A 57,671-nucleotide genomic window follows, 5' to 3' on the forward strand; every position below is an offset into this window, starting at 1 on the left:
ATGACTAAAACTGCTCAATCGGTATGGGAAAACTGTTTGTCCTTTATAAAGGATAATATTCAAGACCAAGCATATAAAACTTGGTTTGAACCAATCAAATCAGTTGAGCTAACCGATAACGCGTTATACATTCAAGTTCCAAGTAAATTTTTCTACGAGTGGCTAGAAGAACACTACGTAAAATTGTTGAAAGTTGCGCTTACCAAAGAACTGGGAAAAAACGCAAAGTTACTCTATAAAATTAAAATGGAGAACACTTATGGAAACAAACAGCCGTTTACCGAGCAGCTGCCAAGTTCCAACAGAGTGCCAATGAAACCGCAAGAGGTTGATGCTCCGTTTAAAAACTTAAATCCTGAACTAAAAAATCCTTTTGTAATTCCTGGAATTAGAAATTTAAAAATTGAGTCTCAGTTAAATCCGAACTACAGTTTTGACAATTTCTTAGAAGGAGATTCTAACCGTTTAGCTCGTTCTGCGGGTATGGCGGTTGCGAACAAACCAGGAGGAACTTCATTTAATCCATTATTAATTTTTGGAGGAGTTGGTTTAGGAAAAACACACTTAGCACATGCTATAGGTGTAGAAGTAAAAGATAAGTATCCGGAAAAGACCGTTTTATATATTTCTGCTGAGATTTTTACACAGCAATACATTGATTCTGTAAAAAAGAATAATCGTAATGATTTTATTCATTTTTATCAGTTAATCGATGTTTTAATTATTGATGACGTTCAGTTTTTATCAGGAAAGTCAGGAACGCAAGATGTATTTTTCCATATTTTCAACTATTTGCACCAAAACGGAAAACAAGTAATCTTAACTTCAGATAAAGCTCCTGTTGATATGCAGGATATCGAGCAAAGATTATTATCTCGTTTCAAATGGGGATTATCCGCAGAATTACATCAGCCTGATTACGAAACTCGTATCTCAATCTTAAAAAACATTTTATACCGTGATGGTGTAGAAATGCCAGAAGATATTTTAGAATATGTTGCCCGTAACATCAAATCAAATGTTAGAGAGCTTGAAGGCGCGATCATTTCGTTAATCGCTCAATCTTCTTTCAACAAAAAAGAAGTTACAATTGATTTGGCAAAAAGCGTAGTTGAGAAGTTTGTTAAAAATGTAAAAAGAGAAATTTCTATCGATTATATTCAAAAAATCGTTTCAGATTATTTCCAGTTAGACATTGAAACACTTCAATCTAAAACTAGAAAGAGGCACGTTGTACAAGCAAGACAATTAGCAATGTTCTTTGCAAAAAAATTCACTAAAGCATCTTTAGCAAATATTGGTTCACAGATTGGAGATCGCGATCATGCAACTGTTCTTCACGCTTGTAAAACAGTTGACAATTTAGTTTCTACAGACAAACAATTCAAAAAATTTGTTGAAGACATTAATAAAAAACTAACGCTTTAAGACGCACCATGCCTGTAAAAATCTTAATGGTTTGTTTAGGAAATATATGCAGATCTCCTTTAGCAGAAGGTATTTTAGCCTCGAAGCTTCCCGAAGATAAATTTTTAGTTGATTCTGCTGGAACAGGCTCTTGGCATGTTGGACATTGCCCTGATAAACGTTCTATCGAAGTCGCTAGAAAAAACGGAATAAACATTAGCGCACAAAAAGGGAGACAGATTAAGGTTTCTGATTTTGATGAATTCGATTATATTTATGTAATGGATAATTCAAATCTTCGTGATGTAGTTCATTTAGCAAAAACTCCAGAACATAAAAATAAAATTCGTTTAATCTTAAACGACTTATTTCCAAACGAAAATGTCGATGTTCCAGATCCTTATTATGGCTCTGCAAACGGTTTTGATAACGTTTACGAAATGCTAGACGAAGTAACTGATCTAATTGCTGATCAATTACTTAGAAAACACTCCTAATTCAATTCAATTGTTTCTAAAAGAGAGATAATTGAATTTTTTAATTTAAAACAAAACGCATTATGAAATCTTTCGGAAAACTATATTTAATTCCAACCACAATGGGCGAAAGCGATCCGATGGATGTTTTACCTCAAACTGTTAGAAGAACGATAGAAGTTATCGACCATTATATTGTTGAAAACGACAAAACTGCAAGAAAATCGATTAAAGCAGTTTATCCAGAAAAAAAACAATCAGAGTTGGTTCTTTTCACTTTAAACAAAAGAACAGAAACCAGCGAGCATTTAGATTTCATAAAACCTTTATTAGAAGGAATAAACATGGGATTAATGAGTGAAGCTGGCTGCCCAGGTGTTGCAGATCCAGGCGCTGCAATTGTGAAATTGGCTCATGAAAAAGGAATTCAAGTTGTACCTTTGGTTGGTCCATCTTCTATCCTATTGGCTATGATGGCTTCTGGAATGAACGGGCAAAGTTTTACTTTCAACGGATATTTGCCAATTGACAAAGATGAGAAAAAGTCGGCAATTCGTCATTTTGAAAAATTATCTCAGGACAAAAACCAATCGCAACTATTTATTGAAACGCCATACAGAAATAATAAACTGATTGAAGATCTTTTGCAGATTTTAAATCCGTCAACACATCTTTGCATTGCGGCAGATATTACGCTTCCAACAGAGTTCATTAAAACGATGAAGGTTTCTGATTGGAAAAAATTAAAAATTGATATTGATAAGCGTCCTGCGATTTTTATTATTCATAAAATGTAAATTAATTTATAAATCTTTTTTTTATGAAAAGAATGTCAGCTCTTCTATTCCTTGCATTATCACACTGCATTTCTTCACCAGAAAAGAAAGTTCCAAAAGACAAAAACACAGAACATAATATAACTAAAGACAAGGACTTTAGCAATTCTTCATCGGAAGTAAATACAAATGCCGACGATACCGAAATTAAAATAAAGGAAGACACCGAAGTATACAATATTGACTCCATAGATGTAAAACCCGAATTTGAAAAAGGAATTGAAAAACTCCATAAATTTATTAGGCAAAATTATAAATATCCCGAAGAAGAAGAACTAATAGGAGATGTTAAGGTAAATTTTATAGTAGAAAAAGATGGCAAACTCAGTGATATAACAATCACAAGAGATATAGGATTTGGTACAGGAGACGAAGCAATCCGTGTTCTTAAAAAATGTCCAAAATGGTTTCCCGGAAAACACAATAACAAACTTGTGAGAGTTCGTTACTACTTAACGATCCCAATAAATACAACTCATGAGTAAACTCCCAAACGTAACCACAAGCATTTTTACGGTAATGTCAAAAATGGCAACCGAATACAATGCAATAAATCTTTCTCAAGGATTTCCGAATTTTCCTGTTGACGAAAGACTGACTGATATTGTAGCGAGATTAGCGAAAGAAAATGTTCACCAATATACGCCAATGGCAGGTTATCCTCCATTGATGAACAAAATTGCGACGTTAACTCAGAGCTCTTATAATAGAAGCATTAATCCAGATACAGAACTTTTGGTTACAGCTGGAGCTACACAAGGAATTTTTACCACTATCTTAGCTTTAGTAAAAGAAAATGATGAAGTGGTAATTCTCGATCCGAGTTATGATTCTTATGAATCTCCGGTTTTACTTTGCAAAGCAAAACCGGTCCGAGTTCCTTTAAATGATGATTATACCCCAAATTGGGAAACGATTGAAAAAGCTTGTTCTGCTAAAACCAGAATGATGATTATCAACAATCCGCATAATCCAACGGGGAAAATTTTAACCGAAAATGATTTTGTTCAGCTAAAAAATCTTATTGAAAAATATCCAGGTATCATTATTCTTTCTGATGAAGTTTATGAATACATTACTTTCGAAGAAAAGCATATTTCTGCACATACTAAAGATTTTCTTTTAGATCGCTGTGTTATGGTTTCTTCTTTCGGAAAATCATTTCATATCACGGGCTGGAAAATTGGCTATACCATTGCACCAGAACATTTAATGAAAGAGATCAAAAAAGTACATCAGTTTTTGGTTTTCAGTGTAAACAGCATTTCGCAATTTGCTATCAACGAATATTTAGATGTTGTTGATGTTAATTTACTTGGAAAATTCTATCAGGAAAAAAGAGATTATTTTCAGAAACTCCTTCAAAACAGCCGTTTCGAATTAAAACCTTGCGAAGGAACTTATTTTCAAGTTGCTTCTTATGCAAACATTTCAAATGAAGATGACGTTACTTTCTGTAAAAATCTAATTATTGATCACGGAGTGGCTGCAATTCCAATTTCTACTTTTTACTCCGATCATAAAGATCAAAAATTAATTCGTTTTTGTTTCGCCAAAGATGATTTCACACTTGAATCTGCCGCAAAAAAAATATGCAAAATATAAAGTTTATTAAAATTTTATAACAATATTATGCGTGCATCCTATTTTTTTAATTAATATTGTAAAAAAAGAAAAATATGAGCTATACAGATAAAATGTTACGTGACGATGCTTTACAAGGCAAAGTTATTGTCGTTACGGGCGGCGGAAGTGGTCTAGGAAAAGCTATGACCAAATATTTTCTCGAATTAGGAGCTCAAGTAGCCATAACTTCTAGAGATCTAGAAAAGTTAAAAACTACAGCTGCCGAACTGGAAAGCCAAACTGGAGGCAAGTGTCTTCCTCTGCAATGCGATGTTCGCCATTATGAAGAAGTAGAAAATATGCTTCAGGAAACTTTAAAAGTTTTTGGAAAAGTAGACGTTCTTTTAAATAATGCAGCAGGAAATTTTATTTCGCCAACCGAAAGATTATCGGCAAATGCATTTGATACTGTGATAGATATTGTACTTAAAGGTTCTAAAAACTGTACACTAGCTTTTGGAAAACACTGGATTGATACAAAACAAACTTCGTCTACAATCTTAAATATAGTTACCACCTACGCTTGGACAGGATCTGCTTATGTTGTTCCTAGTGCTACGGCAAAAGCTGGGGTTCTAGCAATGACAAGAAGTCTTGCTGTAGAATGGGCAAAATACGGAATTCGTTCTAATGCCATTGCTCCAGGACCATTCCCTACAAAGGGAGCTTGGGACAGATTATTGCCAGGCGATCTTTCAGAAAAATTTGATATGGCTAAAAAAGTACCATTAAAAAGAGTTGGAGATCACCAAGAATTGGCAAATTTAGCTGCTTATTTAGTTTCTGATTTTTCATCTTATATCAACGGAGACGTAATCACGATTGATGGAGGTGAATGGCTAAAAGGCGCTGGACAATTCAATTTATTAGAAGCAATTCCAGAAGAACTTTGGGATCAGCTTGAAATGATGATAAAAGCAAAAAAGAATAAATAATTACAAGTGCTTACTAAATTCAGAATATTTTTTAAAACTATACTGATTGCACGAAATCCCGAAGATTTACTTTCGGGATTTTTTTTATGATAAAAACAAACATTTTAACCATATAAGTAATATAAGTTCAGTTAAGTACCAATTTACTTAAAAATTTTTCTGCTTAAATTTACTTCTATTACTTATATGGTTTAAAACAGATAATATGTTTAGCGATTCAGTTAAATTATTATTTTTGCGAAACAAATTATAACATCAAATTTATGCTCATTATAGGAATTGCAGGAGGAACAGGAAGTGGAAAGACAACAGTAGTACACCAAATCATGAACGAGTTGCCACATACAGAAGTTGGGGTAATTTCTCAAGATTCTTATTATAAAGAAACTACAAATTTGTCTTTTGACGAAAGAGCATTAATTAATTTTGATCACCCGAGAGCGATTGATTTCGAATTGTTGGTTAGACATTTAAAAGCACTAAAAGCAGGCGAAACAATTGATCAGCCAGTTTATTCTTTTATCCAACACAACCGAACTGACGACACTGTTTCTACACATCCAAGAAAAGTAATGATTGTTGAGGGCATTTTAATCCTTACAAATCCTGAATTGAGAGATATGTTTGATATTAAAGTCTTCGTTCATGCTGATTCTGACGAGAGATTAATTCGTCGTTTAAAAAGAGACATTTCTGAACGAGGCCGTGATATCGATGAAGTTTTAAACCGTTACCAAACAACCTTAAAACCTATGCACGAGCAATTTATAGAACCTTCTAAAGCTTTTGCAGATATTATCATCCCGAATGACAAATACAATACGGTAGCAATTGACGTAGTTCGGGCTGTAATTAATCAGAGAATTTTATAATTTTTATCGTAAATTTAGTCCATAATAATTAGGAGCTGATTCCCCGCTTTCGCCTTTATCTTTTTTATGAGAGAAAAAGCCATAAAAAAGGATATCGGCTCAAACGAAGTTCACTGAACACAAATAAAAAATAAAATCAGTGAAGTAATCGTGGCTAAAGACAACACTCAAATTCAAAAGAAATATTCGTTTAAAATGAAATTCAAAAATCCATACAAAGACAAAAAATGGTTTAAATATCTTGGAAACAAATATGTTTGGGTTTCGATGTTTTTTATAGTTTGGATGTTATTTCTAGACAATTATTCCTATTTTGACCATCGCTTTTTAGATGAGCAAATTCATGAACTTCAAGATAATAAAAAGTATTATCAGGAAGAAATCAGAAAAGATCAAGAGCAGATCAAATTGCTCAAAAACCCTGAACAGATTGAGAAATACGCTCGCGAAAAGTATTTTATGAAAAAAGACAGCGAAGATATTTACATCATTCAATTTGAAGGAGATACCATTCAAGAAAAAGAATAATCAAACAAAATACAATGGCCACTAACCTATTCGACGATTTTAATCCGATTTCATCCAAACAATGGAAACAAAAAATTCAGTTTGAATTGGATGGAGCCGATTACAATCAGACTGTTATTTGGAATTCTCCAGAAGATATTCAGGTAAAACCTTTTTATCATAGCGACGAATTTACAAAAGCAGCAAATATAAATACGCAAGCCTCAGATTTTAAAATCTGCCAAAATATCTTTGTTTTCGATGTTGAAAAATCTATCGAACGTGCTTTAAACACTCTAGAAAGAGGTGCAGAAAGTCTTCGTTTTACGATCGAAAATGATAAAATTGATATTGAAAAATTACTAGCTAATCTTCCTTTAGAAAACAAAACCGTTTACTTTAATTTCAATTTTATCTCAATCGATTTCGTTAAAAAATTAGACACTATTTCGATTCAGAAAAAAGCCAATTTCTATTGCAATTTTGATCCAATTGGGCAATTAGCAAGAGAAGGAAATTGGTTTAGCACTTCTGAAAAAAATAACTTCGATACTTTAGATTTACTCTTTAAAAGCACAACCAATTTAAATCTATTATCTGTCGATTTAGGGTTGTATCAAAATTCAGGCGCAAACATTACACAACAAATTGCATATAGTTTGGCCCATGCAAACGAATATTTAAACCGTTTTGCTGATACTGCAAAATCTATTGTTTTTCAAATTTCTGTTGGAACAAATTATTTCTTCGAAATTGCCAAACTTCGCGCACTTAGAATGCTTTTTGATTTAATTGCTTCTGAGTATAATTCAAAAATAAAATGTCATTTTTTGGTAACGCCAACAAAACGAAACAAAACGATTTACGATTACAACGTAAATATGTTGCGCACAACAACTGAATGTATGTCGGCAATTTTGGGAGGTGCAGATGCCATTGCCAATTTACCATATGATTCTTTGTACCACAAAGACAATGAATTTGGAGATCGAATTTCAAGAAATCAGCTTTTGATTTTAAAGCATGAAAGTTATTTCGATAAAGTAAATAATCCAGCAGACGGAAGTTACTATATTGAAAGTTTAACCATGCAATTGGCTGAAAAAAGTTTGACTTTATTTAAAGATATTGAAGCCAATGGTGGATTCTTGAAACTTTTGAATGATGGGACAATCAAAAAGAAAATTCAGGAAAGTGCTAATAAAGAACAAGAATTATTCGATTCTAAAAAAGAAATTTTATTAGGTACCAATAAATATCCGAACAAAGAAGACAGAATGAAACACGATTTAGAATTGTTTCCTTTTGTAAAAATAAAACCAAGAAAAACATTAATTACGCCAATAATAGAAAAGAGATTGGCAGAGAAAATGGAGCAAGAAAGATTAGAATTGGAATAATCTCTTAAAAGTAATTAATTAAAAAATCAAAAAAAGTGTCTCAATGATTAGAAAAGACCTTAAACATATAAAGTTAGACGTTAAAAGTCAGAAGTTAGAAGTTGATTCTGCTGAAAACTTTACGACAGCTGAAGGAATTGAAATCAAAAGAAATTATTCGGAACAAGATATCGAAGATTTAGAATTTCTTGATTTCGGAGCTGGTTTTGCACCAAACTTACGCGGACCTTATGCAACAATGTATGTCAGACGTCCGTGGACAATTCGCCAGTATGCAGGATTTTCCACAGCAGAAGAAAGTAATGCTTTTTATAGAAAAAATTTAGCCGCAGGTCAAAAAGGACTTTCCATTGCTTTTGATCTTCCAACACATCGCGGCTATGATTCTGATCACGAAAGAGTTGTGGGCGATGTCGGAAAAGCAGGTGTTGCAATTGATTCTGTCGAAGACATGAAAGTGCTTTTCGATCAGATTCCTTTAGACGAAATGTCGGTTTCTATGACCATGAATGGCGCTGTTTTACCAATCATGGCTTTTTATATTGTTGCGGCTGAAGAACAAGGCGTTGCTCCAGAAAAATTAGCAGGAACAATCCAGAATGATATTTTAAAGGAGTTTATGGTACGAAATACCTATATCTATCCTCCAACTCCTTCAATGAAAATTATTGCTGATATTTTTGAATTTACGAGCAAAAAAATGCCGAAATTCAATTCGATCTCGATTTCAGGATATCATATGCAAGAAGCAGGCGCAACGGCAGATATTGAATTAGCATATACTTTAGCAGATGGTTTAGAATACATTAGAACTGGATTATCAACTGGAATGACGATTGACGATTTTGCTCCGAGATTATCTTTCTTTTGGGCAATCGGAATGAATCATTTTATGGAAATTGCCAAAATGAGAGCCGGACGTATGATTTGGGCTAAATTGCTAAAACAATTCAACCCAAAAAGTGATAAATCTCTAGCTTTAAGAACACATTGCCAAACGAGTGGGTGGAGTTTAACAGAACAAGATCCTTTTAATAATGTGGCCAGAACTTGCATCGAAGCTTCTGCGGCAGTTTTTGGAGGAACACAATCTCTTCACACCAATGCTCTAGATGAAGCAATTGCACTTCCAACAGATTTCTCTGCTCGAATTGCTCGAAATACTCAAATATTCCTTCAGGAAGAAACCAAAATGACTAAAACGGTAGATCCTTGGGCTGGAAGTTATTATGTTGAAAGTTTGACTAATGATATCGTTGAAAAGACTTGGAAGCTAATTGAAGAGGTCGAAGAATTGGGTGGAATGACAAAAGCAATTGAAGCTGGAATTCCGAAACTTCGAATTGAAGAAGCTGCGGCAAGAAAACAAGCCAGAATTGATAGCGGACAAGATATTATTGTCGGCGTAAATAAATATCGTTTAGAAAAAGAAGATCCGTTAGATATTTTAGATGTAGACAATCAATTAGTTCGCAAACAACAAGTGGAACGTCTTGAAGAAATAAAACAAAAGAGAGATTCTGAAAAAGTAAATAAGTCACTAGAAAAATTAATCCTTTGTGCACAAACGGGACAAGGCAATTTATTAGAAATCGCAATTGAAGCCGCAAGAAATAGAGCTACATTAGGCGAAATTAGTAATGCCTTGGAAACTGTCTTTGGTCGTTTTAAAGCACAAATTAAATCTTTTAGCGGAGTGTATAGTGCAGCAATAAAAAACGACGAGAATTTTGAAAGAGCAAAGCAATTAGCAGACGTTTTTTCCAAACAAGAAGGAAGACGTCCTAGAATTATGATTGCAAAAATGGGACAAGATGGTCACGACCGAGGTGCAAAAGTTGTTGCAACTGGCTACGCCGATGTAGGTTTTGATGTTGACATTGGTCCGTTATTTCAAACTCCAGCCGAAGCAGCAAAACAAGCGGTAGAAAATGATGTTCACATCTTAGGAGTTTCATCTCTTGCGGCTGGGCACAAAACTTTGGTTCCGCAGGTTATTGAAGAACTTAAAAAACACGGACGAGATGATATAATGGTAATTGTAGGCGGTGTAATTCCGTCACAGGACTATCAATTTCTGTTTGATGCAGGAGCATCAGCTGTTTTTGGGCCAGGAACTAAAATAAGTGAAGCCGCAATAAAAATCTTAGAAGCTTTAATAGATTAAAAAAAAATCCCTCTAGTGAGGGATTTTTCTTTTTCTTAGTTTAGTCGTTTACTGTTGCGTTACTATCTGCTTCTATAAAAGAAAGATCGTAACCTGCAAAATCTCTCATATAGCTTTTCAAAGAAGTTCCAAAAGCATCTCTAAAATGTCTGCTTCCTTTATTTTTGAAAAAATTCTTTACAGAACCTGCACCACCTAAATGCGCTGCTGCTAAAATTCCAGATTCGGTAATTTCGATACCACTGATGATTTTACCTTCGTATCTTTTAATTTCGTTACGTAAAATCCATTTGTTTTTGGCTAACAAAGCCATAAATGCTTTTTCTTGTAGAGCAGGATCTTTTAAAAAGGCTTTATTATCATTAATTCCGATTGCTCTTAAAGCTTTAGAACCAAATTGATATTTACCCATATAACCAAGGGAATTTACTAGTCTGTATTGCCCTTGAGATTCTTTAAAAGCTACTGCTTCTTTAAATCCTATTAGATGATTTCCTGTGTATGGGACATTTGTGTTTGGATAATCATCTTTTTCTTTCGATGGAAAAATATATTCTGATCCATCTGTTTTTTCAATTAAAAACCAAGGTTTGGTTTCCTTTTCTGAGGGAATAAATCCCAAACTTAAAAATGTAATAATAACGACTAAACTCGCATAAAAATACCATTTCTTTATCATAAATTGTTTTTCTTCAAGACACTGTCACTCTCTTAAAATTTCTACGGTGCAAAGATAAGACATTTTCAAAATATGCTAAAAACCAGCTATTTAACATTTTTTAAGAAAAAACGAGATTCGCTTTCGTCCCAGATATAGTAATGGATTCCGAAAGATTTTAGTAACGATTTTTTTACCTTGAAAAAGGAAATTTTGGGTCAAAAAAAAATCAATTTTATATTAATTTTAAGTAAATCTGCATGAAAAGAAAGAAAAAAACTACACAAAAGTAGTTTATTTTGTGCCAATTTTGAAAATGAGTTTTTGAATATTATAAAATTTTGAAGCGAATAATGTTTAAATTTTAAAAACTCTATACTCAAAAAAGGTCAAAATAATAATTCAATAATTTTTGAATGAAAAATAATTTTACTGGAAATTTGAAACAAAAAAACCGAAGCTAAATTGACTTCGGTTTTTTCGTTTTTTTCTTTTTTAAGAAAATTATCTTGTTACTCCCTGACTAGCGATCCAGTCAGAATATTTTTTTGCATTTACATTGTGCTCTGCTAATGTCGCTGCAAATTCATGATATCCGAAACGTTCAACGCTTGCACAGAAATAAATATAATCGTTCTTCTCTGGGTTTAAAACTGCTTCTAAAGCTGTGATATCAGGCATTGCAATTGGTCCAGGAGGAAGTCCTTTATTGACATAAGTATTATATGGTGACCTCATTAACAAGTCATTGTAAAAAACTCGTTTAATAACCTGATCGAAATTATTGTCTCTTAATTTTAAAGAATAGATAACGGTTGGATCTGCTTGTAAAGGCATTTCTAAACGCAAACGATTTAAATAAACACCAGCAATACGGGGTCTTTCATCTTTTTTTACTGATTCTTTATGAACAATTGAAGCTAAAATTGTAGCCTGAACTGGAGTTAAACCTTGTTTTTTTGCTTTTTCAATTCTTTCAGGCGTCCAGAAATTGTGATATTCTTTAATCATTTTATCACGGAACTTCTCTGCCGAAGTATTCCAATAAATTTCATACGTATTTGGAATAAACATTGCAAAAACGTTTTCTTCATTAAATCCGTTTGCAGCTAAGAAAGTAGAATCTCTAATAACTTTCAATAAAGATAAACTGTCCGCTTCGATTTCTTTGCCGATTCTTCCAGCAAAATTCTCTAAACGTTCTTGATTATTAAAAACCAATTTCACAGGAATATTTGAACGCATTGCTCGCACTAAGTCGATATTGTTCATGTCTTTCTTTAAAAGAAAACGACCCGATTTTACATTTTGCGGATAATCTCTTTTTTCTGCAACCATTTCGAAGTTGTCAAAATTCTTTACGTAAGGCGCTAAAATCTTTTTCACATCAGCGTAATTCGCATCTGTAGGTACATAAATGTATACCTCTTTTTCTTCGAATTTAGTATTAGAACTAAAAATTTTATTGATTAAAATAAAACCATAAATCAATAACACTGAAATTATGGCTACGGCACTTATTGTGATTATTTTTTTTAGACTCAAAGCTTAAAATTTAAATTTGTTTATTAATTAGCTGAAAAATTGCTTCATCATGATAGTGGTTATGATACAAAATCCAGTCTTTTTTTATTCCGATTTTCTTAAAACCAAATTTAGTAAAAAGTGCAAGACTTGCTACATTTTGTACGCCAATATTTGCATACAATTGATGAAGATTTAAATTATAAAAAGAATATTTTATTAAAAGCTCTAAAGCCTCAGAACCAATGTTTTTCGCTTGATTTTCTTCTTTCTGAATTACAATCCCAATCCCTGCCCTATTATTTCTTGGGTCAAAGTCAAACAAATCAATCAATCCAACAGCAGGAAAATCTTCATCTTGACAGATTGCCAAGCGAAGCTGTTTTGCCTCATAAATATCTTGATGAGCATTCTCTAAATATTGTTTAATCAAAAAACGGCTGTAAGGACTCTGCGTATTGCTAACTTCCCAGATATTCTCATCATTTTCTATAGAATATATGAACTCCAAATCTTGAGGTTCGAGTGCACGCAAATAAATCGAATCGCCTTTTAATGTTATCATTTTACAATTTTAGATTTCTGATTGTAGATCTTAGATTTAAATCTCAATTGTTCCTTTGAATACGAATTTTGCAGGTCCTGTCAAGAAAACATTGGCATATCCATCATTATCTTTATCAAAAGAAACGACCAATTTTCCACCTTCAACGTTTAAGTTTATTGAAGTTTTATCAGTTTCACCAATCGCATTCATGGCAATTGCAACAGCTGTCGCACCTGTTCCGCAAGCAAGAGTTTCATCTTCAACACCTCTTTCATAAGTTCTCAAAGAGAAAGTATCATTATCAACTTTTTTCACAAAATTAATATTGCTTCCTTTTTCTCCGTATAATTCTCCATAACGAATCGCTGCTCCGTTTTCTTTCACATTATAATGTTCCAAATCGTCTACAATTTGAACATGATGAGGAGAACCTGTATTTAAAAACGTATAAGAATCTTTTTTCTGAATTTCGTTCACATCAATCATTTGCAAAGAAACAATCGAATCGGCATTTACAGAAGCGTGGTGTAATCCATCAGTTGCAATAAAAGTGGTTTTATCATCAATTACTCCCAATTGATTAGCAAAAGCAACAAGACAACGACCGCCATTTCCGCACATCGAACTTTGTTTTCCATCAGAGTTGTAATACACCATTCTAAAATCAGTTTCAGAATCATTTTCTAAAAGAATTAATCCGTCAGCTCCAATTCCGAAACGTCTGTCACACAGACGCTCAATAAGCTTTACATCTTCTTTTGGAAAGAAATTTGTACGATTATCAATCATTACAAAATCGTTTCCAGTGCCTTGATATTTATAAAATTCTACTTGCATTTTTTAGTTGTTAGAAGTACAAAAGTACAAACTATTAATTAATGAAATGTTAATCATTGTTAAAGAGAGTTAAACCATTTTTCCAAATAATTTTTTCAAGTAATTTTACATTACAAAACACGAAACATAAATTCTAATAACTTAATTACAAATTCTAATATGAAAAGATTTTCAGCCTTATTTTTAGTGTCATTATTAAGTGGTGCTATTACTCTTGGTGCTTACAAGTTATTATTTGAAAGCAACAATTCTTTTTTTGGAAAAGGAAATTCTGTTGTAACTCTTGCCCCTAACTCTTATGGAAAAAATGTTGGTTTAGGAGCTGAAATACTAGATTTTACCGAAGCCGCAGACAAAACAATTCATACCGTTGTTCACGTAAAAAATGTTTCGAGAAGAACTGTCAGCAATCCAATGCTTGAATTTTTCTACGGATATGGGGGACAACAACAGCAAGAACAAGTAGGAACTGGTTCTGGAGTAATTATTTCTGAAGACGGATATATCGTAACTAACAATCACGTAATCAAAGATGCTACAGATATTGAAATTACTTTAAACAACAAAAAATCATACAAAGCTAAGTTAATTGGTACTGATTCTAAAATGGATATTGCCCTTTTAAAAATCAATGCTGACGAAAAACTTCCTTACACTGCTTTTGCAAACTCTGATAATGTAAAAGTTGGCGAATGGGTATTGGCAGTTGGAAATCCTTATAACTTGACTTCGACCGTAACTGCTGGTATTGTTTCGGCGAAAGCCAGAAATTTAGACCAAAGCGGAATTCAATCTTTCATTCAAACTGATGCTGCTGTAAACCCAGGAAATAGCGGTGGAGCGTTAGTAAATGCTAGAGGCGAATTAATCGGAATTAACACGATGATTTCTTCTATGACTGGTTCGTATGTTGGATATTCTTTTGCAGTTCCTTCTAATATTGCTCGAAAAATTATCGAGGATATTATGGAATATGGAAATGTTCAAAGAGGAATTCTTGGTGTTGAAGGCGGCGAATTGAACAGTACAGCTTCTAAAGAATTAGGAATTACTCAAACACAAGGATTTTATATTAATAGAGTTACTAAAAATTCTGGTGCAGAAAAAGCTGGTCTTACGAAAGGAGACATTATTGTAAAACTTGACGAGCAAAACATTTCAACTTATGCAGATTTATCAGGTTACATCAATACGAAACGTCCAAACGATGTTGTAAAAGTAACTTACATTAAAGACGGAAAAACTAAAACAGTTCCTGTTACTTTAAGTAAAAACGAATTTTACAGCGCTGAAATTAAAGGAATTGAATTAGAAAATATAGACGCTGCTGACAAAAAGAAATTCAGAATTGATTATGGTGTTAAAATTAAAAACATCACCAATGAGAATTTAATGCAATATCAAAATGAGTTGCTTGGAAACATTATTTTAAGCATTGATAATGTAAAAGCAACAAACGTTGAAACTGTTTCAAAACTTTTAAGTAAAAAAGACGAAGGACAAAGTGTTCGAATTGAAATGATCAACAGAAACGGAGAGATTTTCAGAATTATAATTTAAGTCGCAGTTTTCGGTCACAGTTTACAGTTTTCAAACTGCGACTGAGAACCGAGACCGAAAACTTCAAAAAAGCCATCTTAAGAAATTTAAGGTGGCTTTTTTATTTTCAAAAATAAATGCTAAAATAGTTTACGAAATCGATTGAAATAGATACTTTTGCGCCAAATTTTAAAATAGTGAGCATTTTATTTTTTCAATTATGAGTAACAAATCATTGTACCAAAAAGAGGTATCATTACAAGTCGACCGACGAAAAGCCGGCGTAGAATTAATTAAAGTCATAAGCGATTTATGGTATGACAAATCAATCGAAATGGTTTTATTCAAAAATCAATTATTGGATAAAAACGTAAGCGATATTATCAATCTTCATCAATATGCTGGTGAATTTGTGGGTAAACCAATCACTATTTTTGATTCGGTAGAAATCGCAAAAGTAGTTTTATCACTAAATCTTCCGCCTGCCAAAATAGATCTTGGAAAACTAACTTACGAATATCGTTTAGAAGATGAAAAATATCCTGATGCAAGATATTTTGTTATTGAAAAATTGAAAAAAGCAAAATCTTCAAAAGAGATTCAACCTAAAGATGTTGTTTTATATGGTTTTGGAAGAATTGGACGTTTATTAGCAAGAGAGCTAATGTCTAAAACTGGAAAAGGAAACCAATTACGTTTGAGAGCAATTGTAACCCGTGATAAAAATGACGCGTCGAGTTTAGAGAAACGAGCTTCTCTTTTGCGATATGATTCAATTCACGGAGATTTTCAAGGATCTGTAATCGCCGATTCTAAAAATAATGCTTTAATTATTAATGGGACAACGGTTCACATTATTACTGCAAATTCTCCTGAAGAAATTGATTATACAATTTACGGAATCAATGATGCTTTAGTAATAGATAACACTGGAGCATTTACAACTGAAGAAGCATTAAAAAGACATTTAACCTCAAACGGAGCGAATAAAGTTTTATTGACTGCTCCAGGAAAAGGCGTTCCAAATATCGTTCACGGTGTAAATCATAACTATTTTAATCCTGATGAAGTAAATATTTTTTCTGCTGCATCTTGCACAACAAATGCCATTACTCCAATTCTAAAAGTAGTTGAAGAAACTCTTGGGGTTGCAAAAGGACATTTAGAAACAATTCACGCATACACCAACGACCAGAATCTGGTTGATAATATGCACAAGAAATACCGTCGCGGAAGAGCAGCTGCTTTAAATATGGTTATTACAGAAACCGGTGCAGGAAACGCTGTTGCAAAAGCTTTGCCATCATTAGAAGGAAAATTAACTTCAAATGCTATCCGAGTTCCTGTTCCAAACGGATCTCTTGTCGTTTTAAATTTAGAAGTTAAGAAAGCAACATCAATTGCAGCAATCAATAAAATTATGAAGAAATATGCTTTAGAAGGAGAACTGGTAGAGCAAATAAAATATTCTTTAAATAACGAATTGGTTTCGTCTGACATTGTAGGAACATCTGCTCCATCAATTTATGACAGCAATGCTACAATTGTTTCAAAAGACGGAAAAAATATTGTGCTGTACATTTGGTATGATAACGAATACGGATATAGTCATCAAGTTATTCGTTTAGCAAAATATATTGCCAAAGTAAGACGTTATACTTATTATTAATTCGACCAAACTAACTTTTTTTCTTAAAACCATCAAGATTTCTTGGTGGTTTTTTGTTTGTCAGATAGGCAAAACAGTAGTACTTTTTACTTCTGAAATTACAAAAACAGTATTTATTAAAGAAACCTCAGGCAAAACAGATAATTTTTTCTGATGAAAATGGTGATAGCTTTCCATGTCTGGAATTATAATTTTAAGCATATAATCAAAATTTCCTGAAACATAATTGCATTCCACAACTTCAGGAAGATTCAAAATGGATTGATTAAATCCTTCTGATGTGTCATAAGTCTGTTTGACCAACGTAACCTGACAATAAACCGTCAAATTATTTCCTAATTTTTTCTTATCAAGAAGCGTCACATATTTTTCTATAATTCCATCTTTTTCAAGACGTTTGACTCTATCGTGAACAGGCGTTAATGACAAATTTATTTTGTTTGCAATGTCTTTTAAAGTGTAATGCGCATCTTCTTGCAAAAGACGTAGTATTTTTTTGTCAATTTCATCTAAAGCCATAACGAAAACGTTTTATTAAAATTAGTTCGATTTAGTCTTTTTTTCTTTTTGAAGAATAAAATTCACTTCAAAACAGAATATTTTTCTGTAAAAGTAAAAAATAAAATAATATTTTCTTATTTACTATGCGTTAAACCATAATTTATTCTCTATCTGTAGATTTGTAAAACAATTTCAATAAAAACAAAAAAATATAACAAAATGATAATAGGTGTTCCTAAAGAAATAAAAAATAACGAAAACAGAGTTGCTTTAACTCCTGCAGGTGTTTCTGAAATGAAAAAACACGGCCATACAGTTTATGTTCAATCTACTGCTGGTTTAGGAAGTGGTTTCGCTGACGCGGAATATGCTGAAGCTGGTGCGGTAATTTTACCAACTATTGAGGAAGTTTATGCTATTGCAGAAATGATCATCAAAGTAAAAGAGCCAATTGCTTCAGAATATCCATTGATCAAAAAAGATCAATTATTATTTACTTATTTCCACTTTGCTTCTTCAGAAGAATTAACACATGCAATGTTGGAAAAAGGAGCTGTATGTTTAGCTTACGAAACTGTAGAAAAAACAGACAGAAGCTTACCATTATTAGTTCCAATGTCTGAAGTTGCTGGTCGTATGGCAATTCAACAAGGAGCAAAATACCTTGAAAAACCATTAAAAGGAAGAGGAATTCTTTTAGGAGGTGTTCCAGGTGTGCCACCAGCAAAAGTATTGGTTTTAGGTGGAGGAATCGTAGGAACTCAAGCTGCTAAAATGGCTGCTGGATTAGGTGCTCAAGTAACTATCATGGACTTAAGCTTACCACGTTTACGTCAATTAGACGATATCATGCCTGCAAACGTAAATACAGAAATGTCTAATCATTATAATATTACAAGAGCAATTAAAGATGCTGACTTAATTGTTGGAGCAGTTTTAATTCCAGGAGCAAAAGCACCTCACTTAATCACTCGCGATATGTTAAAATTAATGCGTCCAGGAACTGTTGTTGTTGACGTAGCGGTAGATCAAGGTGGATGTATCGAAACTTGTACTCCAACAACTCACGAAAACCCAACTTTCATTATCGATGATATTGTTCACTACTGTGTAGCTAATATGCCAGGAGCCGTTCCTTACACTTCTACTTTAGCTTTAACAAATGCAACTTTACCATATGCTGTACAATTAGCAAACAAAGGATGGGAAAAAGCATGTGCAGAAAACGAAGAATTGAAAAAAGGATTAAACGTAGCTAATGGAAAAATCCTTTACAAAGGAGTTGCAGAAGCTTGGAATCTTCCTTTTAACGAAGAAATAGTATTAGCAAACGCATAGGCTAATACTTGTATAAGTGCTTACTAAAATCACTATTACAAAAAGGCTTTTCTTAACTGAAAAGCCTTTTTTTATGCCATAAAAAAACCTGTCACGAAGACAGGCTTTTATAAATATATTTTTTTATTTCTTATCATCAAGAACTTCAGTCATTACCTTAGCTTCAGTTCCATTTGGAAAAGTAACTTTTATTTTCTGAGCTATTGTTGGAGCAATCTCTGTAATTGCCTTTTTATCATGAGATTCTCCTTTTTTAATATGCCATCCGTAGAAAATAGCAGGAACATGTGTATCATAACTATAGATTGTTCCGTGAGATGTTCCAGTTGGTGTATATTCAATCATACCCGGTTTATCTACAATAACTAAATCGCCGTTTTGTGTCACATCATATCCTTTAGCAACAAAATTAAGAGAATAATCATTTCCAGCATTCGCCAAAACTTCTTCTTCTGTATAAACTCTCTTAACTTGTGGCTGAGTAATTAAAAATTCTTTAAATGCTTGTTTTACTTTTAAAAGTTCTAATTTTTTGTCTTTAATAATTTGTTTATTGAAGAAAACATTAAAATTTGAATAATTCTGAATTAAATCTACACCGAAAGTCTTAGTTGAAAAATCTTGTAAGCTTTTCTTAACCTCTTTAGAAGGATAATTATCTACATTATATTTACGATCTTTCAAATAAATTACGTTTTCTGCTCCAGCATGATCAGCTGTCAAAAAAAGCAAATAATTCCCTTTACCAACCGTTTTATCAAGATAAGCCAAGAAATCAGCAATTGTCTGATCCAATCTTAAGTAAGTATCTTGAAGTTCCATAGATCTTGGTCCAAGTAAGTGACCTACGTAATCTGTAGAAGAAAAACTAACCGTTAAGAAATCAGTAATATTATCTTTTCCTAATTCTTCTTTCTCAATCGCTCTTTTTGCAAATTCAGCTAACAAATCATTCCCAAAAGGAGTTGCCTTTATAATTCCAGCATCATTCTTCTCATACATTGATTTCAAATCGTATGGAAAAACTGGTGCTACACTTCCATATAACTTTCCTTCATAAGGGTTATTATCAGGAAGACTTTCATTGTAAACCGAAGCAGGTTTGTACAAATCCCATCCTTTATTGATATATTTTAAGTGATTTTTTTCATTGTTGAATTCCGTTACCCATTCTGGTAATTTTTCACCATAAAAAGTACTTGAAATAAAAGAACCGGTTTTACTGTACCAAAATGCCCAATTGGCAAAATGCCCAGCTGGTAATATAGCACCGCGATCTTTTAAACTCAATCCGATTACTTTTCCGTTAAAATTAGTAGCCATTCTAACTTCATCAGTAATTGTAGTGCTTTGAAGATTTTTCGGAGACATAGCACCTTCTTCAGGTGTACCATCACCTAATATTTTAACTCCTGCATCATCAGTACAATACATTTCTTTTCCAAGAGTTCTACTGAACCATTCATTACCTACAATTCCATGAGTAGCAGGTGTTGTACCCGTATAAATTGAAGCGTGCCCAGGAGCTGTGTAGGTTGGCATATAGTTATAATGCATATTCTGGAAAGTAAATCCGTCATTCATTAATCTCTTAAAGCCATTTGGGGAAAAATCATCTGAAAAACGATATAAATATTCCATTTTCATTTGATCGACAACTATACCCACAACTAATTTTGGACGTTGCTGTTGTGCACTTAAACCTGTAATAGCAAGAAGTGCCAACAATAAAATATTTTTCTTCATGTTTAAATAAAATAATTGAAACACAAAAATACTCATTCGAATCCAAAAAGTCTAAGGTATCAATATTAACCTCATACAATTGACTATAATTTAACACTTATAAACCATCCCATTCCTAATTATGGCGTTTCCCTCCGGGTCGGGCTGTACGCTGTATCTTTTGCTTCAGAAAGTTTAAGGAAAAAATTAGAAGCTTGAGGTTTGCGCAAAAGGATGCCGCTTCCATCCCTAACGCGGCCAGCAGCAAACTGAAGTTCTGTTTTACAGTTTATCCAAAACATTTTTTAAAACAGAAAACCCCATCCGATACGGATGGGGTTTTCCAAAGAAAGGCGACGACATACTCTCCCACATAACTGCAGTACCATCTGCGCAGGCGGGCTTAACTTCTCTGTTCGGGATGGGAAGAGGTGAGCCCCGCCGCAATAACCACCTTAAGGTTTTTAGTCCAAAGCCAAAGGTCATAAAGCTGCAAAGCCTTTCGGCTTTTGACTTTAATCTTTCGACTGAAAGACTGCTCTTGCGTCGAGCAAATATTTTAACATACTGGGATAAAGAAAAGTTTTTATCGTTTAGAAAGTTTCCTCCCCCGATCTGCATCGGGGGAAAAGGGTGTGCATAAGCTTACGGATTATTAGTACTACTCGACTATGACATTACTGCCTTTACATCTATAGCCTATCAACGTGGTCATCTTCCACGATCCTTAAAAGAAATCTCATCTTGTGGTGGGTTTCGCGCTTATATGCTTTCAGCGCTTATCCCTTCCCAACGTAGCTACTCTGCGGTGCCCCTGGCGGGACAACAGATACACTAGAGGTTAGTCCAATTCGGTCCTCTCGTACTAGAATCAGATCCACTCAAATTTCTAACGCCCGCAGTAGATAGAGACCGAACTGTCTCACGACGTTCTGAACCCAGCTCGCGTGCCACTTTAATGGGCGAACAGCCCAACCCTTGGGACCTTCTCCAGCCCCAGGATGTGACGAGCCGACATCGAGGTGCCAAACCCCCCCGTCGATATGAGCTCTTGGGGGAGATCAGCCTGTTATCCCCGGCGTACCTTTTATCCTTTGAGCGATGGCCCTTCCATGCGGAACCACCGGATCACTATGCTCTACTTTCGTACCTGATCGACCTGTATGTCTCTCAGTCAAGCTCCCTTATGCCATTGCACTCTACGCACGGTTACCAAGCGTACTGAGGGAACCTTTAGAAGCCTCCGTTACTCTTTTGGAGGCGACCACCCCAGTCAAACTACCCACCAAGCACTGTCCTCTTCATCGAAGAGTTAGGCCTCAGATAAACAAAGGGTTGTATTTCAACAATGACTCCACAACGCCTGGCGACGCCGCTTCATAGTCTCCAACCTATCCTACACATCATTTATCCAAGGTCAATACTAAGCTATAGTAAAGGTGCACAGGGTCTTTTCGTCCCACTGCGGGTAAACGGCATCTTCACCGTTACTACAATTTCACCGAGCTCATGGCTGAGACAGTGTCCAGATCGTTACACCATTCGTGCAGGTCGGAACTTACCCGACAAGGAATTTCGCTACCTTAGGACCGTTATAGTTACGGCCGCCGTTTACTGGGGCTTCAATTCAATGCTTCTCCGAAGATAACATCTCCTCTTAACCTTCCAGCACCGGGCAGGTGTCAGGCCCTATACTTCATCTTGCGATTTTGCAGAGCCCTGTGTTTTTGATAAACAGTCGCCTGGACCTCTTCACTGCGGCCCCCATTGCTGGGGGCGACCTTTCTCCCGAAGTTACAGGTCTATTTTGCCTAATTCCTTAGCCATGAATCTCTCGAGCACCTTAGGATTCTCTCCTCAACTACCTGTGTCGGTTTACGGTACTGGTGCCAATTGCCTGAAGTTTAGAGGTTTTTCTTGGAAGCCCTTAGGCGCACTATCTCTTTGTCCGAAGACTCCGAGTACTATCGTATTTCCCCAAAAGATGTGGATTTGCCTGCATCTCTTATAGGTAGGTACTTCAACGAACTATTCCGTCAGTTCGCGGCGCTTTCATCACTCCGTCACCCCATCACAGCAATTGGCAGTACGGGAATATTAACCCGTTGGCCATCGACTGTCCCTTTCGGGTTCGCCTTAGGACCAGACTAACCCACAGCTGATTAGCATAGCTGTGGAAACCTTAGTTTTTCGGTGTGCGGGTTTCTCGCCCGCATTATCGTTACTTATGCCTACATTTTCTTTTCTGACCGGTCCAGCATGCCTTACGGCACACCTTCAGCCCTGTCAGAATGCTCCCCTACCACTTTGCATTACTGCAAAATCCATAGCTTCGGTAATATGCTTATGCCCGATTATTATCCATGCTCGTCCGCTCGACTAGTGAGCTGTTACGCACTCTTTAAATGAATGGCTGCTTCCAAGCCAACATCCTAGCTGTCTGGGCAGACAAACCTCGTTCTTTCAACTTAGCATATATTTGGGGACCTTAGCTGATGGTCTGGGTTCTTTCCCTCTCGGACTTGGACCTTAGCACCCAAGCCCTCACTGCTGTAAAACATTATATAGCATTCGGAGTTTGTCAGGAATTGGTAGGCGGTGAAGCCCCCGCATCCAATCAGTAGCTCTACCTCTATATAACTATTATCAGCGCTGCACCTAAATGCATTTCGGGGAGTACGAGCTATTTCCGAGTTTGATTGGCCTTTCACCCCTACCCACAGGTCATCCGAAGACTTTTCAACGTCAACCGGTTCGGACCTCCACACTGTGTTACCAGCGCTTCATCCTGCCCATGGGTAGATCACACGGTTTCGCGTCTAACACTACTGACTAAAGCGCCCTATTCAGACTCGCTTTCGCTGCGGATCCGTGGCTTAACCACTTATCCTTGCCAGCAGCGTTAACTCGTAGGCTCATTATGCAAAAGGCACGCCGTCACCCCACGAAAGGGCTCCGACCGCTTGTAAGCGCATGGTTTCAGGATCTATTTCACTCCGTTATTCACGGTTCTTTTCACCTTTCCCTCACGGTACTGGTTCACTATCGGTCTCTCAGGAGTATTTAGCCTTAGCGGATGGTCCCGCCAAATTCAGACAGGGTTTCACGTGCCCCGCCCTACTCAGGATACCGCTATCCATTACGCTTGTTGCCCATACGGGGCTATCACCCTCTATGGCGTCACTTTCCAGCAACTTCCGGTTCCTTGCGCATGAAATGTCGCGGTCCTACAACCCCAGCACTGCCGTAACAGCACTGGTTTGGGCTAATCCGCGTTCGCTCGCCACTACTTACGGAATCACTTTTGTTTTCTTCTCCTCCGCCTACTTAGATGTTTCAGTTCAGCGGGTTTGCCCACCTATCGGTGTGCTATGTCTTCAACATAGCGGGTTGCCCCATTCAGGTATCTGCGGATCAGTCGGTGTGTGCCCGTCCCCGCAGCTTTTCGCAGCTTATCACGCCTTTCATCGCCTCTGAGAGCCTAGGCATTCCCCATGCGCCCTTATTTTGCTTATTGCACCAGTCTTGTAAATTAAAACAAGACCGTTTTTTTTTGTTTTTTGCAATAAATTGCAAAAAACGCTTTCTACTTTCTTATTATTTTCTTATCCCAATATGTCAATGAACTTTATTTCGCTTTAGGCTTTAAGCAATACGCTTTAAGCTTTCTCAGCTTACGGCATACAGCTTACAGCTTATAGCCCTTGGTGGAGAATAACGGAGTCGAACCGTTGACCTCCTGCGTGCAAGGCAGGCGCTCTAGCCAGCTGAGCTAATCCCCCATTTTTAAATGATGAGTTATGAATTATGAGTTATGAATGCTCATAAACGCTCAACTTCTAAAATTTCCTTTTTTTAAGTCAAATAGTAGTCCCGGGCAGACTCGAACTGCCGACCCCTACATTATCAGTGTAGTACTCTAACCAGCTGAGCTACGAGACTCTGTTTTTCTTAATTTTTCATTTTTTTTAAATTAACAGCAAGAGCAATACAATTTTAAAGATCCAAAAACCCTATCGGGCATCTTATTTCCCAAGCGTGCTTGCGCTAACACTCGGGCTCTAGAAAGGAGGTGTTCCAGCCGCACCTTCCGGTACGGCTACCTTGTTACGACTTAGCCCTAGTTACCAGTTTTACCCTAGGCAGCTCCTTGCGGTCACCGACTTCAGGCACCCCCAGCTTCCATGGCTTGACGGGCGGTGTGTACAAGGCCCGGGAACGTATTCACCGGATCATGGCTGATATCCGATTACTAGCGATTCCAGCTTCACGGAGTCGAGTTGCAGACTCCGATCCGAACTGTGACCGGCTTTGTAGATTCGCTCCTGGTCGCCCAGTGGCTGCTCTCTGTACCGGCCATTGTAGCACGTGTGTAGCCCAAGGCGTAAGGGCCGTGATGATTTGACGTCATCCCCACCTTCCTCACAGTTTGCACTGGCAGTCTTGTTAGAGTTCCCGACTTGACTCGCTGGCAACTAACAACAGGGGTTGCGCTCGTTATAGGACTTAACCTGACACCTCACGGCACGAGCTGACGACAACCATGCAGCACCTTGTAAATTGTCTTGCGAAAGGTCTGTTTCCAAACCGGTCAATCTACATTTAAGCCTTGGTAAGGTTCCTCGCGTATCATCGAATTAAACCACATGCTCCACCGCTTGTGCGGGCCCCCGTCAATTCCTTTGAGTTTCATTCTTGCGAACGTACTCCCCAGGTGGGATACTTATCACTTTCGCTTAGCCACTGAACTTGCGCCCAACAGCTAGTATCCATCGTTTACGGCGTGGACTACCAGGGTATCTAATCCTGTTCGCTACCCACGCTTTCGTCCATCAGCGTCAATCAATTGGTAGTAACCTGCCTTCGCAATTGGTATTCCATGTAATCTCTAAGCATTTCACCGCTACACTACATATTCTAGTTACTTCCCAATAATTCAAGTCCTGCAGTATCAATGGCCGTTCCACCGTTGAGCGATGGGCTTTCACCACTGACTTACAAGACCGCCTACGGACCCTTTAAACCCAATGATTCCGGATAACGCTTGGATCCTCCGTATTACCGCGGCTGCTGGCACGGAGTTAGCCGATCCTTATTCTCACAGTACCGTCAAGCTTGCTCACGAGCAAGTGTTTCTTCCTGTGCAAAAGCAGTTTACAATCCATAGGACCGTCATCCTGCACGCGGCATGGCTGGTTCAGGCTTGCGCCCATTGACCAATATTCCTCACTGCTGCCTCCCGTAGGAGTCTGGTCCGTGTCTCAGTACCAGTGTGGGGGATCTCCCTCTCAGGACCCCTACCCATCGTAGCCTTGGTAAGCCGTTACCTTACCAACTAGCTAATGGGACGCATGCTCATCTTTCACCGTTGTGACTTTAATTATAAAATGATGCCATCCTATAATGCTATGAGGTATTAATCCAAATTTCTCTGGGCTATCCCTCTGTGAAAGGCAGATTGCATACGCGTTACGCACCCGTGCGCCGGTCTCTACATCCGAAGACATATACCCCTCGACTTGCATGTGTTAAGCCTGCCGCTAGCGTTCATCCTGAGCCAGGATCAAACTCTTCATCGTATATTTTAATATTATATCTCGATGCCTTATTCAGGTTCTTTTAAAATCTTCCGATTCTACTGCTCTTATTTCTTTTGTTCCGATTTTCATCGGAACGGCTGTCAATTCAATATGTCTACGAACGTGTATTTCTGTCTTTTCGCCTGTATCTCAAAGCGGGTGCAAAACTAAAAATTCTTTTTGTTTCTCGCAAGAAAAATTTGAAAAAATTTTGAAGCTTTTTTTTCGCCTCCTTCTTCCATTTTCTATGCCAGTATCTCAATGAGCTTTACGCGTTTTGCGGGGTGCAAATGTAAAAAGCTTTTTCTTTTCCCGCAAGCTTTTCCGAATCTTTTTTCTGAAAATTTATTTCCTTTACGATTCTTCTTTCCTGCCTGAATTTCTAAGAGCGTTTTCGCTGTTGCGGGTGCAAAAGTAGAACCTTTTTCCGCTTTTCCAAGCTTTTCCGCCCCGTTTTTTTCATGTTTTTCCGATCTTTTTCCTAACTGTCTGGCAACGGTGTTTTTACATTTTTGCTTTTTTCGGCTCTGTGTAGGTTTTTTCCGAAACCCTTTCCGCTTTTCCCATTTTTACGGGTTTTCGAATGCCGCTTTTTGGGAGTTTTCCTGTTTTCTGCCTCTTTTTATGCGGTTCCTAATTTTTTTTAATCCCTGATCTTTCTTCCCAAGACCGCTACTCCTAGCCCCGATAGGAGCGGAAATCCTTTTTATGGCGGGGTTCGCCATGAAAAGATTGAAGCGGATAGCGGGAATAAGCTCATAAATCAAAAATTGTAATTATTCCAAAATTCCAATAACTCGAAAGGCTTCGACTCCGCTCAGCCAGACAATCTATACTTATATATATAATAACCCGACAGCTTTTGGAAAACTGTCGGGTTGGAAATAAAAATTACCCTCATATATAGTATCGCAGAAAAACCATACTTATATATAATAGAGTAAACTTCTACATATATATTGTATGTGTTTTTGTAATCATGTATATTTGCATTCACAAAATTATAAACAATGATCAAGATTACTTTACCCGATGGGTCAATTAGAGAGTTCGCTCAAGGCGTAACTCCAATGGAGGTCGCTAAAAACATTAGCGAAGGTTTTGCTAGAAACGTGATTTCAGCATCTTTTAATGGTACAACTATTGAAACAGAAACTCCATTGACGACCGACGGTAATCTTATTTTATATACTTGGAATGATGCGGAAGGCAAAAAAGCTTTCTGGCATTCGACTTCGCACGTAATGGCGCAAGCTCTTGAGGAATTGTACCCAGGAATTAAATTAACTCTTGGACCTGCAATTGCTAATGGTTTCTATTATGATGTTGATTTTGAAGACCAGAAAATTGTTGAAGCTGATTTCAAAAAGATTGAAGATCGTGTTCTTGAGATTTCAAGAGAGAAACATGAATTTAAAATGCGCCCGGTTAGCAAAGCGGATGCATTAGAAATGTACAAAGACAATGTTTACAAAACTGAATTGATTTCGAATCTTGAAGACGGAACAATCACTTTTTGTGATCACGCTACTTTTACAGATTTATGCCGCGGTGGACATATTCCGAATACTGGAATCATCAAAGCTTTTAAAATCATGAGTGTTGCCGGTGCTTACTGGAGAGGTGATGAGAAAAACAAACAGTTAACTCGTGTTTACGGAACATCTTTCCCTAAACAAAAAGATTTAACTGAATATCTTGAACTTCTTGAAGAAGCTAAACGTCGCGATCACCGTAAATTAGGAAAAGAACTTGAATTGTTCGCTTTCTCTCAGAAAGTAGGTCAAGGTTTACCTTTATGGTTACCAAAAGGAGCTGCACTTAGAGAGCGTTTAGAGCAATTCTTGAAAAAAGCTCAAAAGAAAGCAGGTTACGAGCAAGTTGTTTCTCCTCATATTGGTCAGAAAGAATTATATGTAACTTCTGGACACTATGCTAAATATGGTGCAGATAGTTTTCAGCCAATTCATACTCCAGCTGAAGGTGAAGAGTTTTTATTGAAACCAATGAACTGTCCTCACCACTGTGAGATTTACAACGTAAGACCTTGGTCATATAAAGATTTACCAAAACGTTACGCTGAATTTGGTACTGTATATAGATATGAGCAATCTGGAGAATTACACGGTTTGACTCGTGTTAGAGGGTTTACTCAGGATGATGCGCACATTTTCTGTACTCCGGAACAATTGGACGAAGAGTTCAAAAAAGTAATTGACCTTGTATTATATGTATTTGGTTCGTTAGGTTTTGAAAACTTTACTGCTCAAATTTCATTGAGAGATCAGGAAAACAGAGAAAAATATATTGGTACAGATGAAAACTGGGAGAAAGCTGAAAATGCAATTATCAACGCTGCCGCAGACAAAGGTTTAAATACTGTAGTAGAATATGGCGAAGCTGCATTTTATGGTCCGAAACTAGATTTCATGGTTAAAGATGCTTTGGGAAGACAATGGCAATTAGGAACAATTCAGGTAGATTACAACTTACCTGAGCGTTTTGATTTGACTTACAAAGGCGCTGATAATGAATTACATCGTCCAGTTATGATTCACAGAGCTCCATTTGGATCAATGGAACGTTTTATAGCAATTTTACTAGAGCATACAGCAGGAAATTTCCCACTTTGGCTTATGCCTGAGCAGGCTATTATCTTGTCTTTGAGCGAGAAATACGAAAATTATGCTAAAAAAGTTTTAGATTTGCTAGAAAATCACGAAATTCGCGCCCTAATTGACAACCGAAACGAAACAATCGGTAAGAAAATTAGAGATGCAGAAATGCAAAAAATTCCATTTATGCTGATTGTAGGTGAGGAAGAAGAGAAAAATGGTACAATTTCTATTCGTCGCCATGGACAAGAAGGAAAAGGTAATATTACAGTTTCAATCGAAGAATTTGCTGCGATTGTAGACGAAGAAATAAAAAAGACATTAAAAGTATTTACAGTTTAACTTAAATTAGAAAGTCATAGCAATAAGAAGCAACAGAGGTTTTCAACCTCGAGTAGAAAAAAAAGATGCACACAGAATAAACAACCTTATTCGTGGCGTACAAGAAGTGAGATTAGTAGGTGAAAACATCGAACCAGGTGTTTTTAAGCTTGCTGAGGCTCTACGATTGGCAGATCAGTTCGAATTGGATTTGGTTGAGATTTCACCAAATGCTGAGCCGCCTGTTTGTAAAATCATGGATTACAAGAAATTTGTTTACGAACAAAAGAAAAGAGATAAGGTATTAAAAGCTAAATCTTCTCAAGTTGTTGTAAAGGAGATTCGATTTGGTCCTCAAACTGACGAGCACGATTACGAATTTAAAAGAAAGAACGCTGAGAAATTCTTAAAAGAAGGATCAAAATTAAAAGCTTTCGTATTCTTTAAAGGTCGTTCAATCATTTACAAAGATCAAGGTCAGATTCTATTATTACGTCTTGCTCAGGATTTAGAAGAACACGGTAAAGTTGAAGCTATGCCTGTTTTGGAAGGAAAGAGAATGATTATGTTCATTGCTCCGAAGAAGAAAAAATAGTCTCAGTTTGCAGTTTCAGTATTCAGTTTGAACCTGAAACTGTAAACCTGAAACGAAAATATAAGTAAGTAAGAATAAATTAAAACACTAGGAAAAATGCCTAAAATGAAAACAAAATCTAGCGCTAAGAAACGTTTTAAAGTTACTGGCTCTGGAAAGATTAAAAGAAAGCATGCTTTTAAAAGTCACATCTTGACTAAAAAATCTAAAAAACGTAAATTAGCTTTGACTCACTCAGCGCTAGTTCACAAAACAGATATGAGAAGCATCAAACAACAATTAAGAATTATCTAATATAAGTCAAAAGTTAGAAAGTCATAAAGTTTAAAAATCAGTAGATGACTTTAGACATTTGACTTTAAGACATTAGACTAGAGAATTTCTTTAGGTTAAAAAATTATTTATATAACCTTGGAGTATGGCTTTGAAGTTCCTTCGATTCAATTCAGGACGCCTGCTACAAAAACACATTAAAATTATGCCAAGATCGGTAAATTCAGTTGCTAAAAGAGCAAGAAGAAAAAAAATAATGAAGCAAGCCAAAGGTTTCTTTGGAAGACGTAAAAACGTTTGGACAGTTGCTAAGAATGCAGTAGAGAAAGCAATGTGCTACGCTTACCGCGATAGAAAACAAAACAAAAGAAATTTCCGTGCTTTATGGATTCAACGTATCAACGCTGGAGCTAGATTGGAAGGAATGTCTTATTCTCAATTCATGGGGAAAGTTAAAGCTAACGGAATCGAATTGAACCGTAAAGTTCTTGCAGATTTAGCTATGAACCACCCTGAAGCTTTCAAAGCTATTCTTAATAAAGTAAAATAAACGTTTTATAAACTCAATTTAAGATTACTTACTTATTATATAAAAACCATTCGTTAACGCGAATGGTTTTTTGTTTTTAAAAATAATGTGTTTTACCTTTAAAATTATTTAAAAATCTCATAATGCTTAAACCTCTTATTGATCATATACAAAAATTCATTTCTCTTGAACCTTCAGATATTGATAAATTAGAATCATGCCTAGAAATTTCGAAAGTAAAAAGAAAAGAACATGTACTACAAGAAGGACAAGTATGCAATACAATGTATTTTATTGTAAAAGGATGTATGCGTCAATATATAATCAATTCTAAAGGGACAGAACAAACACTACAATTTGGGATTGAAAACTGGTGGATTACTGATTATTTGAGTTACCATAATCACATTCCGTCTAGTTTTTATTTGCAGGCAGTCGAAAATACAGAAGTCATTGTTATTGATAAAACGGTTTTAGAATCACTACTGATAGAAATACCAAATCTAGAAAGGTATTTCAGAGTTGTTACTCAAAAGAGTTTTGGTGCTATGCAAATGCGAATTAAATTTTTGTTTACCATGTCGGCTGAAGAACGATATCATCATTTTAATGATAATTTTCCAGAATTTGTTCAGCGGGTTCCACAATATATGCTTGCCTCCTATTTGGATTTTTCTGCTGAATTTATGAGCAAAATTAGAGCTGGAAAAGTCTGATCTATATTTCTTGAAGTAGTTCAAGTTTTTGAGAGTAGACATTACTGACCTTTGTAATGAACTTTTAAAACATATAAAATGAACTCAAGAATCGTTATCCCACAAGTTGCCCCAGAAGCTTATCAAGCCATGTTCGGTTTAGAAAAATATATTGCTTCGACTTCATTATCTCCTGTGCATAAAGAATTAATTAAAATTAGAGCATCGCAGATAAATGGTTGTGCTTATTGTATAAAAATGCACACTATTGATGCTCGAAAACTAGGCGTAACAGAACAACAAATTTATTTACTAAATGCTTGGCGCGAAGCAGATGTTTATACTGAAGAAGAAAAAGCAATATTTGCTTTGACAGAAGAAATAACATTAATCAGCAATCACGTTTCTGAAGAAACCTATCAAAATGCAGCAAAATTATTTGACGAAAAATACCTTGCAGAAATCATTATGGCAATCATTACTATTAATGCTTGGAATAGAATTGGAATTGCAACTGGCATGCGTGCAGATAATTTATAAGGATAAAATTTACAAACAAAAAACCTCTCAAAGCCCTTATCTCCAAAGGGCTTTTTCTATTGACCTCATAATGAGAATAAACCAAAGAAAAATTCAAAAATAATTAAAAATACCATATTTATAATCTTATAGAATTTACAGAATTATTTATTTTTGGAGCATGATGCCAAAAAGATTACAAATACTTACCTATACTACTTCTCTCTTATTATTTCTTTTCTCTTGCCAGAAAAAAAATAATAATGATTTAAAAGAAAGACAAAACAAGTTAGAAGTTGAAAAAAACATTGACAAGGCTTCTATATTTCATAATAATTATAACAATACAGATAGTGCATTCTTTTACTACAACAAGGCAAAATTAATTTGTGACCCTAAAATAGACCCTGACAACTATACAAACATTCTTAATTGCATGGCAGATATCCAACTTAATCATGGCGATTATATTGGAAGCGAAACGACAATAACCGATGCAATTCCGTATTTAAAATCATTAAAAGACCAAACTAATGTTTGGAATATCTACACGACTTTAGGCACTAATTATCTTCGGACTTATAATCTAAATGATGCTTTGCTCTATTTCAATAAAGCATTAGGTCTTAAAATAGACGAATCTCGAAAATCCTTAACCAAAAGCAATATTGGATCTGTTTTACTAGAACAGCAAAAATATAATGAAGCTTTGCAGATTTTTTCCCTTTTATCTATAAAAAAAGAACTTCACGAAAAGCCAGAATATAATGCAAAAAACATGGACAACATTGGTTTGTGTTATATTAAGATGAATGATCCAAGGGGAATTCAGTATTTAAATCATGCATTACAGATTAGAAAAGACATTAATAATAATTCTGGAATTGCAGTTAGCAATTTACATATTGCTTCTTATTATGACGAAAACAATGATTCATTCTTAGCTAAAAAATATTCTTTAGAAGCTTATAAGAAATTTAGTGAAATTAATAATATTGACAATAAGCAAATTGCATTAAAACTATTAATCAAAAACAGCTCAAATCAAGAATTAAAAAAGTATTCTCTGCTATATGTTGATTTAGTCGACAGCATTTTTGAAGTAAGGCAAAAAGCTAAAAACCAATTTGCGAGAATAAAATATGATTCTAAAAGAGAAAAAGAAGAAAATTTAAGATTAAAAACTCACAAAGCAGAAAATGAATTAAAGCTGGAGCGTCAAAAAAGCAGAAATATTATATCTTATATCATAATAGTTTTGAGTTTATGCTTGATTCTAATTCTTTATTATTATTTAACTTCTAAAGCTAATCGAGATAAAATTGAGGCTGCTTATAATAGTGAAACCCGTATTTCTAAAAAACTTCATGACGAATTAGCAAACGACATTTACCACACAATGGCTTTTGCAGAAAACAGAAATTTGTCTTTGGCAGAAAACAAAGAGCAATTGCTTCATAATCTCGATGCTATTTATGCGCGAACTAGAGATATTTCAAAAGAAAATTGCACCATTATAACAGATAAAAATTACACTTCCTCTTTAAAAGAGATGATCTCTAGATTCAACACCCCAGGTTTAAATCTTTTAATAAATGGCATTGATACTATTTCATGGGAAGAAGTTGATAAAGTAAAAAAGACAGCCGTTTACAGAGCCATACAGGAGTTACTTGTAAACATGAAGAAACACAGCAATGCTAGTTTGGTTGCTATTGTATTTAAGGTCACTAAAAAAAACATAACCATAAATTATACTGATAACGGAAAGGGAATTGATGTAGATAAAATGGTTTTAAAAAATGGTCTGCATAATATTGAAAATAGAATCCTTGCCATTAAAGGTGAAATCGATATTGATTCAGGTGCAGGAAAAGGCTTTAAAGTTTTTATTAAACTGCCTTTATAAATATAACTTCATAGTCCCCAAATGAAAATCTTCACTTTAGTTAAAACTTTAGTTTTTATATTTTTTTTGCTTGTTATTCCAACTTCTTGCAAAAAAGAGAAAACAGCTATTGCTAAAAAAACCAATAACACAGCTGAAGTTAAAAGATTAACTATAATTGCCGATAACTATTTTGATAATTCTGATAATAAAAATGCTTACAATACTTATAGAAAAATACTCTCTATTGCCGACACAGTAAAAGACAGAATTGACTACGTTGACGCGTTAATATCAATAGGGTATCTCTGCCAAAGTCAAGGAGACTACGTTGAAAGCGAAGCGGTTGTTACTAAAACGTTGCCACACCTAAAGCATTTAAAAAAAGCTAGGTTCGCTTGGAATACGTATAATTTGTTGGGCTGTTCTTATATGCGAACAAAAGATTTTGAGAATGCTCTTTTGTACTTTAACAAAGCTTATAACTTAAACACAAAAGAATGGAGAAAGTTAAATGCACAAGGCAATATCGCTCTAACCTATATGCTGCAGAAAGATTTTAATAAGGCAATAAAAATACATTTAAAATTAACCACTGAAGGGTTTTATGCAGAGAATAAAAAAACAAACACCCTTAATAATGATGAATTAAGAGAATTTGCAATAATGATCGATAATTTAGGGATTTGCTATTTTGAAATCAACAATCCGAAATCATTAAAGTATTTTAATGAAGCTCTAAAAATTAGGCTAAAAACGAATGATCTTGAAAACCTTCCGCTTAGTTATTCAAATCTTTGTAGATATTATTCAAAAACTAATGCCAGTTTAGCTAAAAAATATGGTGAAACTGGCTATAAAATAGCTTGTGACATTAATAATTATCAAGGCAAAAAATATGTACTCTATTCTCTTATAGAAAACAGTAAAGGCAGTGAATTGAAAAAATACTCGAATCTCTATGTTAAGTTTAATGACAGTATTTCTAATATAAGATTAAAACAAAAGAATCTTTTTTCTAACATGAAATATAATTTCAAAAAGGACAAAGAGGAAAACCTAGAGCTCAAAGCACAAAAAATAGAAGATGAACTGGAAATGCAAAGAGAAAGGAATAGAAGTTATATCTCTTATATTATAATTTTTGTTAGTATTATAAGCTTAATATTTATCGTTTTTTATATAACTACAAAAGCAAAAAAAGAAAATAGCAATGAAGTTTTCAAGAATGAAATGCGAATCTCCGAAAAACTACAGTCTGAACTTGAAAAAGATATAGACAAGATATTATTATTTACCGGAAATTACAATCTAGAAAAAGAAGAAAACAAAGAAAATTTCTTATCTCAATTAAATAATATTTACTCAAAAACAAGAAACATATCTAGAGAAAATAGCGAAATAATTACTGATGAAAATTTTAAAAAAGCTCTTAAGGAAATGATTGCCGGATATACGAGTTCAAAATTGAACATTATTATAAATGGTTTAGATACATTTTCGTGGTTGAAAATTGATCGAGTAAAAAAAATTACCATTTTCCGTATATTACAGGAGATTTTTGATCAGAACAAAATAATAAATAATGGTTCATTGGCTAGCGTCACATTTAAAAAGGAAGAAAAAAATATCTTAATAACTTATACTAATAATGGAACAGAACTTCAAGATGGTAGTCTAAACACATCTAAAAAATTTGCAAATATTGAAAATCGTCTTAAGTCTGTAAAAGGATTTTTAGAAATTTCTTCAAATCAAAACGAGAAATTTAAAATTTTCGTTAAACTGCCTTTGTAAATAGTGTTTTAATCCAAGAGCCACCAAATGAAAATTACTGCTTTAGTTAAAATTTTAATTTCGACATTATTTTTACTTGCCATTTCGACTTCTTGCGAAAAGGAAAAACCAGCAATAGTAAAAAAAACTGACAATACTGCTGAAATTAAAAGGCTAACAACAATTGGTGATAGCTATTTTGACAATTCAGATTATAAAAATGCGTATCCTATTTATAAAAAAATAATAGCACTTTCTGACCCCGTAAAAGATAGAATTGATTATGTTGACGCTTTGTTAGGTCTCGCACAAATTCATCAATATCAAGGTGATTATATACAAAGTGAAGAAATGGTAGTCAAGGTTTTACCGCACTTAAAATATATGAAAAAAACAAGATTTGCTTGGTATGCGTATTTTATTCAAGGATACAATTACTTTAAAACAGGCAATCAAGAAAGAGCCTTGTTTTATTATAGAAAAGCATTGCATCTCAAAATTAGCACATCCAGAAAATGGCATCTTTTAAATTGTATAGGCATTGTCTACATGAAGCAAAAAAAGTATAAAGTTGCAGCTTTTATATTTGAGAAAGTTACCACAGATGGATATTCTGGTAAAAATCTCGAAATAGACATAGCTAATCGAGACGTATTACTGGCGTATTGCGTGGAGTTAAACAACTTGGGCATATGTTATTACAATTTAAACAATCCCAAAGCACTTGACATTTATGAAAAGGTACTAAAAATAAGACTTGCAATTGAGGACAAGGAATCTATTTCAACTAGTTATACCGTACTTTCGGAATATTATTTAAAAAGCAATCCTCAATTAGCAGCCAAATATGCTAAGTTAGGATATAAAAAAGCTTCTGAAGTCAATTTTTTTTCAGATAAAAAATATTGTTTGAGTTTCTTGACGCAAAGTACCACGGGAAATGAATTGAAAAAATATACCAAAATGTATATTTCATTTATAGATAGTATCAATACAGTACAATTGAAACAAAAAAGTCAATTTTCTGATATTAAATATAATTTCAAAAAAGATAAGGAAGAGAACTTCGAGCTGAAGACTGAAAAAGCAGAGCATGATTTAGAAGTACAAAGACAAAAAAACAGAAGTTTTATTTCCTATATAGCATTAAGTGTCACCGCTTTTGCATTCTTTTCTCTGTTTTTTTATATGACCAGAAAAGGAAGAAGAGAAAGAAATGACGCCGTATTTAAAAATGAGATAAGGATTTCTAATAAATTGGACAATGAACTCAAAAAGGAGGTTCATGAAACTTTATCATTTGCAGAAAACAAAAACCTCGAAAATACCGAAAACAAAGAACAATTTCTTAATAAGCTGAATCATATTTATTCGAAAACCCGAAGTATTTCAAGAGAAAATAGTGCCATTCAAACCGATGAAAATTATACGAATGAACTCAAAGAAATGATTTCAGAATATATTTCTCCAAATTTAAACATCTTAATAAATGGTTTAAATTCTTTTTCATGGACTAAAATTGAACGCGTAAAAAAAATTACTGCTTTCCGAGTTCTTCAAGAAATTCTTGATCAGATGAAAACGCTGAATGACCCATCATTAGTAAGCATAACGTTTAAAAAAGAGACAAAAAACATCCTGATAATGTATGTTGATAATGGTACAAAAATAAACTCAGAATATAGTATTTTACAAAAAAGACTACAAAATGTGGAAAACCGTATTAAAACAATAAAAGGAACTCTTAATTTTGACACAGAATCAGAAAATAGTTTTAAAATAAGTTTCAAATTTCCAATATAAGACCCTATATGTTTAAAAAAGTTTTAGTTGCCGAAGATCTAGATAGCATTAGCATTGCAGTTGTTCAAGTACTTGAAGAATTACAAGTTCCTGTAATTCATCATGTTAAATATTGTGACGAAGGTTTGCTCAAAGCGAAAAAGGCATTGGCTGATAAAGAACCCTATGATTTATTGATTACAGATTTATCTTTTAAATCTGATCACAGAAAAGTAGATTTAAGTAGCGGTGACGAACTTATAGATGCTATTAACAAAGTTCAGCCAAAAATTAAAAAGATTGTTTTTTCTATAGAAGACAAAAGTTACCGAATTAAAACTCTTTTTAACGAACTTGGCATTAATGCTTATGTTACTAAAGGAAGAAATAGTATTGTTGAACTTAGAAATGCTATTGAAAGTACATTTAAAAACGAAGAAAAAATACTTTCTTCAGATTTGTCTTTTAATTTTAATGATAAAGCATTAATCGAAATTGAGTCGTATGATATTTCAATTCTAAAACTTTTATCGCAAGGTTACATTTTAGAAAGTATTTCTAAAGAGTTTAAAGATTTATCTATAACACCAAACGGAACAAGCAGTATTGAAAAAAGAATAAATAAATTGAAAATTTACTTTAAGGCTAACAATAACGTGCATTTAATTGCCATTGCAAAAGATTTTGGATTAGTATAATTTTTATAGCGTTTTACGGGTTTCCGTAAGGATTACACTTTTTATACCGCTAAATTTGTGATAATCTACTAACGAGTAATGAAACCAAAAAGTAAAGCTAGTATTATATTTTCCCGAATTAATACTACACAAAATAGAATAGTTATGAAAACAATGTTACTTTGCCTCTTTCTATCAATGAGTTTCGCTGTTATTTCTGAAAAAACTGGCTGGCTGGAAATTGATTGGAAAATAATATTTATTCCTGCATTATTAGTATTGCAAATTATAATTATCGGAACGGCACTAAAAAATCGATATAAAAAACATTAATTAATTTTAAGAAAGGCTTAATTATTGCATGAAAAGAAGATTCATATCTTAGTTTCACTCCATTTTACATGAAAAAAATTCTTAGCCTTCTCTTATTATTATTTACATTTTTATCTTTTGCACAAACCAAAGTCCTGTCATGGAATTTAGAGAACTTTGGAAAATCTAAATCTGCTATACATTTAAATTATATTGCCAAAACCGTTTCAAACTACGATATAATTGCCATTCAAGAAGTTGTTGCCGGAAACGGTGGCGCTCAAGCAGTTGCAAAGCTTGCAGAATTACTTAATCAAAAAGGGAATAAGTGGGGCTATAAAGTAAGTGATCCTACCTCTGGCAGCAGTTATAAAACGGAACGCTACGCATTTATTTGGAAAACGAATAAAGCCAAATTAAAAAATAAACCTTGGCTTGAGAAAAAATTTAGCGTAGAAATTGATCGCGAGCCCTATTTTGCTACGTTTGAAATCAACAAAAAGACCATTACCCTTGTCAATTTTCATGCAATAACACAAAAAAAACAGCCCGAAACTGAAATCAAATTTTTTAAATTTTTACCTAACGAATATTCAGATTTAAATCTTGTCTTCTTAGGTGATTTTAACTGTCCTGAGAAACACACCGTTTTTAATCCGTTAAAAAAAATGGGATATGCTTCTGTATTAAAAAATCAAAAAACAACTCTTAAACACAAATGCAAAAACAATATCTGTCTTGCATCTGAATTTGATAATATCTTTTATAAAACATCAAATATAAAAGTCAGCAATTCTGGAGTAATTAAATTCTACGAAGGCTTTGATTCCCTGCAAAATGCAAGAAAAATATCTGATCACATTCCAATCTGGTTTGAGTTTTCGCTAAACTAATTTAGGTTTTAAGTTTCTTTTTTCTAGCCGCAGGAAACAAAACATTATTCAAAATCAGCCTATATCCAGGCGAATTAGGATGTAAATCTAAAACCGTTGGCGGATCACCAACCTGATGTTGAAAATCTTCAGGATCATGTCCTCCAAAAAAAGTAAACATCCCCTTCCCTTTTTCTCCATGAATATATCGCGACTCGCCATTTAATTCGCAAGTTCCCATAATCAAAATATTGGACTTTATTAATGAAGTATCAAAAGAAGTGGTCTGCCCCATAAAACCTTTTACCAATTGCGTATGATTTTGGCATAACATACTCGGAATCGGATCCCATTTTGCAGAGAATTCCATTAAAGTAAAATAATCTTTGTCCATCATTACTCGCCTTTTAGTAGTCATATCGATATCTGAAAACTCATAGACTTCTGGCCTTCTTTCTAGAGTAAAGTTCTTGAAAGCAAAAGAATTATTATAATTTAATTTTGACTGATAATTAGATTCACTAGGATCTCCGTCAAACATAGTTTCACAAATATCTACTCCATCAGCAGCAAGTGCGATATCAAAACTATCTGTTGCTGAGCACATGGCAAACATGAAACCACCACCAATAACAAAATCTCTAATTTTTTTTGCAACAGCTCCTTTTTCCTGAGACACTTTTTCATATCCAAGTTTTGTGGCCAAAGCTTCGGCATCTCTTTTTTGGTCAATATACCAGGGTGTATTTTTATAAGCTGCGTAAAATTTTCCGTATTGTCCTGTAAAATCTTCGTGATGCAAGTGAAGCCAATCGTACATCAATAACTGATCGCTTAAAACTTCTTCATCATAAATTGGTGTAAAAGGAATTTCGGCATACGTTAGAACCAAAGTTACAGCATCATCCCAAGGCTGTTTCCCTTTTGGAGTGTAAACCGCAATTTTTGGTGCTTTTTCTAAAATAACAGATTCCATATTTTGAGAAGGACTCGAAATTTCATTTAAAATAGAGACCTGTTCACTATCTGAAATTATTTCAAAACTAACTCCTCTTATTTTACATTCTTTTCTAATCTCATCAGCATCAGGAAGTAAAAAAGACCCACCACGGTAATTTAAAAGCCAACTTGCTTTATAATCCCTACTTAAACACCAATAAGTAATGCCGTATGCTTTTAAATGATTTTGCTGCGTCGATTCATCCATTGGAAGCAATATAAACGAAGCCCTTGCGTTAAATGTAACTAGTAGTATAAAAATGTAGAATAAACTCTTATTCATCAGAAAATTATTTTAGTAAAGATATAAAAGGCACCGGCAAAAAAAGAACCCTAAGAACCTTTTCTGGCATAATTGAATGTTAAATAAAAAAAACGTTAAAAAAGATCATTTTAAACCACTAAAAAACAGGTAAAAACACCTGTACTGTGATAAAATATTCTCTATAAATTTGCTATCCCAGGTTCATAGAACTAATCGCTGTAAAAATAACCAACTATGAAGTTTAATGAAAGTAACAACCAAAAGGGTCTGAACATGATTCAGAAAATAGGTTTATGTGTGCTTGTAATAACAATAATATTATACTATGTTTTGTCAATTCAGTTTTTGACAGCATAATTTTTTAAATTGTCAAAACTGCTAATTCATTTTGGATAGCATAAACAACCAAACCAGCGATATTTCGTGATTCTGTTTTAAGCAATAAATTATTCCTATGGCCTTCTATAGTTCTGGGACTTAAAAAAAGATGCTCTGCAATCTCTGCAGTAGTTTTCTGCTGACAAATTAATTGCAGAATTTCAATCTCACGAGGTGAAAGGAAATTGGTTTCTAAACCGCCTCGTGTATTTTTAGGAGAAACTATAGTTTCCTGAATTGTTTTTAAAACATTTTCATTATAATAGAATCCTTTTTTCGCTACTTCGTTGATCGTATGAATTAAATCTTTTGGAGTGGTATTTTTAATTAAGTAGGCAACAGCTCCGACCTGAATCATATTCGCAATAAAAGATTTTGTATCGTAGCTAGTCAACGCAATAATCTTAATATCGGGAAATAGTTTTCGAATAATTTTAGTGGCTTCGACTCCGTTTAAAACCGGCATCTTCAAATCCATTATTATTATATCGGGCTTAATTTCTCTTTCGTGTAGTTGAGAAATGAGCTCATCTCCATTAGATGCTTCAAAAATAACGTCAATATTTTGTTCTCTCTGCAACAAAAAAGAAATTCCTTTTCGAAACAAAATTTCATCATCTACTAGGGCAATTTTAATAGTAGCATTCATCTTATTTGGTTTTGGTCGTTTATTTTGGTTTCTCGAAATTACAAAATATGATTTAGATAAAGTCTAAATGACTTAGATTTATTGACTAAAAACCTTAATAAAATTGTTAAATTGAGTTTAAAAAGTAAAAATCACGGCAATTCCTTTATCGATTTCAGAGTTAATTTCTATTGTTCCTTCCAAAAACGATATTCGGCTATCAATATTTTTCATTCCCAAGCCTTTTTGATTTTCAGTATTTGAACTATCGAAACCAACGCCGTTATCTTCATAATCGCAGGTATTTATTCCGTCTTTGTTGGCAAAAGAAATCCATATTTCTGAAGCTTTTCCATGACGGACTGAATTGTTCATGAGTTCTTGCAAGATTCTAAAAACATGCAAATGTCGATCTATGTCTTTATCGTCAAAGTCAATCTCGTTTACATAATGTGTTTTGACAGATTTACTGCTTTCAAACTCCCCACATAACTCTTCAACACCTGCATGCAAGCCAAATTTCTCAAAAACTGGCGGCAACAAATTATGAGCAATCTTTCTAGAATTTTCTAAAGCTTTGGTGGTTAAGTTGATTATATTTTCTGTAATCTCAGCAGTCTCTGTTTCAGTCAGGTTTGGAGCTGTGAGTAAATGACTGTTTAAAGAAACAATATTTAATTTTGAACTAATATCGTCATGAAGATCTTGTGCAATCCTTTTGCGTTCTTCTTCTTGAGTAACAATAATAGCATGCAATTGTTCTTTTTGATATCGAAGTATTAAATCTATTTTCTCTAATTCTTTCTGAATGATTTTTTTTCTAGAAAAATAAAAGAATATAATTAATGCGATTGCAACAATTATAAAAAACAAAGAGATATATAATATTATGACAACAAGCTCTTTATCAGAAATATGACCTATCCCCATATCAGTTTATTTTAATTAAATAATTACAAATTAGCTTTGCAAACTTTCTTTTTTTAAAAAACTTACTTTCCATTCATAAAAAATAAAAAGATAATAGATGATATTTAAAAATGCGTTTAACTGCCAGCTCAAATATTTTACTTCATTATTTAGTGCTGATGTCAAATTTCCAATAATAAACAATACTGTGCTAGATAGCAAGTACAGTATTATTCCAATATTTACGTAATAATAAATTTTGCTTTCTGTCAGCATATTGTAGAAATGTAACAGTGCGAAAACAACAATTAAGAGTGATGTCAATGTAATTTCAAATAAATTAAACTTCAAAAACTCATTTGGCTCATTAACAAATTGTATAGTTAATACTAGCAAAGCTAGAATTAGACAAATTTTCACAAATTGCTTTTGAACTTTAACATTTAAGATTGAACTATAAAATAAACTCAACAATATCATTTGGCCAATAAAAAAACTATTGACTAAGAACAAATTATTCATTTTAAGATAATACAATATTTCCATAGAAATTTGTATTAAAAATATAAATGCCAAATAAGATACTAAAAAAACATTAGCTTTTCCCTTTCGGAAAAAGCTAAATGAATATAGTACAAGATCAATTAATAAAATCAAATAACCTGAATATATTAAAAAATCAATCATTTTTTATACTATGTGAAAAATTAAAAAGGTGGGCTTGGACGTGAACCATCGTATGCAACCTCTTCAGCTCCTTCACCACCTCCTACACCATCTCCTGTGCCGTATACATTAACCCATTTCTTAGCTTCTTTATCGTATTCCGCACCAACAAAAACTAATGTTTTTTCATTTTGATCGTTTATACCAAGATAAGCCCAAACAGCTTCTGTCTCAAGTTTTAATACTTTCTCTAAACTTTCTCTTGGTATTAAAAAAGCTTTTACTTTTTTCTTAGAGTCTTCAATAGTGGTATCATTATTATACCTTTTTTCCCACTCTTTTGCAGTTGTTACCGAAATCTGGATAGGTCCCGGAAAAGTTTCTTCATTCATAATTTAAATTTGTTAATGGTTAATAATTAAATAAAAATTTAATAGTTTATAATTGGTTTAGCTAAACTACTGATTTTTATTAGAACATTAACGCAAAAACATAAAAAAAACCTTAATAAATAAGGCTTTTGTTTTTTTAGAATGGAACATCGCTATCGTCGTCATCGTCATTTAAGTTACTTCCGAAGGCTTCATTAGCTGATGGGAGATTATTAGTGATAAACGGATTATCATCATGATTCATTTTTGATGGCAAATCATCATAACTACCCGTAAATTCATCAAGATTATCAAACTTTCCTAAGTGTCCTAAAAATTTCAAACGAATGTTTTCAATACCACCATTACGGTGTTTTGCAATCATAATTTCAGCCTGACCAGCAGTTGGCGAAGCTTCTTCATCATCCCATTCTTCAATTTTATAATATTCTGGGCGGTATAAAAACGAAACGATATCAGCATCCTGCTCAATCGCTCCAGATTCACGAAGATCCGAAAGTAAAGGTCTTTTACTAGAACCACGCGTCTCAACGGCACGCGATAACTGAGAAAGTGCAATAACTGGAACGTTAAGTTCTTTTGCCAAAGCTTTTAAGTTTCGGGAAATTGTCGAGATTTCCTGCTCACGATTTCCTCCTCCTTTATTATTTCCTCCCGCAGTCATTAACTGCAAATAATCAATAATAATAATTTTAATACCATGCTGCGACGCCAAACGACGGCACTTTGCTCTTAAATCGAAGATAGAAAGTGATGGTGTATCATCAATAAACAAAGGTGCTTTCTCTAAATCTTTCACCTTAGTACTCAACATTGTCCATTCATGCGCCTCTAATTTACCTGTACGCAATTTTTCTGATGACAACCCTGTTTCAGAAGAAATTAACCTGGTAATCAACTGGACAGATGCCATCTCTAGAGAAAACAAAGCTACTGCATGTCCAAATTGGATCGCAATATTTCTGGCCATAGAAAGTACAAATGCCGTTTTTCCCATCGCTGGTCTTGCCGCAATAATAATTAAATCACTCGGTTGCCATCCAGAAGTCAGCTTGTCTAAATTAGTAAAACCAGTTTCTACACCACTTAACCCCTCTTTTTTAGAAATCTCTTCAATTTTCTTTTTAGCTTGTAAAACTAAACTCTGTGCAGTTTCAGAACTACGCTTGATATTTCCTTGTGTTACTTCGTATAATTTAGACTCGGCTTTATCCAATAAATCAAAAACGTCGGTACTTTCATCATACGATTCTTCAATAATTTCTGAAGAAATTCTAATCAAACTTCTCTGAATGAATTTTTGAAGAATAATACGAGAGTGAAATTCAATATGGGCAGAAGACGCAATTTTCTGCGTAAGCTGAATTAAATAAAAATCTCCTCCAGCTAAATCCAACTTTCCATTTTTCTTTAACTGAGTCGAAACTGTTAAGATATCGATTGGTTGAGTTTCGGTAAAAAGTTGTAAAATCGCTTCAAAAATATGTTTATGTGCATCTTTGTAAAAAGCATCGGGCTGCAAAATATCAATTACATCATCTACCCCTTTTTTATCAATCATCATAGCACCCAACACAGCTTCTTCTAATTCAAGAGCTTGCGGAGGCAATTTTCCTTTTTCTAAATTGATAATTGTGGTTTTGTCGACCTTAACAGGGTTTAAGTTTTTGAAATTTTCCATATAGCGAAAGTAGCGAAATTTAAAAAAAATCTGCTATCGAGTTATAACTAGTTTTTTGTTGATAAATAAGTTTTTTTGTTGACAACCAAAAAAAAATCCGAAACCGTAGGGCTTCGGATTTTTAATCATTTAATATGAATTTATTCTTTATACTCGCCCATATTACTGTATTTGTCCATTCTCTGGGCAATTAAGTCGGCTGTTGATAAGTCTTTCAATTCGTTATATCCTTTAGTAATATATTCCGCTACTGTTTTAAAAGTAGTTTCTCTATCATAATGTGCTCCTCCTAATGGTTCTGGAATTACATCATCAACTAATTTTTGTTTTTTCATATCAGAAGAAGTCAGTTTTAAAGCTTCTGCTGCACGCTCTTTATATTCCCAGCTTTTCCATAAAATAGAAGAGCAAGATTCTGGAGAAATTACAGAGTACCAAGTATTTTCTAACATATAAACTTTATCACCAACGCCAATTCCTAAAGCTCCACCAGAAGCACCCTCACCAACAATGATTGTGATAATTGGCACTTGTAGACGAACCATTTCGAAAATATTTCTAGCAATAGCTTCTCCTTGTCCTCTTTCTTCTGCTTCAAGTCCTGGATATGCACCTGGAGTATCTACTAAAGTAAGAACTGGAATTCCGAATTTCTCTGCCATTTTCATCAAACGCAAAGCTTTGCGGTATCCTTCAGGATTAGCCATACCAAAGTTACGATATTGACGTGTTTTAGTATTAAAACCTTTTTGCTGACCTACAATCATAAACGACTGTCCGTTTACTTTACCAAGACCACCAACCATCGCTTTGTCATCTTTAAAACCTCTGTCTCCATGAAGTTCTAAAAAAGTATCTCCGCAAATTGCTTTAATATAGTCTAAAGTATAAGGTCTATTTGGGTGTCTTGACAATTGTACCCTCTGCCAAGCCGTAAGGTTTTTGTATATATCTTTCTTAGTCTGCTCTAATTTCTTGTTGATTTCCTTGCAAGTTGGCGTTACATCAACGTCAGATTCTTTTCCAATAATAACGCACTTTTCTAACTGGTCTTCAAGTTCTTTAATTGGAAGCTCAAAATCTAAATATTCCATGGATTTTTGAATTTTGTTTGTAAATCGAACCGCAAATATAAAAATATTATATCATTGGCGAAGTTAATTGTTATTTAAAGTATAAAAATGCAATTTAAAAATAAGTAAACTATTACAAGTTTTCTTTCTTATTCTGATAATGTTTGAAAACACCGTTTAGTATAACTGTGATGATAATTATGACAGCTCCGATGTAAAATTCGACACTCATTTTTTCTTTTCCTCCCAAGATAAAATAGGCCAAAACTATTCCGTAAACTGGCTCTAAATTTGTGGTTAACATTACTGTATATGGCGTTAATCGCTGCATCACTTTTACAGAAGCTGTAAAAGCATACGCAGTACAAATTGAAGCTAGAATCAATAATAAAATCCAGTTATTTAAAGACAATTCGAAGAAATCTACTGTAAATTTTCCTTGAAATAAGAAATAAATTGTGATAAAGAAAACGCCTGCTCCAAATTCATAAAAAGTAATTACAGACGGTTCATGATCTGAGATTAATTTTCCATTCATTAAAGTAAATAAAACTCCTAAAATAATGGCTGCCAAGGCGTAGTAAACTCCTGTCAGATATTTTATTTCAACTTGAAGAATCAATCCTAACCCTGCTATAATGATAAGTCCGAAGAAAACTTCGTACCACAGCACTTTTCTTCCGTAAAATAATGGTTCTAATAATGAAGCAAAAAATGCCCCAAGAGAAAATATGGAAAGCGTAATTGAGACATTGGAAACATGAATTGCTTTAAAAAAGAAAATCCAATGTAAGGCAATCAATAATCCGACGAAAACCAATTTAAACAATTCTTTTACAGGAACCTTAAATGATTGTTTTTTAAACGCAATAAATCCGCCAAGAAAAATCATGGCAATCAACATTCTATACCAAACCAGATTATCAGCATCAATAGTAATTAAAGCACCTAAAATGGCTGTAAAACCCCAGATAAAAACAATTAAATGGAGATTTAAATAACTTTTTAAATTATCGTTTCGCATTACGTAACAAATAAACTGCTAAGACTCCAAAAACAATATTCGGAAACCAAACAGCTAATAAAGGTGAAAATGTAGATTTTTCGGCAAGTGTACCAAAGATTTTATCAAAGAATACAAAAGAAAACGCGATTGCAATTCCAATTGCAAGGTTCATTCCCATTCCTCCACGGCGTTTCATCGAAGAAACCGAAACCGCAATAATCGTCAAAATAAATGCTGAAACAGGAATACTGTATTTTTTATAAAGAACAACCAAATAGGTATTAATGTTTCCAGAACCTCTTTTTCTTTCCTTTTCAATAAAATCAATCAGTTTGCCTAAAGTCAGCGTTTCAGCAATATAAACAACTGGAGTTAAATCGGCCAATTCAAATTTAAAAGGAACATTTTTTTCAGGAGATTTTTCAATTACATCATTCAAATCTCCTATTGTTCTTTTAGTATAATCGTATAAAATGTAAGTCTTCTTTTTAGGATCCCATTTAATACGGCTTGCAGTAATTTTATAGGTCAATTTTTCTTTTTCAAAATGTTCTAAAGAAAAATTGAAAGCCGTTTTAGATTCTTCATTAAAACTGTTTACAAAAATAAAATCATGATCATTAATTTGTCTGAAAACATTGGTGTTTTCACCCCTCATGAGTTCTTTTCCGTTTCCTTTCAGATACGTATATCTAAAATTATTGTAGCCTTCACTTGCCGCAGGAACAATAAAAAACCCCATTAGCAGCACAAAAATCGAAACGATAGTTGCACCTATAATATAAGGACGCAAGAAACGAGTATATGAAATACCAGAACTTAAAACTGCAATAATTTCTGTATTATTCGCCAGTTTTGAAGTAAACCAAATCACCGATAAAAACAAGAATATCGGGAATAGCGAATTAATAAAGTAAATCGTAAAATTGTAATAATAGAAAGCAATATCAGGAAACGGAATCTTGTTTTCCAACATTTTATTTACCTTTTCAGAAACATCAATAACGATCCCAATTGGCGCAAACAAAAGCAGCATCACAGAGAAAGTCCCTAAATATCTTTTTAAGATGTATTTATCTATTATTGATAGCATATTTTAAATTATGAATTATGAGTTATGAATTATGAGTGAATAAAATTATATGATACAAGCGAACTTATAATTCATAACTCATAATTTATAACTTTCTTAAAGTCTTTGGCTCATATTTTTAACCATCATTTCTTTCCATGGTCTAAAATCTCCAGCTAAGATATGTTTTCTAGCTTCACGAACCAACCACATATAAAAACCAAGATTATGAATCGTTGCAATTTGTTTTCCTAAATATTCATTCGCAGCAAATAAGTGACGCAAATACGCTTTTGAATATTCTGTATCCACAAACGTATGCCCCATTTCATCGATTGGAGAAAAATCTGCTTCCCACTTTTTATTTTTGATATTGATTGTTCCGTTTGCTGTAAACAACATACCGTTTCTTGCATTACGCGTTGGCATAACGCAGTCAAACATATCAATTCCTAACGCGATATTTTCTAAAATATTAATTGGTGTTCCAACTCCCATTAAATAACGAGGTTTATCTTCTGGAAGAATTTCGCAAACCACTTCAGTCATAGCGTACATTTCTTCAGCTGGCTCACCAACAGAAAGTCCACCGATTGCATTTCCTTGCTGACCAGAATTTGCAATATATTCAGCCGACTGACGGCGTAAATCTTTATACGTACTTCCTTGAACAATCGGAAAAAACGTTTGTTCGTAACCATATTTATAAGGAACTTTTTCCAAATGATTAATACAACGATCCAACCAACGGTGCGTCATGTGCATAGAACGCTGTGCGTAGCGATAATCACAAGGATAAGGCGTACATTCATCAAAAGCCATGATAATATCAGCTCCAATTGTACGCTGAATTTCCATTACATTTTCTGGTGTAAAAAAGTGGTAAGAACCGTCAATATGCGATTTAAACTTCACCCCTTCTTCCTTAATTTTTCTGTTTGAAGAAAGAGAATATACTTGATATCCTCCAGAATCAGTCAAAATATTACGATCCCAGTTCATGAATTTATGCAATCCACCCGCTTTTTCAAGAATTTCGGTCTGCGGACGTAAATATAAATGATAGGTATTTCCTAGAATAATATCCGGATTTATATCGTCTTTCAATTCACGCTGATGCACTCCTTTTACAGAAGCGACAGTACCAACTGGCATAAAAATAGGAGTTTCTATAACTCCGTGATCTGTTGTAATACTACCCGCTCTTGCCTTAGACTGCGGATCTTTTTGTAATAAATCAAACTTCATCTGTTTCTTTTTTCAGAGCGCAAAGATAGTTTAATTTCAGGGAAATTTTATGAATTAGAAAATTTGTCAATTAGAAAATTAGCTAATGTTTTCTTAATTTCAGATTCTATGTTTTAGAATTTAGAATTTGAAGATTTGGATTTTCGATATTTGGGCGTTCCCTAACGGTCGGGCTATCCGCTATATCTTTTGCTCCAGTTAGTTTAGTTTTCAATCAAGAACTTTTTCATGTCGCAAAAGGATGCCGCTTCTATCCCTAACGCAAACGGGTTTTCAAGAAAATTTATTAGCAAATAATGTAAAAACTGCAAATGTTAGATTATTAAAGTATAACAATTTCCATGATTCATTTTGTAATTTTAATATTCAACAAAAAAATTTAGAATCATGATAAACGCAGATGAAAAATTAGACCAAATCAAGGACGACCAAATTGAAAGAAACCTTGAAGAAATGAATTATGATGCAAATGAAGATATCTATAATCAAGAAGAAAGATTAGAAGATATTGACCCACAAGATATTTCTGGAGAAAGAATTGTCAATGATAACAATCACGAATGGAAACAAAACAGTGATAAGATCGGAAATGATTTAGATGTCCCTGGTTCTGAATTAGACGACGAACAAGAAGAAATAGGTTCAGAAGACGAAGAAAATAATTTTTACAGCGAAGGAGACACCGAATAAGACTAACAAAATATTGAATTTTATTTTAAAACTAAAAATCTTGCAAATGCAGGATTTTTTTATTTTTCAAATTAAAACCGTAAAAAACACACTTATAAAAATTTATAAAGCAAAAGTATCGTTATATTTTTCTTCTTAATGCAAAAAAACTTCCGAAATTTAACAATTGCTGTAAAACTAAAGCAAAAAATGATTTGTCTCCCCGCAAAATAACGTTTACTTTTGCTTCAGTTTAACCTTTACATATAAAATGAAGCCTAACACACAACAATTAAGCGATTTAACGATCCAAGTAAGAAGAGATATTCTTAGAATGGTACATGCTGTAAACTCTGGACACCCAGGTGGTTCTTTAGGTTGTACTGAATTTTTGGTAACACTATATCAAAACATAATGGACCGCAAAGAAGGTTTTGATATGAATGGAATTGGAGAGGATTTATTTTTCCTTTCAAATGGTCATATCTCACCAGTATTTTATAGCGTCTTAGCACGTAGCGGATATTTCCCTATTTCAGAACTTGCAACTTTTAGATTACTAGATTCTCGTTTACAAGGACACCCTACAACTCACGAAGGTTTACCTGGAGTTCGTATTGCATCTGGCTCATTAGGACAAGGTTTATCTGTTGCTCTTGGAGCAGCACAAGCTAAAAAATTAAACGGTGACAATCACTTAATTTATACTTTACACGGAGACGGAGAATTGCAAGAAGGTCAAAACTGGGAAGCAATTATGTACGCATCTGCAAAAAAAGTAGACAACTTAATCGCAACAGTTGACGTAAACGGAAAACAAATTGACGGAACAACTGACGAAGTTCTTCCAATGGGAAGCCTAAAAGCTAAATTTGAAGCTTTTGACTGGGATGTTTTAGAAATTAAAGAAGGAAACAATATTGATGCTATCATCGCTGGATTGACTGATGCTAAATCAAGAACAGGAAAAGGAAAACCAGTTTGTATTTTATTATATACTGAAATGGGTAACGGTGTAGATTTCATGATGCACACACACGCTTGGCACGGTAAAGCTCCAAACAACGATCAGTTGGCTGCTGCATTAGCTCAAAATTACTCTAAAGATCAAGTTGATTACTAAAAAATAGCTTTAAGCCATAAGCATTAAGCTTTAAGCCTATTGCATATAGCCTATTGCGTACAGCAAAAGAACAAAAATGAAAAAATACACAAATACAGGAAGTAAAGATACTCGTTCAGGTTTTGGAGCGGGAATGACTGAATTAGGTCAAAAAAACGAAAATGTTGTAGCATTATGTGCTGACTTAATTGGATCATTAAAATTTGATGAATTCAAAAAAAATCACCCAGAGCGTTTTTTCCAAATCGGAATCGCTGAAGCTAACATGATCGGAATCGCTGCAGGTTTAACAATTGGTGGAAAAATTCCTTTTACAGGAACTTTCGCTAACTTTTCTACAGGAAGAGTTTACGACCAAATTCGTCAATCTGTTGCTTACTCAGACAAAAACGTAAAAATCTGTGCTTCTCACGCTGGTTTAACTTTAGGAGAAGACGGAGCAACTCACCAAATCTTAGAAGATATTGGTTTAATGAAAATGTTGCCAGGGATGACTGTAATCAATACTTGCGATTACAACCAAACTAAAGCTGCAACTTTGGCATTAGCAGATCACCACGGTCCAGCTTATTTACGTTTTGGACGTCCAGTTGTGCCTAACTTCACTCCTGCTGACGAGCCTTTCGTAATTGGAAAAGCAATCCTTTTAAACGAAGGAACAGATGTTACTATTATTGCAACAGGACACTTAGTTTGGGAAGCGCTTATTGCTGCTGAAGCTCTTGAAGCAAAAGGAATTTCTGCTGAAGTAATCAATATTCATACTATTAAACCTCTTGATAAAGACGCTATTTTAAAATCAGTTGCTAAAACTAAATGTGTAGTTACTGCAGAAGAGCACAACTATCTTGGAGGTCTTGGAGAAAGCGTTTCTGGAGTATTAGCATTACACCAACCAACTCCACAAGAATTTGTAGCTGTTAATGATAGTTTCGGAGAATCTGGAACTCCAGAGCAATTAATGGAGAAATACAAATTAAACAATCAAGCGATTGTTGAAGCTGTAGAAAGAGTTATTAAAAGAAAATAATTTTAGTTTTCTTACTATAGAAAAAGCCTCGAAATTTACATTTCGAGGCTTTTTTCATTAAAAACAAGACTCATTCCGTAGTAATGTATGGTTGGTAGAACAATTTGAAATTCGATCCATAATACGTTCCAGAGAAACGTTTGAATAGTATGTTTCATATGCAAATAAGTTTAAAACAAATCAAATTGATATTAGTTTTATAACACAAAACGAAACCCCTGTAAAAAAAGAAAGCCTCGAAATATAAATTCCGAGGCTTTCTTTCTTATAATAAACTTTTAGTTCTTTTGATAAGGATATGATTTATCAAGGTGAATTCTTAATCGTCCTGGTGTTGTATAATCTTCAGGAACATATTTTCTTGAATTTGTTATAGACTCAGGTTTAGAAGGATCTGCAAGCTCTCCTGTTGGTCTTCTTGGAATACCCCAAATCTCAGTTTCATCTACATTTGGCGTATCAGGATTATCTCCAATTGGATCAAAAGGATAATAAAAACTAATACCTGTTACTGGAGCACCTACTGGTTTTTCAATCTCAAATCTAGTTGTATAACCATCTCCATCATCATCAAAATCTAAGAAGTCAGGAATTCCATCTCCATCAGTATCGTCAATTAATTCTTTTGGCAAATTAGGATATCTTGCAGTATCTCCTTGATTATATAAATAACCATCACCATTAACATCTTCTAAATAACTTGGAACACCATCACCCACACTTGCTTGAGCAGAAGCACTATATTCTAGATCAGAACGTTTTAAAGAAAATAATTTAAAACTAAAAGTTATACATGTGTATGATGGAATACCTTCTGGCGGATTTCCATAATATGCCAAACCTGAAGGTAAGAACATTACTCCTGCGCCATAATCACTGTAAGTAATTGTCCCGTCATCATTAGGCGAATTTTTAATTCCAGTTCTAAATTGAGGCATTATTTCTCCCCAACCATCAATTGTAGGTCTCGCCGCGTAAATATTCAAATCTAAATCAGCTGCTAATCCGTATGAACTATCAAATTGCTTATTATCTAAAAATGTTCCAGTATAAGAGGCTTTAATAGCATCAAAATTACACGGTCTATCTCCAGCACCTTCTCTTAATTTCAAATAATAAACTCTATAAGTTACGTCATGACTGTAAACATCTCTATGCTGTAAAGGATAATCAGTTTGATCCCAAATAGAAGTTTGAGTCCCATCTGCAGGAATTTTTTCTATTTTAACATCAAAAGTCTGAGTGTCTACAGTAATAAAATTAGTCTTTAAAAAAGTTACAATCGAATCATTATCTGCTTTATACTGCTCAGCATAATCCCTTAAAGGAACAACCACTACATCATCATCATCGCTTTTATTACAAGAAACGATGGCAAGACCAGCAAGTAACAAAACAAAATAATATTTAAATTTATTCATTATTATCATTTTTTTAGGTGCGCAAGATACAATATTGATTTATTTTTGTAAAGAATTTAACTTGGATTTTAGAAAAATTATGAGAATAGATAAATACTTGTGGTGCGTTCGTTATTACAAGACTAGAAACATGGTTACAGAGGCTTGCAAAAAGAATCAAATCACTGTAAACGGGCAGGTTGCAAAACCTTCAAAAGAAGTTTTTCCTACTGATAAGATTACCTTTAGAAAAGATCAAATTACACAAATCATAACGGTTTTAGACATTCCGCAAAATCGCGTTGGAGCAAAATTGGTAGATACCTATCAAAAAAACGAAACTCCTCCAGAAGCTTTCGCACATTTAGAAATGCTAAAACTATCTAAAGAACACTCTAGAAGAACTGGCGCAGGGCGTCCGACTAAAAAAGACCGAAGAGATATTGACGATTACGGAGACGATTTTCAAGATGATGATCAAGACGAAAATTAAAAATTCCAAATAAGACAAATTTAAATTTCATTCTTGTTTCATGAAGTTTGAAATTTGGATTTTTCAAAATTGGAATTTAAATTATTTACCTTAGCAAAAAAATATATTATGAGCAGCAATATAATCTTAACCAATCAGGAAATCGATCATAAAATAAAACGTATCGCTTATCAAATTTACGAGACTTTTGTAAACGAAGAAGAAGTCGTTATTGCAGGAATTGCTTCTAACGGATTTGTTTTTGCCGAAAAAATTGCTTCGGCACTTAGCAGCATTTCTACCTTAAAGGTTTCTATTTGCGAAGTGAAAGTAAACAAACAAAATCCGCAAGAAGCGATACAAACTTCATTAAGCCCTGAAGAATACAAAAACAAAGGATTAGTTCTAGTTGATGATGTCTTGAACTCAGGAACCACATTAATCTATGCTGTTCGTCATTTCTTAGACGTTCCTCTTAAAAAATTCAAAACAGCAGTACTTGTTGACCGAAATCATAAAAAATATCCAGTAAAAGCAGATTTCAAAGGAATTTCGCTTTCTACTTCTTTATTAGAGCATGTTCAAGTTGTTTTCAATTCAGAAAACGGCGATTATGCTTCTTTAAGCTAATATTTCTAAAATATCCTGAACCGTTTCTTCGACAGATTTATCATCAACCGAAACTTTATGTTTTGCCTGATTGTAATAAAAACTTCTGTCGAATAAATGTTTCGCGATAAACTCCCTCATTTCCTCCTCATTCATATTAGCAATCAAAGGACGTTTGCTTTTGTTATGAACCAATCTATTATATAAGGTATCAATTGAAGCTTTTAAATATATAGAGGTAACATCGTCTCCTTTTAATAATTCATGATTATTTGCGTAACATGGAGTTCCTCCTCCAAGACCAATAATATTATTTTCTGAAGATTGTAGCAATTCGACAAACATTTGGTGTTCTAATTTTCGAAAATAGACTTCTCCATGCTTCTCAAAAATCTCATTTATGGATAAATTTGCTCTTTCTTCGATGCATTTATCTAAATCTAAGAACGGAATATTTGTAATTTTTGACAAATTTTGGGCAATAGTAGACTTTCCGCAGCCCATATAACCTAATAACACAATTTTTTTCATATTAATAAAACCTTATAAACTAAGCATTTGGAAACTTTTCCAAAAAAAAGACAAATTTATGATAAAATAGCTTGGAAACTTCAAAAAAAACTCCTTATATTTGCACCCGCATTCAAGAAATTAAATGACTCGATAGCTCAGTCGGTAGAGCACATCACTTTTAATGATGGGGTCCTGGGTTCGAGCCCCAGTCGGGTCACAAATTTTGTGATTAACAAATTAAATTTCTTGAAAGCAATGACTCGATAGCTCAGTCGGTAGAGCACATCACTTTTAATGATGGGGTCCTGGGTTCGAGCCCCAGTCGGGTCACAAAGGTCGTGTAATTTATTTTACTCGACCTTTTTTCTTTTTAGGCCACGTGGAGAAACGGTAGACTTGCCATCTTGAGGGGGTGGTGCTCGTAAGGGCGTGTGGGTTCAAATCCCACCGTGGTCACTATAAAAATGAAAAGCCTGCAAAGTTTATATTTTGCAGGCTTTTTTTCTGGTTCTAAAATTTTTAACATTTTCTTCTAGTTTTGTAAGAACCTATATTTAAAGACATTCTGGTTCGAAGCCCATCATGGATATGTAAAGGTTTACAATTCTTTTTCAGACCATAAAGCCATTAAAGTTTGTTTTTTGGACTTATTAGCTAAATTCGCTGTATTTGCTGTTGGCGCTAGTCTTTTATATATTCTTTGCTCCAACCAAATATAGACATCAAAAGAAAAAATATACCAAACGCAAAAAACCATCCAAAATTCCAAGATTTATTTTTAGATTTACTCAAATTATTGTCGGATAATTTTAGATAATCAGATTTTACAGATTTCACACTTTCTACGCTAATATTTTCATTAAAAAAATATTTATCGACAAATGTCAAAGAATCAATTTTTATTAACTTTTGTCTGTAATCTGATTTGTTTATTCCTATAAAAATTGAATCTCCTATTTTTACTTCTTCGATTAATTTTTTGACATAAGTTGCTTTCATAGCATCATTTCCACTTATTCTAAAAATTAAATCAGGATACATTTCTAATTTTATCTCAATAGATTTATGTTTACCACTAGTTAATTTTATTCTCTCCGATGTTTTATCTTTTAAGACAAAAATATCATTACTTTTAATATTCTCAACTTGCAATGCATCGTAAGCCCAATAAAAAAATAAAAGTGAAATAATAAAAAAAGCAATTGCTAGTTCTTTATTTATTCTTTTTTCGATTAATTTCTCTTTTTGCGTATCTCTATTTTTGATTAACGCAATCTTGTTTTTTATTTCAAAATAATTTTCAAAATAGTCGCTTGATATTTTTCTTTTTTCTCCATTCTTAAAATATACTATTATTTCTTCCCAATTTTCAAATTTCCCTTTATATTGTTTTTCTGTCCATCCATCAATTTCATCCAGATTATATACTTTTTTTTTATTTTTTATGAAGGATGATGTCTCAATTAATTCATTTTTTGTAAAGCAATAATTTTTAACTGAAAATAGATTGAGTAAAATTAAAACTATGCCTATGAGAGACATTATAAATAAAATTAAACAAAGGTTTTTTGCATTGTTTTTAGGTGCATAATTAACAAAAGTTAGGGTTGCAATTAATAAAAATAATAGCAAACCAAAAAAATGGTATTTCCAATAGTATTTTTTCTTTTTAGTGATAGGATAATTTTCAGTCAATTTTTAGTTTCTTTTAGTATTGCCATCAACTTGTATACAATCTGACAATGTCTGATGCATATAAGCCAAAATTGGATTGCTATTTCTGAGAAATATTATTCTTTTGTTATCAAAAATAGGATTTTTATTGCACAAGAAATCAAATCGGTAGTTACATAATCATTTAAAATTATTAAATCTTCTAACATATGGTTCGAATCCTGCACCATCAAGGTCACTTAAAGCGGAAATCTTTATACTTAAGATTTCCGCTTTTTTTAGTTTTAAACCTTCCTTTAAAAACTACTTTCAAAATCGACTATATTTACATTACTGCAAACCAAAAATTACAATAATTGAAATAAATATATGAAGCCAACACTTGTATTATACCTCGCACTATTTTTTATTTTATACTCTTGCCAGACCAATAATGACAAAAAATTTGAAAAAGATATTCTTGGCGAATGGATCTATGTTAAAACAGATGATCAGCGAAAGCCAAGGACTAAAAATCCTAATATCCCACCTCCTCCTCCATTTGACTCTCCTAAACAAGGGTATATCTTTTCAGAAAACAATATAGCAGAGTATAAATCTGGATACTTTAAAATGACTGAAGCAAAAGAATGGGACGACAGAAAGACTTATTTTTTAGGAACCACTACTAAATATAAAATCGAAAATGATAGCTTGAAAATTTTTGATTTAGGAAGCAAAACTTGGGAAAATCAAAAAATAGAATCTATTCTTGGAGATACATTAACAACAAAAGTAGAAGATAGCATCTTTGCAAAATACGCAAGGACGAAATACAAGATCAATCCAAATGAGAATTACGATCAAATTATAGTTTCATCTTCAGGT

50 protein-coding genes, 5 tRNA genes and 3 rRNA genes (1 of these 58 running past the window's edge) are annotated in these 57,671 nt (G+C 33.8%); 34 read left to right on the forward strand and 24 right to left on the reverse strand.

Features of this window, described 5'->3' with window-relative positions; genetic code table 11:
• The 10 genes from dnaA to scpA all read left to right on the forward strand — a co-directional run bounded on the left by dnaA (position 1) and on the right by scpA (position 10,226).
• Positions 1-1,428 (forward strand): chromosomal replication initiator protein DnaA, encoded by a 1,428-nt coding sequence (dnaA, locus tag QLQ96_RS00005; RefSeq protein ID WP_482493630.1) that lies wholly within the window; start codon positions 1-3, stop codon positions 1,426-1,428.
• Positions 1,429-1,436: 8 nt separating this feature from the next.
• Positions 1,437-1,904, forward strand: a complete 468-nt coding sequence (locus QLQ96_RS00010; protein ID WP_482493632.1) for a low molecular weight protein-tyrosine-phosphatase — start codon at positions 1,437-1,439, stop codon at positions 1,902-1,904.
• 62 nt (positions 1,905-1,966) lie between these two features.
• On the forward strand, positions 1,967-2,680 hold the full coding sequence (locus QLQ96_RS00015) for an SAM-dependent methyltransferase (protein WP_482493634.1): 714 nt from the start codon (positions 1,967-1,969) through the stop codon (positions 2,678-2,680).
• 23 nt (positions 2,681-2,703) lie between these two features.
• Positions 2,704-3,204, forward strand: a complete 501-nt coding sequence (locus QLQ96_RS00020) for an energy transducer TonB (RefSeq protein ID WP_482493635.1) — start codon at positions 2,704-2,706, stop codon at positions 3,202-3,204.
• Positions 3,197-4,324, forward strand: a complete 1,128-nt coding sequence (locus QLQ96_RS00025) for a methionine aminotransferase (protein ID WP_482493636.1) — start codon at positions 3,197-3,199, stop codon at positions 4,322-4,324. The genes QLQ96_RS00020 and QLQ96_RS00025 overlap by 8 nt, the downstream gene beginning before the upstream one ends.
• Positions 4,325-4,398: 74 nt before the next feature.
• A complete protein-coding gene (locus tag QLQ96_RS00030) occupies positions 4,399-5,280 on the forward strand; it encodes an SDR family oxidoreductase (RefSeq protein ID WP_482493637.1) in 882 nt (293 codons plus the stop codon).
• A gap of 263 nt (positions 5,281-5,543) precedes the next feature.
• The gene (gene udk / locus QLQ96_RS00035; protein WP_482493638.1) at positions 5,544-6,152 is read left to right on the forward strand and encodes a uridine kinase; all 609 of its coding nucleotides are present in this window, start codon (positions 5,544-5,546) and stop codon (positions 6,150-6,152) included.
• Positions 6,153-6,347: 195 nt separating this feature from the next.
• Complete coding sequence (locus QLQ96_RS00040) at positions 6,348-6,680, forward strand: FtsB family cell division protein (RefSeq protein ID WP_482497001.1); 333 nt, start codon at positions 6,348-6,350, stop codon at positions 6,678-6,680.
• Positions 6,681-6,694: 14 nt separating this feature from the next.
• Positions 6,695-8,059: a methylmalonyl-CoA mutase subunit beta gene (locus QLQ96_RS00045; protein WP_482493639.1), complete on the forward strand. Its 1,365-nt coding sequence runs from the start codon at positions 6,695-6,697 to the stop codon at positions 8,057-8,059.
• A gap of 43 nt (positions 8,060-8,102) precedes the next feature.
• A complete protein-coding gene (scpA, locus tag QLQ96_RS00050) occupies positions 8,103-10,226 on the forward strand; it encodes a methylmalonyl-CoA mutase (protein WP_482493641.1) in 2,124 nt (707 codons plus the stop codon).
• 40 nt (positions 10,227-10,266) lie between these two features.
• On the opposite strand, the gene QLQ96_RS00055 is transcribed toward scpA, so the two are convergent.
• From QLQ96_RS00055 to dapF, 4 genes are all read right to left on the reverse strand, one after another.
• Entirely contained in the window at positions 10,267-10,905 is a 639-nt protein-coding gene (locus tag QLQ96_RS00055; RefSeq protein WP_482493643.1) for a peptidoglycan-binding protein LysM, read from the reverse strand.
• A 483-nt stretch (positions 10,906-11,388) separates the two neighbouring features.
• On the reverse strand, positions 11,389-12,429 hold the full coding sequence (gene mltG, locus QLQ96_RS00060) for an endolytic transglycosylase MltG (protein WP_482493645.1): 1,041 nt from the start codon (positions 12,427-12,429) through the stop codon (positions 11,389-11,391).
• 10 nt (positions 12,430-12,439) lie between these two features.
• Entirely contained in the window at positions 12,440-12,973 is a 534-nt protein-coding gene (locus QLQ96_RS00065; protein ID WP_482493647.1) for a GNAT family N-acetyltransferase, read from the reverse strand.
• 36 nt (positions 12,974-13,009) lie between these two features.
• On the reverse strand, positions 13,010-13,792 hold the full coding sequence (gene dapF / locus QLQ96_RS00070; RefSeq protein WP_482493649.1) for a diaminopimelate epimerase: 783 nt from the start codon (positions 13,790-13,792) through the stop codon (positions 13,010-13,012).
• A 159-nt stretch (positions 13,793-13,951) separates the two neighbouring features.
• Between dapF and QLQ96_RS00075 the strand changes: the two genes are divergently transcribed.
• A complete protein-coding gene (locus QLQ96_RS00075; RefSeq protein ID WP_482493651.1) occupies positions 13,952-15,352 on the forward strand; it encodes a trypsin-like peptidase domain-containing protein in 1,401 nt (466 codons plus the stop codon).
• A 199-nt stretch (positions 15,353-15,551) separates the two neighbouring features.
• Entirely contained in the window at positions 15,552-17,000 is a 1,449-nt protein-coding gene (locus QLQ96_RS00080) for a glyceraldehyde-3-phosphate dehydrogenase (RefSeq protein ID WP_482493653.1), read from the forward strand.
• A gap of 60 nt (positions 17,001-17,060) precedes the next feature.
• On the opposite strand, the gene QLQ96_RS00085 is transcribed toward QLQ96_RS00080, so the two are convergent.
• Positions 17,061-17,519: an Lrp/AsnC family transcriptional regulator gene (locus tag QLQ96_RS00085; RefSeq protein ID WP_207294966.1), complete on the reverse strand. Its 459-nt coding sequence runs from the start codon at positions 17,517-17,519 to the stop codon at positions 17,061-17,063.
• Positions 17,520-17,720: 201 nt separating this feature from the next.
• Here QLQ96_RS00085 and ald point away from each other — a divergent pair, with 201 nt between their 5' ends.
• Positions 17,721-18,839 (forward strand): alanine dehydrogenase, encoded by a 1,119-nt coding sequence (gene ald / locus QLQ96_RS00090; protein ID WP_482493654.1) that lies wholly within the window; start codon positions 17,721-17,723, stop codon positions 18,837-18,839.
• Between the two features lie 123 nt (positions 18,840-18,962).
• Here the strand turns inward: ald and pafA are convergent, their stop codons facing one another.
• From pafA to QLQ96_RS00120, 6 genes are all read right to left on the reverse strand, one after another.
• Positions 18,963-20,585: an alkaline phosphatase PafA gene (gene pafA / locus QLQ96_RS00095; protein ID WP_482493655.1), complete on the reverse strand. Its 1,623-nt coding sequence runs from the start codon at positions 20,583-20,585 to the stop codon at positions 18,963-18,965.
• Between the two features lie 327 nt (positions 20,586-20,912).
• Positions 20,913-21,022: ribosomal RNA gene (gene rrf / locus QLQ96_RS00100) — 5S ribosomal RNA — on the reverse strand.
• A 177-nt stretch (positions 21,023-21,199) separates the two neighbouring features.
• Positions 21,200-24,082 (reverse strand): 23S ribosomal RNA (locus tag QLQ96_RS00105).
• A gap of 187 nt (positions 24,083-24,269) precedes the next feature.
• Positions 24,270-24,346: transfer RNA gene (locus QLQ96_RS00110), tRNA-Ala, on the reverse strand.
• Positions 24,347-24,432: 86 nt separating this feature from the next.
• Positions 24,433-24,506: transfer RNA gene (locus QLQ96_RS00115), tRNA-Ile, on the reverse strand.
• A 123-nt stretch (positions 24,507-24,629) separates the two neighbouring features.
• Positions 24,630-26,143 (reverse strand): 16S ribosomal RNA (locus tag QLQ96_RS00120).
• The 16S, 23S and 5S rRNA genes sit together here with 2 tRNA genes alongside, the layout of an rRNA operon.
• A 1,010-nt stretch (positions 26,144-27,153) precedes the next feature.
• Between QLQ96_RS00120 and thrS the strand changes: the two genes are divergently transcribed.
• From thrS to QLQ96_RS00180, 12 genes are all read left to right on the forward strand, one after another.
• Positions 27,154-29,100 (forward strand): threonine--tRNA ligase, encoded by a 1,947-nt coding sequence (gene thrS / locus QLQ96_RS00125; RefSeq protein WP_482493657.1) that lies wholly within the window; start codon positions 27,154-27,156, stop codon positions 29,098-29,100.
• Positions 29,101-29,122: 22 nt separating this feature from the next.
• Positions 29,123-29,674: a translation initiation factor IF-3 gene (gene infC / locus QLQ96_RS00130; protein WP_482496897.1), complete on the forward strand. Its 552-nt coding sequence runs from the start codon at positions 29,123-29,125 to the stop codon at positions 29,672-29,674.
• A gap of 96 nt (positions 29,675-29,770) precedes the next feature.
• Positions 29,771-29,968 carry a 50S ribosomal protein L35 gene (gene rpmI, locus QLQ96_RS00135; RefSeq protein ID WP_482493659.1) on the forward strand — a complete coding sequence of 66 codons (198 nt, stop codon included), beginning with the start codon at positions 29,771-29,773 and terminating at the stop codon, positions 29,966-29,968.
• A gap of 184 nt (positions 29,969-30,152) precedes the next feature.
• On the forward strand, positions 30,153-30,497 hold the full coding sequence (gene rplT / locus QLQ96_RS00140) for a 50S ribosomal protein L20 (protein WP_007810721.1): 345 nt from the start codon (positions 30,153-30,155) through the stop codon (positions 30,495-30,497).
• A 122-nt stretch (positions 30,498-30,619) separates the two neighbouring features.
• Entirely contained in the window at positions 30,620-31,192 is a 573-nt protein-coding gene (locus QLQ96_RS00145) for a Crp/Fnr family transcriptional regulator (RefSeq protein WP_482493662.1), read from the forward strand.
• A gap of 78 nt (positions 31,193-31,270) precedes the next feature.
• A complete protein-coding gene (locus QLQ96_RS00150) occupies positions 31,271-31,711 on the forward strand; it encodes a carboxymuconolactone decarboxylase family protein (protein WP_482493664.1) in 441 nt (146 codons plus the stop codon).
• Positions 31,712-31,871: 160 nt separating this feature from the next.
• Positions 31,872-33,599, forward strand: a complete 1,728-nt coding sequence (locus QLQ96_RS00155) for a tetratricopeptide repeat-containing sensor histidine kinase (RefSeq protein ID WP_482493666.1) — start codon at positions 31,872-31,874, stop codon at positions 33,597-33,599.
• Between the two features lie 21 nt (positions 33,600-33,620).
• Positions 33,621-35,375 carry an ATP-binding protein gene (locus QLQ96_RS00160; RefSeq protein WP_482493669.1) on the forward strand — a complete coding sequence of 585 codons (1,755 nt, stop codon included), beginning with the start codon at positions 33,621-33,623 and terminating at the stop codon, positions 35,373-35,375.
• 27 nt (positions 35,376-35,402) lie between these two features.
• Positions 35,403-37,157: an ATP-binding protein gene (locus QLQ96_RS00165; protein ID WP_482493671.1), complete on the forward strand. Its 1,755-nt coding sequence runs from the start codon at positions 35,403-35,405 to the stop codon at positions 37,155-37,157.
• 8 nt (positions 37,158-37,165) lie between these two features.
• Positions 37,166-37,834, forward strand: coding sequence for a response regulator (locus QLQ96_RS00170; RefSeq protein WP_482493673.1), 669 nt, complete (start codon positions 37,166-37,168; stop codon positions 37,832-37,834).
• Between the two features lie 144 nt (positions 37,835-37,978).
• Positions 37,979-38,146, forward strand: coding sequence for a hypothetical protein (locus tag QLQ96_RS00175; RefSeq protein ID WP_379701285.1), 168 nt, complete (start codon positions 37,979-37,981; stop codon positions 38,144-38,146).
• 68 nt (positions 38,147-38,214) lie between these two features.
• Complete coding sequence (locus QLQ96_RS00180; protein ID WP_482493676.1) at positions 38,215-39,018, forward strand: endonuclease/exonuclease/phosphatase family protein; 804 nt, start codon at positions 38,215-38,217, stop codon at positions 39,016-39,018.
• A 1-nt stretch (position 39,019) separates the two neighbouring features.
• On the opposite strand, the gene QLQ96_RS00185 is transcribed toward QLQ96_RS00180, so the two are convergent.
• From QLQ96_RS00185 to tgt, 10 genes are all read right to left on the reverse strand, one after another.
• Positions 39,020-40,279, reverse strand: coding sequence for an asparagine synthetase B (locus QLQ96_RS00185; RefSeq protein WP_482493678.1), 1,260 nt, complete (start codon positions 40,277-40,279; stop codon positions 39,020-39,022).
• A 343-nt stretch (positions 40,280-40,622) separates the two neighbouring features.
• Positions 40,623-41,288: a response regulator gene (locus QLQ96_RS00190; protein WP_482493680.1), complete on the reverse strand. Its 666-nt coding sequence runs from the start codon at positions 41,286-41,288 to the stop codon at positions 40,623-40,625.
• Positions 41,289-41,405: 117 nt separating this feature from the next.
• The gene (locus tag QLQ96_RS00195) at positions 41,406-42,197 is read right to left on the reverse strand and encodes a sensor histidine kinase (protein ID WP_482493682.1); all 792 of its coding nucleotides are present in this window, start codon (positions 42,195-42,197) and stop codon (positions 41,406-41,408) included.
• 30 nt (positions 42,198-42,227) lie between these two features.
• Entirely contained in the window at positions 42,228-42,863 is a 636-nt protein-coding gene (locus QLQ96_RS00200; protein ID WP_482493683.1) for a hypothetical protein, read from the reverse strand.
• A 20-nt stretch (positions 42,864-42,883) separates the two neighbouring features.
• Complete coding sequence (locus tag QLQ96_RS00205; RefSeq protein ID WP_482493685.1) at positions 42,884-43,234, reverse strand: hypothetical protein; 351 nt, start codon at positions 43,232-43,234, stop codon at positions 42,884-42,886.
• Positions 43,235-43,370: 136 nt separating this feature from the next.
• The gene (gene dnaB / locus QLQ96_RS00210; RefSeq protein WP_482493687.1) at positions 43,371-44,915 is read right to left on the reverse strand and encodes a replicative DNA helicase; all 1,545 of its coding nucleotides are present in this window, start codon (positions 44,913-44,915) and stop codon (positions 43,371-43,373) included.
• A 140-nt stretch (positions 44,916-45,055) separates the two neighbouring features.
• Positions 45,056-46,009: an acetyl-CoA carboxylase carboxyltransferase subunit alpha gene (locus tag QLQ96_RS00215; RefSeq protein WP_482493689.1), complete on the reverse strand. Its 954-nt coding sequence runs from the start codon at positions 46,007-46,009 to the stop codon at positions 45,056-45,058.
• A 112-nt stretch (positions 46,010-46,121) separates the two neighbouring features.
• Positions 46,122-47,012, reverse strand: coding sequence for a DMT family transporter (locus QLQ96_RS00220; protein ID WP_482493691.1), 891 nt, complete (start codon positions 47,010-47,012; stop codon positions 46,122-46,124).
• On the reverse strand, positions 46,999-48,087 hold the full coding sequence (locus QLQ96_RS00225; RefSeq protein WP_482493692.1) for an LptF/LptG family permease: 1,089 nt from the start codon (positions 48,085-48,087) through the stop codon (positions 46,999-47,001). Before QLQ96_RS00225 ends, QLQ96_RS00220 begins: the two co-directional genes overlap by 14 nt.
• Before the next feature lie 96 nt (positions 48,088-48,183).
• Complete coding sequence (gene tgt / locus QLQ96_RS00230) at positions 48,184-49,314, reverse strand: tRNA guanosine(34) transglycosylase Tgt (protein ID WP_269237213.1); 1,131 nt, start codon at positions 49,312-49,314, stop codon at positions 48,184-48,186.
• Positions 49,315-49,701: 387 nt separating this feature from the next.
• Here tgt and QLQ96_RS00235 point away from each other — a divergent pair, with 387 nt between their 5' ends.
• The 3 genes from QLQ96_RS00235 (at position 49,702) to QLQ96_RS00245 (ending at position 52,136) form a co-directional block, all read left to right on the forward strand.
• On the forward strand, positions 49,702-50,004 hold the full coding sequence (locus QLQ96_RS00235) for a hypothetical protein (protein WP_482493694.1): 303 nt from the start codon (positions 49,702-49,704) through the stop codon (positions 50,002-50,004).
• Positions 50,005-50,254: 250 nt separating this feature from the next.
• A complete protein-coding gene (locus tag QLQ96_RS00240; RefSeq protein ID WP_482493697.1) occupies positions 50,255-51,106 on the forward strand; it encodes a transketolase in 852 nt (283 codons plus the stop codon).
• Positions 51,107-51,182: 76 nt separating this feature from the next.
• The gene (locus QLQ96_RS00245; protein WP_482493699.1) at positions 51,183-52,136 is read left to right on the forward strand and encodes a transketolase family protein; all 954 of its coding nucleotides are present in this window, start codon (positions 51,183-51,185) and stop codon (positions 52,134-52,136) included.
• Positions 52,137-52,414: 278 nt separating this feature from the next.
• Here the strand turns inward: QLQ96_RS00245 and bamM are convergent, their stop codons facing one another.
• Positions 52,415-53,557 (reverse strand): BamM family beta-barrel-assembly machinery protein, encoded by a 1,143-nt coding sequence (gene bamM, locus QLQ96_RS00250; RefSeq protein WP_482493700.1) that lies wholly within the window; start codon positions 53,555-53,557, stop codon positions 52,415-52,417.
• 79 nt (positions 53,558-53,636) lie between these two features.
• Between bamM and QLQ96_RS00255 the strand changes: the two genes are divergently transcribed.
• Positions 53,637-54,029 (forward strand): RNA-binding S4 domain-containing protein, encoded by a 393-nt coding sequence (locus QLQ96_RS00255; RefSeq protein ID WP_482493702.1) that lies wholly within the window; start codon positions 53,637-53,639, stop codon positions 54,027-54,029.
• A gap of 108 nt (positions 54,030-54,137) precedes the next feature.
• Positions 54,138-54,638 (forward strand): phosphoribosyltransferase domain-containing protein, encoded by a 501-nt coding sequence (locus tag QLQ96_RS00260; protein ID WP_379701266.1) that lies wholly within the window; start codon positions 54,138-54,140, stop codon positions 54,636-54,638.
• On the opposite strand, the gene QLQ96_RS00265 is transcribed toward QLQ96_RS00260, so the two are convergent.
• The gene (locus QLQ96_RS00265; RefSeq protein ID WP_482493703.1) at positions 54,630-55,148 is read right to left on the reverse strand and encodes a shikimate kinase; all 519 of its coding nucleotides are present in this window, start codon (positions 55,146-55,148) and stop codon (positions 54,630-54,632) included. The two genes, QLQ96_RS00260 and QLQ96_RS00265, sit on opposite strands and share 9 nt — an antisense overlap.
• A gap of 126 nt (positions 55,149-55,274) precedes the next feature.
• Here QLQ96_RS00265 and QLQ96_RS00270 point away from each other — a divergent pair.
• The 3 genes from QLQ96_RS00270 to QLQ96_RS00280 all read left to right on the forward strand — a co-directional run bounded on the left by QLQ96_RS00270 (position 55,275) and on the right by QLQ96_RS00280 (position 55,586).
• Positions 55,275-55,347, forward strand: a tRNA-Lys gene (locus QLQ96_RS00270).
• Between the two features lie 40 nt (positions 55,348-55,387).
• Positions 55,388-55,460 (forward strand) — tRNA-Lys (locus QLQ96_RS00275).
• Positions 55,461-55,503: 43 nt separating this feature from the next.
• Positions 55,504-55,586, forward strand: a tRNA-Leu gene (locus QLQ96_RS00280).
• 225 nt (positions 55,587-55,811) lie between these two features.
• Here QLQ96_RS00280 and QLQ96_RS00285 read toward each other — a convergent pair.
• Positions 55,812-56,825: a hypothetical protein gene (locus QLQ96_RS00285; protein ID WP_482493704.1), complete on the reverse strand. Its 1,014-nt coding sequence runs from the start codon at positions 56,823-56,825 to the stop codon at positions 55,812-55,814.
• Positions 56,826-57,173: 348 nt separating this feature from the next.
• Between QLQ96_RS00285 and QLQ96_RS00290 the strand changes: the two genes are divergently transcribed.
• Positions 57,174-57,671 carry the start of a DUF6438 domain-containing protein gene (locus tag QLQ96_RS00290; protein ID WP_482493706.1) on the forward strand. 645 nt of this gene lie beyond the right edge of the window, so only the first 498 of its 1,143 coding nucleotides appear in the window; it begins with the start codon at positions 57,174-57,176; its stop codon lies beyond the right edge, outside the window.

It is taken from the genome of Flavobacterium sp. B167r, assembly GCF_056824315.1.

Bases quoted from the DNA above. Each gene is read 5' to 3' on its own strand.
- dnaA (WP_482493630.1), top strand. From the start codon at position 1: ATGACTAAAACTGCTCAATCGGTATGGGAAAACTGTTTGTCCTTTATA.
- QLQ96_RS00010 (WP_482493632.1), top strand. From the start codon at position 1,437: ATGCCTGTAAAAATCTTAATGGTTTGTTTAGGAAATATATGCAGATCT.
- QLQ96_RS00015 (WP_482493634.1), top strand. From the start codon at position 1,967: ATGAAATCTTTCGGAAAACTATATTTAATTCCAACCACAATGGGCGAA.
- QLQ96_RS00020 (WP_482493635.1), top strand. From the start codon at position 2,704: ATGAAAAGAATGTCAGCTCTTCTATTCCTTGCATTATCACACTGCATT.
- QLQ96_RS00025 (WP_482493636.1), top strand. From the start codon at position 3,197: ATGAGTAAACTCCCAAACGTAACCACAAGCATTTTTACGGTAATGTCA.
- QLQ96_RS00030 (WP_482493637.1), top strand. From the start codon at position 4,399: ATGAGCTATACAGATAAAATGTTACGTGACGATGCTTTACAAGGCAAA.
- udk (WP_482493638.1), top strand. From the start codon at position 5,544: ATGCTCATTATAGGAATTGCAGGAGGAACAGGAAGTGGAAAGACAACA.
- QLQ96_RS00040 (WP_482497001.1), top strand. From the start codon at position 6,348: ATGAAATTCAAAAATCCATACAAAGACAAAAAATGGTTTAAATATCTT.
- QLQ96_RS00045 (WP_482493639.1), top strand. From the start codon at position 6,695: ATGGCCACTAACCTATTCGACGATTTTAATCCGATTTCATCCAAACAA.
- scpA (WP_482493641.1), top strand. From the start codon at position 8,103: ATGATTAGAAAAGACCTTAAACATATAAAGTTAGACGTTAAAAGTCAG.
- QLQ96_RS00055 (WP_482493643.1), bottom strand. From the start codon at position 10,905: ATGATAAAGAAATGGTATTTTTATGCGAGTTTAGTCGTTATTATTACA.
- QLQ96_RS00065 (WP_482493647.1), bottom strand. From the start codon at position 12,973: ATGATAACATTAAAAGGCGATTCGATTTATTTGCGTGCACTCGAACCT.
- dapF (WP_482493649.1), bottom strand. From the start codon at position 13,792: ATGCAAGTAGAATTTTATAAATATCAAGGCACTGGAAACGATTTTGTA.
- QLQ96_RS00075 (WP_482493651.1), top strand. From the start codon at position 13,952: ATGAAAAGATTTTCAGCCTTATTTTTAGTGTCATTATTAAGTGGTGCT.
- QLQ96_RS00080 (WP_482493653.1), top strand. From the start codon at position 15,552: ATGAGTAACAAATCATTGTACCAAAAAGAGGTATCATTACAAGTCGAC.
- QLQ96_RS00085 (WP_207294966.1), bottom strand. From the start codon at position 17,519: ATGGCTTTAGATGAAATTGACAAAAAAATACTACGTCTTTTGCAAGAA.
- ald (WP_482493654.1), top strand. From the start codon at position 17,721: ATGATAATAGGTGTTCCTAAAGAAATAAAAAATAACGAAAACAGAGTT.
- pafA (WP_482493655.1), bottom strand. From the start codon at position 20,585: ATGAAGAAAAATATTTTATTGTTGGCACTTCTTGCTATTACAGGTTTA.
- thrS (WP_482493657.1), top strand. From the start codon at position 27,154: ATGATCAAGATTACTTTACCCGATGGGTCAATTAGAGAGTTCGCTCAA.
- rpmI (WP_482493659.1), top strand. From the start codon at position 29,771: ATGCCTAAAATGAAAACAAAATCTAGCGCTAAGAAACGTTTTAAAGTT.
- rplT (WP_007810721.1), top strand. From the start codon at position 30,153: ATGCCAAGATCGGTAAATTCAGTTGCTAAAAGAGCAAGAAGAAAAAAA.
- QLQ96_RS00145 (WP_482493662.1), top strand. From the start codon at position 30,620: ATGCTTAAACCTCTTATTGATCATATACAAAAATTCATTTCTCTTGAA.
- QLQ96_RS00150 (WP_482493664.1), top strand. From the start codon at position 31,271: ATGAACTCAAGAATCGTTATCCCACAAGTTGCCCCAGAAGCTTATCAA.
- QLQ96_RS00155 (WP_482493666.1), top strand. From the start codon at position 31,872: ATGATGCCAAAAAGATTACAAATACTTACCTATACTACTTCTCTCTTA.
- QLQ96_RS00160 (WP_482493669.1), top strand. From the start codon at position 33,621: ATGAAAATCTTCACTTTAGTTAAAACTTTAGTTTTTATATTTTTTTTG.
- QLQ96_RS00165 (WP_482493671.1), top strand. From the start codon at position 35,403: ATGAAAATTACTGCTTTAGTTAAAATTTTAATTTCGACATTATTTTTA.
- QLQ96_RS00170 (WP_482493673.1), top strand. From the start codon at position 37,166: ATGTTTAAAAAAGTTTTAGTTGCCGAAGATCTAGATAGCATTAGCATT.
- QLQ96_RS00175 (WP_379701285.1), top strand. From the start codon at position 37,979: ATGAAAACAATGTTACTTTGCCTCTTTCTATCAATGAGTTTCGCTGTT.
- QLQ96_RS00180 (WP_482493676.1), top strand. From the start codon at position 38,215: ATGAAAAAAATTCTTAGCCTTCTCTTATTATTATTTACATTTTTATCT.
- QLQ96_RS00185 (WP_482493678.1), bottom strand. From the start codon at position 40,279: ATGAATAAGAGTTTATTCTACATTTTTATACTACTAGTTACATTTAAC.
- QLQ96_RS00190 (WP_482493680.1), bottom strand. From the start codon at position 41,288: ATGAATGCTACTATTAAAATTGCCCTAGTAGATGATGAAATTTTGTTT.
- QLQ96_RS00195 (WP_482493682.1), bottom strand. From the start codon at position 42,197: ATGGGGATAGGTCATATTTCTGATAAAGAGCTTGTTGTCATAATATTA.
- QLQ96_RS00200 (WP_482493683.1), bottom strand. From the start codon at position 42,863: ATGATTGATTTTTTAATATATTCAGGTTATTTGATTTTATTAATTGAT.
- QLQ96_RS00205 (WP_482493685.1), bottom strand. From the start codon at position 43,234: ATGAATGAAGAAACTTTTCCGGGACCTATCCAGATTTCGGTAACAACT.
- dnaB (WP_482493687.1), bottom strand. From the start codon at position 44,915: ATGGAAAATTTCAAAAACTTAAACCCTGTTAAGGTCGACAAAACCACA.
- QLQ96_RS00215 (WP_482493689.1), bottom strand. From the start codon at position 46,009: ATGGAATATTTAGATTTTGAGCTTCCAATTAAAGAACTTGAAGACCAG.
- QLQ96_RS00220 (WP_482493691.1), bottom strand. From the start codon at position 47,012: ATGCGAAACGATAATTTAAAAAGTTATTTAAATCTCCATTTAATTGTT.
- QLQ96_RS00225 (WP_482493692.1), bottom strand. From the start codon at position 48,087: ATGCTATCAATAATAGATAAATACATCTTAAAAAGATATTTAGGGACT.
- tgt (WP_269237213.1), bottom strand. From the start codon at position 49,314: ATGAAGTTTGATTTATTACAAAAAGATCCGCAGTCTAAGGCAAGAGCG.
- QLQ96_RS00235 (WP_482493694.1), top strand. From the start codon at position 49,702: ATGATAAACGCAGATGAAAAATTAGACCAAATCAAGGACGACCAAATT.
- QLQ96_RS00240 (WP_482493697.1), top strand. From the start codon at position 50,255: ATGAAGCCTAACACACAACAATTAAGCGATTTAACGATCCAAGTAAGA.
- QLQ96_RS00245 (WP_482493699.1), top strand. From the start codon at position 51,183: ATGAAAAAATACACAAATACAGGAAGTAAAGATACTCGTTCAGGTTTT.
- bamM (WP_482493700.1), bottom strand. From the start codon at position 53,557: ATGAATAAATTTAAATATTATTTTGTTTTGTTACTTGCTGGTCTTGCC.
- QLQ96_RS00255 (WP_482493702.1), top strand. From the start codon at position 53,637: ATGAGAATAGATAAATACTTGTGGTGCGTTCGTTATTACAAGACTAGA.
- QLQ96_RS00260 (WP_379701266.1), top strand. From the start codon at position 54,138: ATGAGCAGCAATATAATCTTAACCAATCAGGAAATCGATCATAAAATA.
- QLQ96_RS00265 (WP_482493703.1), bottom strand. From the start codon at position 55,148: ATGAAAAAAATTGTGTTATTAGGTTATATGGGCTGCGGAAAGTCTACT.